Source organism: Hymenobacter negativus (assembly GCF_016056375.1).
Classification (GTDB): domain Bacteria; phylum Bacteroidota; class Bacteroidia; order Cytophagales; family Hymenobacteraceae; genus Hymenobacter; species Hymenobacter negativus_A.
The window spans coordinates 1-56,629 of the sequence record NZ_JAEDAE010000011.1 but is presented as its reverse complement, the minus strand read 5'-3'; the positions used below and the strand labels follow the sequence as shown (position 1 = coordinate 56,629).

At 59.2% G+C, this 56,629-nt stretch carries 55 protein-coding genes and 1 pseudogene; 40 read left to right on the top strand and 16 right to left on the bottom strand.

From position 1 onward, the window contains the following. Positions 1-57: 57 nt before the first annotated feature. Positions 58-753, bottom strand: coding sequence for a CDP-alcohol phosphatidyltransferase family protein (locus tag I7X13_RS18835; protein ID WP_198076667.1), 696 nt, complete (start codon positions 751-753; stop codon positions 58-60). Positions 754-819: 66 nt separating this feature from the next. Further along, on the bottom strand, positions 820-1,461 hold the full coding sequence (locus I7X13_RS18830; RefSeq protein WP_198076666.1) for an MBL fold metallo-hydrolase: 642 nt from the start codon (positions 1,459-1,461) through the stop codon (positions 820-822). A gap of 220 nt (positions 1,462-1,681) precedes the next feature. Here I7X13_RS18830 and I7X13_RS18825 point away from each other — a divergent pair, with 220 nt between their 5' ends. The 7 genes from I7X13_RS18825 to ccsA (I7X13_RS18795) all read left to right on the top strand — a co-directional run bounded on the left by I7X13_RS18825 (position 1,682) and on the right by ccsA (I7X13_RS18795) (position 11,215). Continuing rightward, on the top strand, positions 1,682-2,761 hold the full coding sequence (locus I7X13_RS18825) for an NAD(P)/FAD-dependent oxidoreductase (protein WP_198076665.1): 1,080 nt from the start codon (positions 1,682-1,684) through the stop codon (positions 2,759-2,761). A 201-nt stretch (positions 2,762-2,962) separates the two neighbouring features. Further along, on the top strand, positions 2,963-6,244 hold the full coding sequence (locus tag I7X13_RS18820) for a PD40 domain-containing protein (protein WP_198076664.1): 3,282 nt from the start codon (positions 2,963-2,965) through the stop codon (positions 6,242-6,244). Between the two features lie 128 nt (positions 6,245-6,372). Continuing rightward, entirely contained in the window at positions 6,373-7,044 is a 672-nt protein-coding gene (locus I7X13_RS18815) for a heme exporter protein CcmB (protein WP_394368604.1), read from the top strand. A 2-nt stretch (positions 7,045-7,046) separates the two neighbouring features. Further along, complete coding sequence (gene ccsA, locus I7X13_RS18810) at positions 7,047-7,712, top strand: cytochrome c biogenesis protein CcsA (RefSeq protein WP_198067237.1); 666 nt, start codon at positions 7,047-7,049, stop codon at positions 7,710-7,712. Further along, positions 7,702-7,947, top strand: coding sequence for a CcmD family protein (locus I7X13_RS18805; RefSeq protein WP_198067238.1), 246 nt, complete (start codon positions 7,702-7,704; stop codon positions 7,945-7,947). Before ccsA (I7X13_RS18810) ends, I7X13_RS18805 begins: the two co-directional genes overlap by 11 nt. A 57-nt stretch (positions 7,948-8,004) precedes the next feature. Beyond that, the gene (locus I7X13_RS18800) at positions 8,005-8,433 is read left to right on the top strand and encodes a cytochrome c maturation protein CcmE domain-containing protein (protein ID WP_198076662.1); all 429 of its coding nucleotides are present in this window, start codon (positions 8,005-8,007) and stop codon (positions 8,431-8,433) included. Between the two features lie 187 nt (positions 8,434-8,620). Next, a complete protein-coding gene (gene ccsA, locus I7X13_RS18795) occupies positions 8,621-11,215 on the top strand; it encodes a cytochrome c biogenesis protein CcsA (protein WP_198076661.1) in 2,595 nt (864 codons plus the stop codon). Between the two features lie 263 nt (positions 11,216-11,478). Here ccsA (I7X13_RS18795) and I7X13_RS18790 read toward each other — a convergent pair whose 3' ends face one another. After that, positions 11,479-15,129: a T9SS type A sorting domain-containing protein gene (locus tag I7X13_RS18790; protein ID WP_198076660.1), complete on the bottom strand. Its 3,651-nt coding sequence runs from the start codon at positions 15,127-15,129 to the stop codon at positions 11,479-11,481. Positions 15,130-15,372: 243 nt separating this feature from the next. Here I7X13_RS18790 and I7X13_RS18785 point away from each other — a divergent pair, with 243 nt between their 5' ends. From I7X13_RS18785 to pruA, 9 genes are all read left to right on the top strand, one after another. Beyond that, complete coding sequence (locus I7X13_RS18785; RefSeq protein ID WP_198076659.1) at positions 15,373-16,167, top strand: Rossmann-like and DUF2520 domain-containing protein; 795 nt, start codon at positions 15,373-15,375, stop codon at positions 16,165-16,167. Positions 16,168-16,237: 70 nt separating this feature from the next. Continuing rightward, positions 16,238-16,573, top strand: coding sequence for a 2Fe-2S iron-sulfur cluster-binding protein (locus tag I7X13_RS18780; RefSeq protein ID WP_211531860.1), 336 nt, complete (start codon positions 16,238-16,240; stop codon positions 16,571-16,573). A 105-nt stretch (positions 16,574-16,678) separates the two neighbouring features. Then, the gene (iscX, locus tag I7X13_RS18775; protein WP_198076658.1) at positions 16,679-16,915 is read left to right on the top strand and encodes a Fe-S cluster assembly protein IscX; all 237 of its coding nucleotides are present in this window, start codon (positions 16,679-16,681) and stop codon (positions 16,913-16,915) included. Between the two features lie 140 nt (positions 16,916-17,055). Then, a complete protein-coding gene (locus I7X13_RS18770; protein ID WP_168673555.1) occupies positions 17,056-17,250 on the top strand; it encodes a cold-shock protein in 195 nt (64 codons plus the stop codon). A 153-nt stretch (positions 17,251-17,403) separates the two neighbouring features. Beyond that, positions 17,404-18,342: a geranylgeranylglycerol-phosphate geranylgeranyltransferase gene (locus tag I7X13_RS18765; RefSeq protein WP_198076657.1), complete on the top strand. Its 939-nt coding sequence runs from the start codon at positions 17,404-17,406 to the stop codon at positions 18,340-18,342. 155 nt (positions 18,343-18,497) lie between these two features. Then, positions 18,498-19,190, top strand: a complete 693-nt coding sequence (locus I7X13_RS18760) for a YjjG family noncanonical pyrimidine nucleotidase (protein ID WP_198076656.1) — start codon at positions 18,498-18,500, stop codon at positions 19,188-19,190. Positions 19,191-19,251: 61 nt separating this feature from the next. Beyond that, positions 19,252-19,800: a nucleoside/nucleotide kinase family protein gene (locus I7X13_RS18755; protein ID WP_198076655.1), complete on the top strand. Its 549-nt coding sequence runs from the start codon at positions 19,252-19,254 to the stop codon at positions 19,798-19,800. A 30-nt stretch (positions 19,801-19,830) separates the two neighbouring features. Continuing rightward, a complete protein-coding gene (locus I7X13_RS18750; protein WP_198076654.1) occupies positions 19,831-20,250 on the top strand; it encodes a hypothetical protein in 420 nt (139 codons plus the stop codon). Between the two features lie 77 nt (positions 20,251-20,327). Next, a complete protein-coding gene (pruA, locus tag I7X13_RS18745; protein ID WP_198076653.1) occupies positions 20,328-21,992 on the top strand; it encodes an L-glutamate gamma-semialdehyde dehydrogenase in 1,665 nt (554 codons plus the stop codon). A gap of 115 nt (positions 21,993-22,107) precedes the next feature. Here pruA and I7X13_RS18740 read toward each other — a convergent pair whose 3' ends face one another. Together I7X13_RS18740 and I7X13_RS18735 are read right to left on the bottom strand one after the other, a co-directional pair. Next, a complete protein-coding gene (locus I7X13_RS18740) occupies positions 22,108-22,524 on the bottom strand; it encodes a response regulator (protein ID WP_198076652.1) in 417 nt (138 codons plus the stop codon). Further along, entirely contained in the window at positions 22,505-24,064 is a 1,560-nt protein-coding gene (locus I7X13_RS18735) for a sensor histidine kinase (RefSeq protein WP_198076651.1), read from the bottom strand. The genes I7X13_RS18740 and I7X13_RS18735 overlap by 20 nt, the downstream gene beginning before the upstream one ends. A 233-nt stretch (positions 24,065-24,297) precedes the next feature. Between I7X13_RS18735 and I7X13_RS18730 the strand changes: the two are divergent. The 12 genes and pseudogenes from I7X13_RS18730 to I7X13_RS18675 form a co-directional block, all read left to right on the top strand. Continuing rightward, positions 24,298-24,690: pseudogene (locus tag I7X13_RS18730) on the top strand (NADH-quinone oxidoreductase subunit A); the annotation flags it as partial. A gap of 165 nt (positions 24,691-24,855) precedes the next feature. Beyond that, positions 24,856-25,413, top strand: a complete 558-nt coding sequence (locus tag I7X13_RS18725) for an NADH-quinone oxidoreductase subunit B (protein ID WP_211531861.1) — start codon at positions 24,856-24,858, stop codon at positions 25,411-25,413. 98 nt (positions 25,414-25,511) lie between these two features. Further along, complete coding sequence (locus tag I7X13_RS18720) at positions 25,512-26,072, top strand: NADH-quinone oxidoreductase subunit C (protein WP_198067253.1); 561 nt, start codon at positions 25,512-25,514, stop codon at positions 26,070-26,072. A gap of 93 nt (positions 26,073-26,165) precedes the next feature. After that, positions 26,166-27,353, top strand: coding sequence for an NADH-quinone oxidoreductase subunit D (locus I7X13_RS18715; protein ID WP_232342268.1), 1,188 nt, complete (start codon positions 26,166-26,168; stop codon positions 27,351-27,353). Positions 27,354-27,374: 21 nt separating this feature from the next. Further along, a complete protein-coding gene (locus I7X13_RS18710; RefSeq protein ID WP_198067255.1) occupies positions 27,375-27,947 on the top strand; it encodes an NADH-quinone oxidoreductase subunit NuoE family protein in 573 nt (190 codons plus the stop codon). Between the two features lie 4 nt (positions 27,948-27,951). Beyond that, complete coding sequence (locus I7X13_RS18705; RefSeq protein WP_198076649.1) at positions 27,952-28,092, top strand: hypothetical protein; 141 nt, start codon at positions 27,952-27,954, stop codon at positions 28,090-28,092. A gap of 119 nt (positions 28,093-28,211) precedes the next feature. Then, entirely contained in the window at positions 28,212-29,552 is a 1,341-nt protein-coding gene (gene nuoF / locus I7X13_RS18700; protein WP_198067257.1) for an NADH-quinone oxidoreductase subunit NuoF, read from the top strand. A 126-nt stretch (positions 29,553-29,678) separates the two neighbouring features. Beyond that, the gene (locus I7X13_RS18695; protein WP_198067258.1) at positions 29,679-30,695 is read left to right on the top strand and encodes a 2Fe-2S iron-sulfur cluster-binding protein; all 1,017 of its coding nucleotides are present in this window, start codon (positions 29,679-29,681) and stop codon (positions 30,693-30,695) included. 118 nt (positions 30,696-30,813) lie between these two features. Continuing rightward, positions 30,814-31,893: an NADH-quinone oxidoreductase subunit NuoH gene (nuoH, locus tag I7X13_RS18690; RefSeq protein WP_198067259.1), complete on the top strand. Its 1,080-nt coding sequence runs from the start codon at positions 30,814-30,816 to the stop codon at positions 31,891-31,893. Positions 31,894-31,898: 5 nt separating this feature from the next. Continuing rightward, entirely contained in the window at positions 31,899-32,477 is a 579-nt protein-coding gene (locus I7X13_RS18685; protein WP_211531862.1) for a NuoI/complex I 23 kDa subunit family protein, read from the top strand. 117 nt (positions 32,478-32,594) lie between these two features. Next, entirely contained in the window at positions 32,595-33,104 is a 510-nt protein-coding gene (locus I7X13_RS18680) for an NADH-quinone oxidoreductase subunit J family protein (protein WP_198067260.1), read from the top strand. A 68-nt stretch (positions 33,105-33,172) separates the two neighbouring features. Continuing rightward, entirely contained in the window at positions 33,173-34,267 is a 1,095-nt protein-coding gene (locus I7X13_RS18675) for a phytanoyl-CoA dioxygenase family protein (RefSeq protein WP_198076647.1), read from the top strand. A 142-nt stretch (positions 34,268-34,409) separates the two neighbouring features. Here I7X13_RS18675 and I7X13_RS18670 read toward each other — a convergent pair whose 3' ends face one another. The 3 genes from I7X13_RS18670 to aspS all read right to left on the bottom strand — a co-directional run bounded on the left by I7X13_RS18670 (position 34,410) and on the right by aspS (position 37,012). After that, entirely contained in the window at positions 34,410-34,598 is a 189-nt protein-coding gene (locus I7X13_RS18670; RefSeq protein ID WP_198067262.1) for a hypothetical protein, read from the bottom strand. 193 nt (positions 34,599-34,791) lie between these two features. Continuing rightward, positions 34,792-35,244, bottom strand: coding sequence for a hypothetical protein (locus I7X13_RS18665; RefSeq protein ID WP_198076646.1), 453 nt, complete (start codon positions 35,242-35,244; stop codon positions 34,792-34,794). A 4-nt stretch (positions 35,245-35,248) separates the two neighbouring features. Then, complete coding sequence (gene aspS, locus I7X13_RS18660; RefSeq protein ID WP_198076645.1) at positions 35,249-37,012, bottom strand: aspartate--tRNA ligase; 1,764 nt, start codon at positions 37,010-37,012, stop codon at positions 35,249-35,251. Positions 37,013-37,193: 181 nt separating this feature from the next. Between aspS and I7X13_RS18655 the strand changes: the two genes are divergently transcribed. The 4 genes from I7X13_RS18655 to I7X13_RS18640 all read left to right on the top strand — a co-directional run bounded on the left by I7X13_RS18655 (position 37,194) and on the right by I7X13_RS18640 (position 39,593). After that, the gene (locus I7X13_RS18655) at positions 37,194-37,634 is read left to right on the top strand and encodes a T9SS type A sorting domain-containing protein (protein ID WP_198076644.1); all 441 of its coding nucleotides are present in this window, start codon (positions 37,194-37,196) and stop codon (positions 37,632-37,634) included. Positions 37,635-37,706: 72 nt separating this feature from the next. After that, entirely contained in the window at positions 37,707-38,267 is a 561-nt protein-coding gene (locus I7X13_RS18650; RefSeq protein ID WP_198076643.1) for a hypothetical protein, read from the top strand. 165 nt (positions 38,268-38,432) lie between these two features. After that, positions 38,433-38,873, top strand: a complete 441-nt coding sequence (locus tag I7X13_RS18645; RefSeq protein ID WP_233454851.1) for a nucleoside deaminase — start codon at positions 38,433-38,435, stop codon at positions 38,871-38,873. A 105-nt stretch (positions 38,874-38,978) separates the two neighbouring features. Beyond that, positions 38,979-39,593, top strand: coding sequence for a superoxide dismutase (locus I7X13_RS18640; RefSeq protein WP_198067266.1), 615 nt, complete (start codon positions 38,979-38,981; stop codon positions 39,591-39,593). A 354-nt stretch (positions 39,594-39,947) separates the two neighbouring features. On the opposite strand, the gene I7X13_RS18635 is transcribed toward I7X13_RS18640, so the two are convergent. Then, positions 39,948-40,166 (bottom strand): hypothetical protein, encoded by a 219-nt coding sequence (locus I7X13_RS18635; RefSeq protein ID WP_213019111.1) that lies wholly within the window; start codon positions 40,164-40,166, stop codon positions 39,948-39,950. A gap of 339 nt (positions 40,167-40,505) precedes the next feature. Here I7X13_RS18635 and I7X13_RS18630 point away from each other — a divergent pair, with 339 nt between their 5' ends. Both I7X13_RS18630 and I7X13_RS18625 read left to right on the top strand, forming a co-directional pair. Continuing rightward, complete coding sequence (locus I7X13_RS18630) at positions 40,506-41,636, top strand: alkene reductase (RefSeq protein ID WP_198076641.1); 1,131 nt, start codon at positions 40,506-40,508, stop codon at positions 41,634-41,636. A gap of 149 nt (positions 41,637-41,785) precedes the next feature. Further along, positions 41,786-43,072 (top strand): nucleoside permease, encoded by a 1,287-nt coding sequence (locus tag I7X13_RS18625; RefSeq protein WP_198067269.1) that lies wholly within the window; start codon positions 41,786-41,788, stop codon positions 43,070-43,072. A 110-nt stretch (positions 43,073-43,182) separates the two neighbouring features. On the opposite strand, the gene I7X13_RS18620 is transcribed toward I7X13_RS18625, so the two are convergent. Then, positions 43,183-43,593 (bottom strand): nucleoside-diphosphate kinase, encoded by a 411-nt coding sequence (locus I7X13_RS18620; RefSeq protein ID WP_198076640.1) that lies wholly within the window; start codon positions 43,591-43,593, stop codon positions 43,183-43,185. 225 nt (positions 43,594-43,818) lie between these two features. Here I7X13_RS18620 and I7X13_RS18615 point away from each other — a divergent pair, with 225 nt between their 5' ends. The 5 genes from I7X13_RS18615 to I7X13_RS18595 all read left to right on the top strand — a co-directional run bounded on the left by I7X13_RS18615 (position 43,819) and on the right by I7X13_RS18595 (position 48,168). Next, positions 43,819-44,865 (top strand): DHH family phosphoesterase, encoded by a 1,047-nt coding sequence (locus I7X13_RS18615; RefSeq protein ID WP_198076639.1) that lies wholly within the window; start codon positions 43,819-43,821, stop codon positions 44,863-44,865. A 37-nt stretch (positions 44,866-44,902) separates the two neighbouring features. After that, the gene (locus I7X13_RS18610; RefSeq protein ID WP_198067272.1) at positions 44,903-45,946 is read left to right on the top strand and encodes an FKBP-type peptidyl-prolyl cis-trans isomerase; all 1,044 of its coding nucleotides are present in this window, start codon (positions 44,903-44,905) and stop codon (positions 45,944-45,946) included. Between the two features lie 89 nt (positions 45,947-46,035). Next, on the top strand, positions 46,036-46,632 hold the full coding sequence (locus I7X13_RS18605; RefSeq protein WP_198076638.1) for an FKBP-type peptidyl-prolyl cis-trans isomerase: 597 nt from the start codon (positions 46,036-46,038) through the stop codon (positions 46,630-46,632). Between the two features lie 10 nt (positions 46,633-46,642). After that, a complete protein-coding gene (locus I7X13_RS18600; protein WP_198076637.1) occupies positions 46,643-47,164 on the top strand; it encodes an FKBP-type peptidyl-prolyl cis-trans isomerase in 522 nt (173 codons plus the stop codon). Positions 47,165-47,214: 50 nt separating this feature from the next. Continuing rightward, positions 47,215-48,168 (top strand): FKBP-type peptidyl-prolyl cis-trans isomerase, encoded by a 954-nt coding sequence (locus I7X13_RS18595; RefSeq protein ID WP_198076636.1) that lies wholly within the window; start codon positions 47,215-47,217, stop codon positions 48,166-48,168. 90 nt (positions 48,169-48,258) lie between these two features. Here I7X13_RS18595 and recO read toward each other — a convergent pair whose 3' ends face one another. From recO to I7X13_RS18575, 4 genes are all read right to left on the bottom strand, one after another. Continuing rightward, on the bottom strand, positions 48,259-48,978 hold the full coding sequence (gene recO / locus I7X13_RS18590; RefSeq protein WP_198076635.1) for a DNA repair protein RecO: 720 nt from the start codon (positions 48,976-48,978) through the stop codon (positions 48,259-48,261). Positions 48,979-49,041: 63 nt separating this feature from the next. Next, positions 49,042-51,393, bottom strand: a complete 2,352-nt coding sequence (porZ, locus tag I7X13_RS18585; RefSeq protein WP_198076634.1) for a type IX secretion system anionic LPS delivery protein PorZ — start codon at positions 51,391-51,393, stop codon at positions 49,042-49,044. Positions 51,394-51,464: 71 nt separating this feature from the next. Beyond that, the gene (locus I7X13_RS18580) at positions 51,465-52,091 is read right to left on the bottom strand and encodes a thymidine kinase (protein ID WP_198076633.1); all 627 of its coding nucleotides are present in this window, start codon (positions 52,089-52,091) and stop codon (positions 51,465-51,467) included. Between the two features lie 150 nt (positions 52,092-52,241). Beyond that, positions 52,242-52,580: a 2Fe-2S iron-sulfur cluster-binding protein gene (locus I7X13_RS18575; RefSeq protein WP_198076632.1), complete on the bottom strand. Its 339-nt coding sequence runs from the start codon at positions 52,578-52,580 to the stop codon at positions 52,242-52,244. A gap of 37 nt (positions 52,581-52,617) precedes the next feature. Between I7X13_RS18575 and I7X13_RS18570 the strand changes: the two genes are divergently transcribed. Further along, complete coding sequence (locus I7X13_RS18570) at positions 52,618-53,787, top strand: hypothetical protein (protein WP_198076631.1); 1,170 nt, start codon at positions 52,618-52,620, stop codon at positions 53,785-53,787. Positions 53,788-53,850: 63 nt separating this feature from the next. Here I7X13_RS18570 and I7X13_RS18565 read toward each other — a convergent pair whose 3' ends face one another. Next, positions 53,851-55,188, bottom strand: a complete 1,338-nt coding sequence (locus I7X13_RS18565) for a hypothetical protein (RefSeq protein WP_198076630.1) — start codon at positions 55,186-55,188, stop codon at positions 53,851-53,853. Next, entirely contained in the window at positions 55,188-56,408 is a 1,221-nt protein-coding gene (gene rodA / locus I7X13_RS18560; RefSeq protein WP_213019112.1) for a rod shape-determining protein RodA, read from the bottom strand. Before rodA ends, I7X13_RS18565 begins: the two co-directional genes overlap by 1 nt. Positions 56,409-56,629 lie beyond the last annotated feature (221 nt).

Here is a 56,629-nt window from a genome sequence, read left to right as displayed (position 1 = left end):
GCAGTGGCTTCTTAACAACCAAATAATCTATTTATTGCGTCGCTGCATCCAACAAAACTAACGAACGGCCGTTTTCGGCACCGAAAGCAGCACGTAGAGCAGCACCACCAGCGGCACGGCGGCGGCTTTGAGGCCCAGCAATAATCCTGCCGCCAGCAGCAGAAAGATGAACCGCCGCCGGTTATCGGCCCAGCGGAAGGTCTTAAACTTTAGGGCAAACAAAGGCAACTCGGCCACCAGCAGCCCCGATAGCAACGCCGTGAGGCCCAGCAACAGCCAGGGATTTAGAATAACCGGGGCAATGCCAAACTGGTCGTAGGCCAGAATGAGCGGCAGCGAAGCCACCACCAACGTGCAGGCCGGCGTGGGCAGGCCGATGAAGGAAGTAGTCTGCCGGGTGTCGTTGTTGAACTTGGCCAGCCGCAGGGCCGAGAAGATGCTGACCAGGAAGCCGAAATAAGGCGCCCATTCCGGCAACCCGCCCTCCCCTGCGCTCCGCGTGAGCAACTGAAAGAAAATAGCGCCTGGCACTACGCCAAATGACACCATATCAGCCAGCGAATCAAGGTCTTTCCCAATGGCGGAAGACACGCGAAGGGCCCGGGCCAGCAGGCCGTCGGCAAAGTCGGCGGCGGCGGCGGCGGCCACAAACCAAGCCCCGATTTCCAGCCGTCCGGCAAAAATATTGGTCAGCGCCAGGCAGCCGCACAGTAGGTTGAGGCAGGTTACGGCGTTGGGCAGGTGTCGTTTCAAAAGAAGAGGCGAAGTGAGGGTGGTGGGGGAACAAGAATGCCCGGCACGGCTTGGCGCGGGGTTGTTTTAGTTAAGGAACGGGTTGCCGCGCCGCTCTTCCCCGATGGTGGTAGCGGGGCCGTGGCCGGGGTACACCACGGTGTCGTCGGGCAGGGTCATGAGCTCGGTTTCGATGCTGTGGAGCAGCGTGGCGTGGTCGCCGCCGGGCAAATCGGTGCGGCCGATGCTGCGCTGAAACAATACGTCGCCGCCAATGACGGTGGCAGTGGGCGCGTGGTAGAATACGACGTGGCCCGGCGCGTGGCCCGGGGTGAAACGCACTTCCAGCTCGGTTTGGCCGATGCGCACGGGCTGGCCGGCCACCAGCTCGCCGGTGGGTTCGGCCGGCTGGTACTGCGGAAAGCCGTAGTTGCCGGCGTAGGTGGACACGGCGCGCAGCGTGGGCAGGTCGAGCCGGTGCAGCAGAAAGGACGTGCCGGGCCAGGTTTTCAGCACAAACTGGTTGCCCAGCACGTGGTCGATGTGGGCGTGGGTATTCAGCAGCAGTGCCACCTGTAAATTATTGTCCGTCACGTATTCCCGCAGGGCCTGCTGCTCGGCGGGTGCGTAACAGCCGGGGTCCACGATGGCGCACTGCCGGGTAGCCTCGTCAATCAGCAGGTAGGTATTCTCGGAAAAAGCGTTGAAGGTGAAACCAGCGACAGTCATAGCAAAACAGAGGGTCTGAGCAATGCGGAAAGGTACGACGCTAGGCGGAAAGCGGAATGGGGAGGCCTGTCATCCTGAGCGCAGCGAAGGACCTTATTACGTCCGAACAGCTTGCAGTAATTACTGCTCTAGGCGTGATAAGGTCCTTCGCTGCGCTCAGGATAACAGACACACCTCATCTTAATTCTTCATTAAGCGCAGCATCCTTACCTTGCCGGCCATGACGACGGACTGTGATTTTCTGGTGGTGGGCCACGGCATTGCGGGCGCCACGCTGGCTTATGTGTTGCGCGAGCGGGGCTACCAGGTGCTGGTGTACGACCCCGGCCAGGAGAATTCGGCCTCGAACGTAGCGGCGGGCCTGATGAACCCCGTGGCTGGCAAGCGCTTCGCCCTCACCTGGCAGGCGGCCGAGCTGCTGCCTTTCGCAACGGCTTTCTACCGCGAGCTGGAGCAACGCTACCAGCAGTCATTTTTCACCGAAACGCCTATTCTCAAAATATTTGGCTCAATAGAGGAGCAGAATGCCATACTGGCCCGTAGCGCCGACAACCCGTGGGGTGACTTCGTGGCCGCTCTCGACACCACCGACCCTGGCCTGCCCGGCGTGCACGCGCCTTTTGGCGGGGCCTGGCTGCGGCACGGCGGCCACGTGGCCGTGCGCGAACTGCTGGCCAGCATGGCCGCCGAAGGCACCCGCGACGGCTGGCTGCGCCGCGAAGCGTTTGACTGGAGCCAGCTGGCTTTCGGGCCCACTGGAGCCGAATACGCCGGGCAGGTGCGGGCGCGCCACGTAATTTGCTGCGAAGGCGCAGCGGCCGTGCGCAACCCTTACTTTGGCTGGCTGCCTCTCACGCCCAACCAGGGCGAAGTGCTGGACGTGGAGTGCCTGGGCCTGAGCCCGGAACAGGTACTCAACCGGGGGGCCTACGTGGTGCCGATGGGTGCGGGGCAGTTTCGGGTGGGCGCTACCTACCGCTGGCCACCGTTTGCCGACGGCCCCACGGCCGTGGGCCGCGAGGAGCTGGCCGCGCGCCTCACCGTAGTCACCGACCTGCCATTTGCCGTGACGGGGCAGCGCGCCGGGGTGCGGCCCGCCGTGCGCGACCGCCGGCCGTTGCTGGGCCCCCACCCCACCGTGCCGGCCTTAAGCTTTTGCGGCGGCTACGGGTCCAAAGGCGTGATGCTGGCCCCGCGAATGGCGGTGCTACTGGCCGATTTTCTGCTTAATCAGACGGAGCTTTGGCCCGAAGCCAGCCTGCAGCGTTATAAGGCTTTACAGCCGGTCGGCGTGCATTAAAACCTCGTTGAGCGTAGTACAGGGCGGGACGGCGACACTCCGCTTGAACAGCCGATGCGCGGCCGGATAACAATTCTCCGTTCACTGCTTTTATTGCAGCCCGAGCGGGCAATTGGGGGCTTGTTCAGCTGCCCGTCCTGGTCCGCAAATTTTTTAGCGTTTCGGCGGATTAATTTTTGTTTTTGCTCGTTGGTTCTCATTATGACCATTCCACTATCCACTACTACAAAGCATACGCTGGGGGTCCTGGCGCTATTGCTCCCGCTGCTTTGCCCGCACACGGCCCTGGCTCAAACGGCGCAGGAGCCTTTTGGCCGGGTGCGCATTCAGTATAAGGATTTCCGTTGGCAGCAGCTCAGTACCCAGAATTTCAACGTGATGTACTACGATGGCGGCCAGGGCAGCGCCCGCCGCGCCGCCGAGTACGCCGAGAAGGAGCTGCAGCGTATCACGGCGCTCATTGGCTACTATCCCTACTCGAAATCAACGCTGCTGTTTTATAACTCGGTAGGCGATTTGCGCCAGAGCAACATCGGCCTCACCGCCACCCAGCAGCAGATAAACGGCGGCGAGACCCCGCTGGCCCGTATGAGCAAGGTCCAGATTGCCTTCACCGGCGAGGAAACCGAGTTCAAGCGCCAACTCAGCACCCAGATTACGGAGGTGCTGCTCAACGACATGATGTACGGCGGCTCGCTGAAGGAAGTGCTCCAAAGCAGCTACCTATTGCAGCTGCCCGACTGGTTTATCAGCGGGGCTTCGGCCTACGCCGCCGAAGGCTGGAGCGTGGACATGGACGGCTACATGCGCGACATGACCAAGCAGTACCCCACCGGCAACCGCACGGCCCCGTTCTTCCTGCGCGATTCCAAGCTGGCCGGCCAGAGCATCTGGAACTACGTGGCTGAGCGCTACGGCTACACCACCATCCAGAACATCCTGAACCTGACGCGCATCACGCGCGACGTGGAGGTGGGTATCAGTTCGTCATTGAACGTGCCGTTTAAGGTATTTCTGAAAGACTGGCTGACGTACTACCGCGAACTCAACGGCCAGCCCGTGGCTACGCTGGTGGAGCCCGACAAGAAATTCCGCCAGAGCGGCCGCAACCGCCACGCCGACGTTTTTTCGCAGCCCATTGTGAGCCCCAACGGCCAGCAAGTGGCTTATGCCCAGAACGAAGGCGGCCGCTACCGCGTGATGGTGATGGACCGCGACGGCCGCCATCGCCACACCCTGAGCCGCGGCGGCTACCACACCCCCGACCAGCAAGTGGAAACCCGCCTGCCCGTGCTGGCCTGGCGCGGCAACTCCCAGGTGGCCGTGGCCGAAATGAGCCGCGGCGAAATGGCCCTGCACCTGCGCGAGGCTGACGGCCGCGGCCTGGTGCGCCGCGTGCGCGAGGCCATTAAGTTCTCGCGGCCGGCTTCGCTATTCGCCGCCTACGACCAGATATTGAGCATGAGCTATTCGCCCGATGGCAAGGCACTGGCCTTCAGCGCCGTGCGCAATGGGCAGAACGACATTTACCTGCTGCGGGCCGGCAGCCGCAAGGTAGAACAGCTCACCGACGACTTATTCGACGACGTGCAGCCGGTTTTCCTCCCCGGCGGGCAGGCATTGGTATTCAGCTCCAACCGTTACCTCGATTCGTTGGGCCGTGCCCGGCCGGCCACGTTCCAGAATGTGGTAAACAACTACGATTTGTTCCAATACCACCTCGACGGCCGCCCCGTGCCGGTAGAGACGCTGGTGAGCACGATTTCGAACGAAACCCGCCCGCGCGCCATCTCCGACGATGAAATTCTGTACCTCGGCGAGGAAAGCGGCGTGCGCGCGCTGTACCGGTATTCTCTGAAAACCAAGCAGCATGCCCCGCTGACCAACTGGCTGCCCAATACGCAGGACTTTGACTATAGCCCGCTGACTTCGGCGTTGGTATTCGTAGCCCCGGCGCAGTCGCGCGACATCCTCTATGTGTACCCCGAGTACCCACTGCCGGCCACGTTGCCCCTCACCAAAACCGCCCGCCAGCAAACGCTGGAAGAACGCTCGGCCGTGCCGCGTGCTGCTACTCCCAAGGCGGCCGCGCCGGCGGCCACGCAAGCCGCTGCCACTGTGGCGGCGCCTGCCGCTGCGGATACCGCCTCGCAGCCGGCCAACCGCCGCGAGCGCCGCAAGACCAACGAAGCGGTGAATACCAGCGATTACCAGTTTGAGGAAGACGAGCCCGTGCAGGCCGCCCCAGCCAAGCGGCGCCGCCTCACGCCCACCGCCGCCTCCACGGCCGCGGCGGCCACGGCCAAAGCGCAGGCCGAAGCCCCGGCCATCACCGGGCCTTTCCGCTACGACACGCGCTTCATGGCGGATAATGTGTCGACTTCGCTGTACATGGACCCGCTGCTGGGCCTCGGCCTCCAGTTCAAAGCGGCCCTGACCGACGTGCTGGAAAACCAGCGCATCGACGCCAGCCTGTTTGGCTTGTTCGACCTGCGTACCAGCAACATTCGAGCTTCCTACACCAACCTGACCAAGCGCTACGACTGGGGCATTTCCTACCAGAAACAAGCCTATTTCTTCGACCTCGACGACGGCCGCTACCGGTACGGCCGCCACGAAGTAGCCCCCACCATTGCCTACCCGCTCACCCACAACCTGAGCGTGCGCGGCGGCCCCCGTTTCGTAACCATTTCGCGCACCCGGCTCGGCGATGTGTCGACGGAATCGGACCAGAGCTATAACTACCTGGGCTACAACGGCGAGTTGGTGTTCGATAACAGTATCAACACCGGTGTGAACATGGTGAGCGGCACCCGTCTGAAAGCCAGCGTGCTGAATTTGACTAATCTGGGCGATAAGAGCCTGAGCTTCGGCAAGTTCGTTATCGACTTGCGTCATTACCAGAAAATCAGCCGCTCCATTGTGTGGGCCAACCGGGCCAGCTACGGGCAGTTTTTTGGCTCCCGGCCGCAAGTGTTCCGCATTGGTGGCATGGACGATTGGCTGAACGCCGGCTACACTGGTAACCGTTTCCTGACCGGCTACACCGCTCCCGACCAGGTATTTAACCAAGAGTTCGTAACCAACCTGCGCGGCTTCGATTACAGTGCCCGCAGCGGGCCGCGCTACGTGCTGTTCAACAGCGAACTGCGCATCCCCATCGTGCAGTATTTCGCGCATCGGCCCATCTATTCGGGTTTCTTCCGCAACCTGCAGCTGGTGGGTTTCGCCGATGCCGGCACTGCTTATTCGGGCAACAACCCGTTTGGCACTGACAACTCGGCCAACACCAAAACTACGCAGTTCAACCAGTATTTCGGGGCCACGGTCACCAATTTCAGCAACCCGCTGCTGGTGGGCTACGGCGTGGGCGCACGCACCACGCTGCTGGGCTTCTACGGCAAAATAGACGTGGCCTGGGGCCAGGAAGACTACGTGACCCACGGCCCGAAATTCTACTTCACGCTGGGCTACGACTTCTAAGGCCTGGCCAGCAAGCACACTCTCCACCGGAAGGTTCTGTTGAGCATAGCTCAGCAGAACCTTCTTTTTTATGCCCCTCAGCGCCCGGTCCGGTCGTATCTTTGCGGCCCGAAACCAACCCATTGCCCGTGTTGCTCCGTGAAATTTCCACCCTGCTAGCCAAAGACTTCCGCCTGGAATGGCGGCAGCGGGCGGCGCTGGGCGGGCTGCTGCTCTACGTAGGCAGCACGGTGTTCGTGTGTTTTCTGAGCTTCAGCCTGCGCGGCGGCACGCCCCCGCCCCCGGCCTGGAACGCGCTGCTGTGGGTCATTCTGCTCTTCGCTGCCATCAATGCTGTGGCCAAGGGCTTTATGCAGGAAAGCCCGGGCCAGCGCCTGTACTACTACACACTGGTGCGGCCGCAGGCCGTCATTCTGGCCAAAATTCTTTACAATACACTGCTGCTCACTGCAGTGGCCTTACTGGGCCTATTTCTTTACACCGTGTTTCTGGGCAACCCGATTCAGGATGCGCCGCTGTTTGTGGCCAACCTGCTACTTGGGGCGGTGGGCTTTGCCACTACGCTCACGCTGGTGTCGGGCATCGCAGCCAAGGCTGGCGGCAACGGGGCCACGCTCATGGCCATCCTCGGCTTTCCGCTCATGGTGCCCATGCTGCTGCTGCTCATCAAGGTGAGCAAGAATGCGCTGGACGGGCTCGACCGCAGCGTGAGCCAGCAGTCGCTACTCACGCTGCTGGCGCTGAACATGTTGGTAGGCGCCGTGTCTTATTTGTTGTTTCCTTTTTTGTGGAGGGGTTGAGTATGAAATGGACCTGGTGGAAAGTGTTGACCGTGGTGTTCCTGCTGTATTCGGCAGCGGCGGGCTTTTTGCTGCCCGTGCCCCGGCTGGCCATCGTGAATGAGAGCATTCGCAACCTATACTTCCACGTGCCCATGTGGTTTGCCATGATGGTGATTCTGGGCACGTCGGTGTTCCGCTCGATGCAGTACCTGCGCAATCCCTCAGCCCGGCTCGATATCCTCAGCCACGAGGCCGCTAAGAGCGGAATTGTGCTGGGCGTATTGGGCTTAGCCACGGGCAGCCTGTGGGCCAAGTACACCTGGGGCGCGTGGTGGACGCCCGACCCGCGCCTGAACGCCGCCGCCGTGGCCATGCTCATCTACGGGGCTTACCTAGTGCTGCGCGGCTCGTTCCGCGACGAGCAGCAGCGCGCCCGCGTGTCGGCCATCTACAACATTTTTGCGTTTGCGGCGGCCATTCCGCTGTTGTTTATCCTGCCGCGCCTGGCCGGCAACTCGCTACACCCGGGCCAGACCGGCAACCCCGGCTTCAACAAATACGACCTCGACAGCACCATGCGGATGGTGTTTTACCCGGCCGTTATCGGCTGGATTCTCTTTGCTTTCTGGATGACTCAGGTGAGCAGCCGGCTGGCCTTTTTGCAATTGAAAATCGATGAAAAATAACCTTCTGGCCCGCCTGTTCGGCGCATTCGGCCTGCTGCAACTCCTGTTGTTCACCGCTACCACGGCCCTAGCCCAGGCCCCCGGCGCCGAGGCTCCCGAAATGGCCGACGCGCTGCGGGCCAACGGCAAAATCTACGTGGTGGTGGCGGCCGTGGTCATCATCGTGGCCGGCCTGCTGTTTTACCTCATCTCGCTTGACCGCAAGGTGAGCAAGTTGGAGAAAGAAATAAAGTAGCCCGAAACCGTGCCCCTGCGGCACCCGAACGTTGTTACTGCTGTTAGCTATGTCCTTATGAAAAAGTCGCACCTCTTCGTTCTGGCCATCATTGCGGTGGCCGCTGCCATCATCCTCAGCACCACCGCCGATGCCAGCGTTTACGTAGGCTTCGGCGAGGCCCGCGCCCGCGCCGCCGAGGGCAACACCACCAAAGTGCACGTGGTAGGCAAGCTGCCGCGCGATGCGCAAAAGCGCCCGCTGGGCCTGGAATACGACCCCATGACGGACCCCAACTATTTCGCTTTCACGCTGGTAGACACCACCCACCTGGCCCAGCGCGTGGTGTACAACAACCCCAAGCCCCAGGATTTCGATGCTTCCGAGCAAGTCGTTATTACCGGCTGTATGAAGGGCGACGTGTTCATGGCCGATAACATTCTGCTGAAGTGCCCCAGCAAGTACGTGAAGAAGGATTTGAAGGGCGCGACGGCTTCGGTCAACTAAGTATTGGCAGCGTCTGACCCCAAACCAGGCGGTGGCGGCAACGGATTTTCGTTGCTGCCACCGCCTGGTTTTTTCATTGCTCCAGCCATCTCAAAAGACTGAAATGGCGACTTTTTCCTCGACCACTTGTTAGTGAAACTCCCGGCTCCGGCGGCGCGGCCGTAAATTTGCCCGATATTCTTTGCTTATGAACTTATTAATAGGACAAATCGGCCACCTCAGCGTTATCGTGGCCTTTGCGGCGGCGTTGGTAGCGGCGTATAGCTATTTCCAGGCCTCGCGGGGCCGGGCGCTGGGCCAGGAAGATGCCAGCTGGCTGCGGCTGGGACGCGGCGCATTTTTCGTACACGGGGCGGCTATTGTGTCGGTGGTGGTGTGTTTGTTCAACATCATTCATGCGCACCGCTACGAGTATTATTACGCCTGGAGCCACAGCTCTAACCATCTGCCGGTGCAGTACATGATTTCCTGTTTCTGGGAAGGCCAGGAGGGCTCGTTCCTGCTCTGGATTTTCTGGCAGGTGGTGCTGGGCTTCTGCATCATGAAGTTTAACCGCAAGTGGGAAGCGCCCGTGATGGCCGTGTTCAGCGGCGTGCAGCTGTTTTTGGTGAGCATGATTCTGGGCGTGGTGCTGGGCGGCGTGCGGCTGGGCTCCTCTCCGTTCATCCTGCTGCGCGAGTTCCTGACGGACCTGCCGGTGTGGAAGATGAACCCCAACTTCGTGCCCAAAGACGGTACCGGCCTCAACGCCCTGCTGCAGAACTACTGGATGGTGATTCACCCGCCCACACTGTTTCTGGGCTTTGCGCTCACCCTGGTGCCCTTCGCCTTCGCCATTGCCGCGCTCTGGAAAAAAGAACTCACGGCCTGGGTGAAACCGGCTCTGCCCTGGACGCTCATCGGCGGCGGGGTGCTGGGTGTGGGCGTGGTAATGGGCGCCTACTGGGCCTACGAAACGCTGAACTTTGGTGGCTACTGGAACTGGGACCCGGTGGAAAACGCCGTGTACATTCCGTGGCTGGTGCTGGTGGCCTCGCTGCACGGCCTGGTGCTGTGGCAGAAGCGCCGCACCGGCCTGCGCACCGCGTTTGCGCTGGTGGTGGCCACGTTCGTGCTGATTTTGTACGCCACGTTCCTGACGCGGAGCGGGGTGCTGGGCAATGCCTCAGTGCACTCGTTTACGGATTTGGGGCTGAGCGGACAGTTGTTTATTTATCTGGCGGCCTTCACGGTGCTGGCAGTGGCGCTGCTGGTTTGGCGCTGGAAAGAGATTCCGATTTCGCAGAAAGAGCTGACGGCTTATAACCCCGAACTGTGGGTGTTTGTGGGCGCGACAGTGCTATGCCTCGGCGCGTTTCAGGTGCTGTTCACGACCAGCATTCCGGTATATAATTCCTTTATGGGGCTGATTGGCATCAAAACCAACGTGGCGCTGCCGGCCGACCAGATTGCCCACTACTCCAAGCTGCAACTGTGGATGGGCGTGGGGGTGGCCCTACTCTCGGGCGTAGCCCAGATTATGTGGTGGCAGCGCAATACCAAGGAAACGCTCGTCAACTCGCTCACCGCGCCCACGCTGCTGGCGCTGCTGGGCACGGCGCTGGTGGTGCTGCTGGTGCGGTATAATGGCCTCTCGATTTCGCCGGCCTATGTAGTGCTCACGCTGGCGGGGCTGTTTGGGGTACTGGCCAATTTCGGCACCATTTTCACGCTGCTGCGGCGCGGGGTGCGGCTCTCGGGCGGGGCGGTGGCCCACTTGGGCATTGCCTTGATGCTGCTGGGGATTCTGGCCTCGGCGGGCTATTCCAATATTATTTCGCGCAACGTGTCGGGCCTACTGTATTCGCGGGAGTTCACCGAGGATTTGAACCGCGACAACGTGCTACTGTGGCGCAACGAAACCGCGCCCATGCACGGCTACCAGCTCACCTACACGGGCCAGTACTTTGAGGTACCGGGCGTGCCGGGCTACGTGGACAAGCAGTTCCTGTACCGCACCGACGACGACTACAAGGCGCTGGCCCGCGCCCCGATTACCGTGGATGGCAAGGTTTACTACAAGACCGGCGACACGGTGAACATCCTGCCCGAAAACACTTATTACCGCATCAATTACAAGGACCAGAAATCGGGCGAGCAATTCACGCTCTACCCTCGGGCGCAGGTAAACGAGGAAATGGGGGGGCTGCTGGCCTCGCCGGCCATCAAAAAGTTCTGGGGGCACGACATCTACACGCACATCAGTTCGGTGCTGGACCCACGCAAGGAGAAGCCCTGGAGCGAGCCCAAAATGTCGGTGCTGAGCGTGGGCGACACCATTTTTCTCAACGACTACTTCGCCGTATTCCGGGCGGTGGAGGCAGCGCACGAAACGGCCGGCCTCAACCTGCAAAAGGGCGACCTCGCCTTGCAGGCCGACATGATTGTGTACGGCGAAAAACGCCAGTACCACGTGCACCCCGTGTTTGTGGTGCGCAACCGCATGGTGGGCAGTCTGCCCGACGAGGCCGAAGACCTCGGCGTGCGCATCACCTTCAACTCGGTGGACCCGGCCAAAGGCAAGTTCACCTTTGGCGTGAGCACCACGCAAAAGGACTATGTCATCCTGAAAGCCATGGAAAAACCATTCATCAACCTGCTCTGGAGCGGCACGCTGCTCATGGCCCTCGGCTTCGGCCTGAGTGTGCGGCAGCGCGGTAGCAAGGGCGTGCCGGCCGATACCTCGGCCGAGGCCCCAGCCGAACCCAGTGGGCGGGTGATACGGCCCCAGCCAGTGGGCTAAGTGGACTACCAAATTATTGAAAAGGCCGTTCTGGTAACCAGGGCGGCCTTTTTTTATGGCTTGTGGGGGCGCTATTCGTTACCGCGCATCGATTAGTCCAGAACCCTGGCCCCGTGCTAATACAGAATAAGCGCAATGCAAACTGTCAACCATTATGAGGGCATCAGTAGGTCGTACATACCGACCGATGAACGGCCGCCGCAAACACAAAAAAGGGCCGCCCAATGGGCGGCCCTTTTGCCGAAGCGCAGTACAGCCAAAGCTTACTTCACAATCGAAATCTGCTGCTGGGTGTACTCCTCGCCGTTGCGCACTTTGATGGAGTAGATGCCCGAGGCGAGCGAGGACAGGTTCACGCTGTTGCTGAAGTTGTCCTTAGCCGAGCCCGTGTACACGCGCTGGCCGAGCATGTTGGTTACTTCCACGGCCATGGCCTGCTTGGCATTGGCACCATGGATTTCCAGGTTGAACACGCCGGTATTGGAGGGGTTCGGGAACACGCTCACAGCGCGTTTCAAGGCCTCCGAGGTAGCCAGCGGACCGGCAGTGATGCTGAGGTCATCCACAGCCAGGAAGCCTTGGTTGGCCTGGCTGATGGCGTGGAAGCCCACGTAGTAGTTGCCAGCCGTGGCGGGCACGAGGTCGAGCACGGCCGGAGTGGTGGCGTTATTGGCCAGCAGGTACGAAGCGCTGGTCAGGGCAGTGTTGGTGTAGAGCAGGTTGGTCTGGCCGGCGGGAGTAGCGGCAGCGCCGTACTTCACTTCGAGGCCTTCGGTGTAGCCACCCGTGGCCACGCGGTAGTAGAACGAAACGCGGTAGCGCTGCGTGGTGGTCAGGGTCAGAGCCGGGGTGAAGAACCAGTCGTTGGCAGCAATCGTGGGGGTCGGGCCCTGGTTATTGTAGGAGTACACCATGGCGTTGGGAGCCGAGCGGGCCACGTTGGTGGTGGCGGGGTCGACTACCGTGCCGGTGGCACGCCAGGTGAAGCCGTCGTTGTTCACATCGGTCACGGTGATGCCGCAGGGCAGCGCCTGGTTGGCGGCTACTACGTCGAAGTTCTGGGTGTAGGGGAAAGCGGCAATTGTGGGCGGCGTGCAAGCCGTAGTCACGCGTACCGGACCACCCAGGCCGCTTTGCGAGGTAGTGCTGCAAATGGTCTGGATGTAGAAGTCGTAGGTCGTGCTAGCCGACAGGCCAGACAGCGTGTAAGTGGTGCCGGTGAAGGAAGGCGAAGTAACGCTGCCCGTACCGCCGGGGGTGAAGCCCTGGGGGCCGTAGATAATCTGGTAGCCCGTAGCACCGGCCGCAGCCGTGAACGAGAACGAGGCCGACGTAGCCGTGCTGCCCGTGATGGCCAGGCCCGTAGGCGTGGGGCAGGTGTTAGGAGCAGCGGTTTCGGCCTCCAGCATGAAGCGGATGTTGTTAGAGGCAACATCGGTCGGCGTAGAAGTCACGGTGGGAGTGAGGTTTACCGAGAAGAAGGTAGCCGTGCGGGCAGGGGTTTCCGCTTCGTAGCCCATGGGGCTTACCTGGGTGCCGTTGGCGGGCATTACCTGAGCCAGACCCACGAGGAAATCACCGGCGGGCACGTTGCCCGTCAGGCTGAAGGTATGCAGCTGGCCAAGGTCAGCAGTGGTCACCAGGTAATCGGCCGAGCGAGCGATTACGGCTCCGGTCGTTGCGTTCAGCACCACGCCGTACACGGTGGTAGGAGTGCTAACGAGGGTGGCATCATTACCAATCACGGCCCGAACAGCCGTCACGTCGCGCGTCACGCTGGTCGTGAACTTACCGCAGAAGGCCAGCGTACGGGCTGCCGCGTTGGGCACGAAACCAATGGCGCCAGCCTGCGTGGCCCCGGGAGTGATAAACGAGTAGCGCGTGGGGCTGGTCGTCATGGATTGGGTCACCGTGTTGTTGCCGTTCACGTCGTCGTTGGGCACGGTCACGGTCACGGTATTGGCACCGGCGTTGGGCAGGGTGATGTTGGCGAAGGTCACAACGTTGGTTGCGCCCACGGTCAGCGAAGTCACGGTCTGGGTCAGGGTCAGGGTATTGGCACCCGTGATGTTCAGCGTAACTACAGTGGGGGTAGTGATGGCAGCAGCCCCGGCGTTGCGCACCACGGCGCGCAGGCTGAAGGGGTTGCCAGCGGGCACGGCCACCGAGCCGTAGCCCTGAATCTCGTTCACGGCCACATCGTTGTTGGCCGGAGCAGCCGTTACGGCTTCTACCAAGTAGCGGCTGGTGCCACCAGCCGCATCCGTGGGAGTGCCACCAGCGGGCGAGAAGCGGTAGAACGTACCCGGACGGGTCGGCGACTCGCTCTGGACGCCCATCGGGAAGAACGAGGCCGCGCCGTTGCTGGCCGGCGATACCTGCACCATGCCCACGATAAAGTCACCGGCCGGCACCGTCACCGGCGCGGTCAGGGTGAAGGTGTGCATGGCATTGATGTCAGCAGCCGTCACCACGAAATTGGCCGAGCGGCCCAGCACAGCACCCGTCGCGTCGAGCACGATGCCGTAGAGGGTTTCGCCCACCGTCGTCTTTTGGGTCGGCGGAATGGCCGCCGCATCGTATACAAATGCCCGCACCGCCGTTATCGAACGAGCCGTGCTCAGCGAATACTTGGCCCCGAAGCCCAGTTCAGTGCCCGAGCCGAAGCCTACGGCGCTGCTGGCCCCTACGCCCGGCGAGACATAGGAGAAAGTAGTGGTGTTCACCACCTGGGTTTCGGCCTTGGAGTTGTTAAGGTTGTTATCGTCGTTCGGCAGCGAAACCGTGACGGTGTTGGTGCCCTGGTTGGCGGGCGTGTAGGCGGCAAACGTTACCGTGGCGCTAGCTCCCACAGCCAGCGAGGCAATGGTCTGCGTGTTGGTGAAGGTGTTGGCACCCGTCACGTTCAGAGTCACCGCTACGTTAGACAGGGCATTGGTGCCGTTATTGGTAACCAGTGCTTTCACCGCGTGCGGAGCAGCACCGGGCACCGCCAGCTGGTTGATGGTGTAGAGCTGCGAAACGCCGGCGTCGTTGGGCACGGTGGGCACAAAGCGGTAGGTGCGGCCGTTGTCCGGCGGCACCGCCTGGCGGAAGTTGAATGCGCCGGTAGCGCCGGCTGTTACGGGGCCGTTGGCAAAAGTCACGGCCGCATCACCCCACGGCGATACCGAACCTTTGGTAACCTTCAGAATCTGAGTAGCCCCGTTGCCGGCACCTTTCAGGCCCGTCTGGGCATATTTGAAGTTGTTGTTGGCAGCAGCGGCTACCGTTGGGGCCGCGTACACAAACTCAATGGTGCCGTTGGCTTCGTACAGCTTCACCTGGAACGCCATGTTGGCGTACTGGTTGGCGATGGTGGTGCCGCCTACATCCGAAAGCTGCGCTTTGTCGGCTACGTTTTTCCACTGAATGGTGCACACCCGGCTGCCGGCCGTGCCGGTGGTGGCCATGCGGTACTCAGCAGTGCTGGTGCCGCTCAGCAGGTCGTAGTTGAAGGGCGACACTAGGTTGATGTCGCTGGCCGCCGTGCCCAGCAACGTGCCTCCGTTGTTCGACTCGGCGTAGGCCGTGTAGAGGGCCACCGTGGGGGCCGTCATGCCAGCCGCCGAGCCCAGCTTCAGAAAGCCGTTGGTGTTCAGAATGAAGCGGTCCATCGTCGCGCCATTGTAGGCGAAGTTGAACCCGATGAGCTGCTCGGCCGAGTTGGCGTCGTCGGTGCTGCTCGTCGTGATAACCGTACCCGTCGTACCCAGGTCGGTGTAGGTACCGGCTACGTTCTGGGCATTGGCCACGGGGTAATTAAGCGTGGTTTGCGCCTGCGCGCCCACGGCGGTGCCCGTCGCCAGCAGCGCGGCCAGGGCTATGTGCCGAAGGCGCACATTAGTCCCCGGACGATTGTATTGGTGATTCATTGAAAAGAGGGAGTAAAATGGGTGAATAAAGAAGATTTTGAAGCTGAGCAAATGAATCAAAATAACCGCCGTGTAAGCACCCTTACAGGTCGGACGGTAGCTTTGGGGCTACAAGTTGCTAAACTTTGGGCACAAATCATTGAGCCCGGTCCTTTTTGCCGCTAGCTCAAACTTGATGCTTGCTATGAGCAGAATAGTCGGCCAATTATCTTGTTTATTAATATTATATTCTATCACTGATTAATGACAAATGAATTTCCTCGCTCCCTATGCATTGGCTTGTTTGGCACCGGCCGTGTGGCCAGCCAGCTAGCCCCGGCGCTGGTGGCTGCCGGCCACCAACTGGCCTTTATATGGAGCCGCACGGCGACGGCCGCGACAGCCCTGGCGGCCACGCTCCCCGTCACCCCGGCATTAGCCACCCTGGCCCCTCCCCTTCCCGCCGCCGATGTGTACCTCCTGGCCGTGCCCGACGCGGCCGTGGAGCCGCTGCTCGCCAGTGTGAGTTGGCCCGAGGGTGCTCTGGTGGCGCATTTGGCCGGGGCTTTGCCGCTGTCGGTTTTTACCGCGCTGCCGGCGGTGCGCGGCGGCGTGCTCTACCCGCTCCAAACCTTCAGCCCGGGCCGCGCCATCGACTGGGCCACGGTGCCGCTGTGCGTTGAGGCCGCCACCCCGGCCGCCGAAACCGTGCTGCTGGCCCTAGCCGGCAGCCTCAGCCGGCACGTACTGCAACTCAATTCGGCCCAGCGGCTCAAGCTGCACGTGGCGGCCGTGTTTGCCAACAATTTCACCAACCACCTGTTGGGCATTGCCGACGCTTTGCTAGCCGAGGCCGCCCTGCCGCCGGAACTGCTGGCCCCGTTGGTGCGCGAAACGGTAGATAAGGCCCTAAATAATCCCCCTTTTACGGTGCAGACCGGGCCGGCCGTGCGCCGCGATGCACCCACGCTGGCCGCCCATAGTGCGGCCCTGGCGGCGCACCCGGCCTGGCAGGCGCTCTATGCGCAGCTCACGGCCAGCATCCAGGCCCAGCTTTGATGCCGGGGCTGGGGAGAGTACCTTTGCGGCGGCAAATGCCGCGTATTATTCGACTTTTTTGATTCCTGTTTTGTCTGTTTCCGCCACCACCATCACCTTCCAGTTCAGCGACGGCCAGCCGGCCCAAACCCACGTGGCGGCCTCCGGCGAATCGGTGCTCGACGTGGCGCTGAACAACGGCATCCAGCTCCAGCATAACTGCGGCGGTGTATGCGGCTGCAGCACCTGCCACGTCTACATCAACGCCGGCGGCGACGACCTGCCCGAAATTTCCGATAAGGAAGAAGACTTCATTGACCGCGCCGAAAACCCACGCATCAACTCGCGCCTGGCCTGCCAGTGCGTGGTGGAGAAGGACATGCAACTCGTGGTCACCATCCCGCCCCAGCACTTCCTCGGGCACTAGTTTTTTAGGGTAAGAGGGTAAGAGGGTAGGAGTTGTTTATTGCCTTTTTCATCCTACCGAAAACACCCCTGCCCTCTTACCCCCATACCCTCATACACCAACAACATGCCCCACTTTGAGCCGCCCATGCACTGGGCCGACCACGAGGATATTGCCATGGCGCTCTACGAGAAGTTCGGCGACGACTTCACGGAGGCCAAAATCTACCGCATCCGCTTCACCGATTTGATTGAGTGGGTGCTGGGCCTGAATAACTTCGATGGCACCCGCGAGCAAGCCACGGAAGGCCACCTGGAGCAGATTCAGGCCAAGTGGGTGTACGAGTGGCGCGACAACCAATAACGGTCGAGCCTGAGCCGCTGGCCGGCCAACCCCGCGTTGGCTTCCCGCGTAAGCGGGGATGAAATGGTTTGTTAATGCTGTTTCAGGCCTTTCCGCAGCCTTTACCCGGGCGGTTTTTTCTTTTCCTTTTTGTTTTTTGCATGAAAACCGGCATCATCAAATTTTTTAACGAAGCCAAAGGCTACGGCTTCGTGACCGACGACCAAACGAAAGAAGACTTTTTCGTACACGTAACGGGCCTGAACGGGACCACAGTGCAACAAAACGACCGGGTAGAATTTGAAACCCAGGAAGGCCGCAAAGGCATCAACGCCGTGAACGTGCGCAAAATCTGAGCTTGAAAACACTCTGATGGCTGCGCCCCGCGCCATCGCAGAAGCCTCTCCCGCAACGGAGAGGCTTTTTTATGCTCGGTCCGTACTGCCTTCCCGCAGGCAGCCCGCCACTTTCGCCGACCTTTGCACTTCGCCTGCCCCGTGCTTCTGCCGATGAACCCGCTGCCCCCCAAGCCCCCTGCGCCCGCCCTGCCCCCGCCCCTTCCCGTGGAGCGGCTGCGTACGGCCTTGCCCACGCTGGTGCGCTGGCCCAACCTGCTGATAATGCTGCTGTGCCTGGCGCTGGTGCGGGCCGGCCTGCTGCTGCCCGGGGTGCCGCTGCGCGCGTCGCTGCTGGACCGGCGCTTCGGGCTGCTAGTGTGGGCGGCGCTGCTGGTAGCGGCGGCCGGCTACATCATCAACGACTATTACGACGTGAAAATCGACGCCATCAACCGGCCCGACCGATTGGTGATTGGGCGCGTGGTGAACCGGCGCATGGCCATGCTGGCCCACATGGTGTTCAGCGGGGTGGGCGTGCTGGTGGCCGGCTGGCTGCACCCAGTGCTGGGCCTCGTCACGCTGGGCACGGCCCTGCTGTTGTGGGGCTATTCGGCCCGCTTCAAGCGGGTGGCGCTGGTGGGCAACCTCAGCATTGCCACCCTCACGGCGGCGCTGGTGCTGCTGCCCGAACTGCAGCTGCAGCTGGAGCGCCACGACAGCCACAGCGTGGTGTGGCCCTACGCGCTGGCCGCCTTCCTGCTCACGATGGTGCGCGAGATTGTGAAAGACGTGGAAGACATGCGCGGCGATGCCCAGCACGGCTGCCGCACGCTGCCGCTGGTGTGGGGCGTGGCGCGCACCAAGTGGGTGGCCGGTTTTTTCCTGGCTTGCCTGGCCCTGCTCACGCTGGGGGCCACGGGCCGCCTTTTCTGGGTCGGGCACTGGCCGCTGGGCCTATGGCTACTGTTGCTGGTGCTGCTGCCTATGGCCCAACTATCCCGACTGCTCATCCGGGCCGACCGGCGGCGGCACTTTCGCCACCTGAGCACGTTCTGCAAGGGCATCATGCTGGCCGGCGTGCTGAGCATGGCCCTAGCCGGGTCGTTGTAATTGATTTTGCCGTGTTGTGCTCATACTGTCATCCTGAGCGCAGCGAAGGACCTTATCAACGTTGAACTGTTTGGTGTAACCCAGTCGGAGCAAACGTGATAAGGTCCTTCGCTGCGCTCAGGATGACAAACGACAACAAATAACCCAAAGCCTGAATGAAATACCGCCACCTCTTCTTCGACCTTGACCACACGCTGTGGGATTTCGAAAAAAACGCCAACGAAACGCTGCTCACCCTTTACGAGCGGCACGATTTCGCCCGCTACGGCACCTTCACGGCCGACCATTTTATTAGCGTCTACAGCGACATTAACCATGCCCTCTGGCGCTTGTACCAAAGCAATAAAATCACCCAGAGCCAGTTGCGCGAGGCACGCTTCAGCCGCACCCTGACCCGGCTGGGCCTGACCGAAGACCAGATTCCGGCCACCATCTCGGCTGAGTTCACCAATATCCTGCCTCAGAAATCGGCGGTATTTCCCTTTACCCACGAGGTACTCGACTACCTGAAGCCCAAGTACCGTCTACACCTCATTACCAACGGCTTCAACGACATTCAGGGTATCAAATTGGCCTCGTCGAACCTGACGCATTATTTCGAGGAGGTGATTACCTCCGAGGAAAGTGGCTGCCTCAAGCCCGACCCACGCATGTTTCGCCACGCGCTGGAGCGCGCCGGGGCCACCGCCGCCGAAAGCCTGATGATTGGCGACAACCTGGAATGCGACGTGCTGGGCGCGTACAACGCCGGCATCGACCAGGTGTATTTCAACCCTGATAAGCGACGGCATTTCAACCAGATTACGCACGAAATCAGTTGCCTGAGTGAGCTAAAAGAGTTTTTATAATAGAGAACGAGAAAAGCCCGTCGTGCAGAGTGCAGCGAAGCATGATGGCTACCCCGACCCCATGATTTACCTCATTGGCCTCTCCGGCCGCCGGGGCAGCGGCAAAGACACCGTGGCCCGCATCCTGCAACAGCTCCAGCCCGAGCGCCAGTGGCAGATTCGCTCCTTCGGCGACTCCATTAAGTCCGTCTGTGCGGCCCTCACAGGCGAGGCCGTGACTCCCTACTACACCCAGGAAGGCAAGGCCGAGTTGGTGCCCACCTTCCACCGCACGCGGGGCGAAATGCTCCAGCAGGTGGGCAGCGCCCTGCGTGCCTGGGAACCACTGGTGTGGGTCGATGCCTTCTTCGCTGGCCTGCCCCATGATGCCTTCGTGCTGGTGCCCGACGTGCGCTTCGCCAACGAGGCCGACCCCATCCGCGCCCGCGGCGGCCTTATGCTGCGCGTGGAAGGCGACCCGTTGCAGCAGCGCGGCGACGGTACCCGCGACGACAACCACCCCAGCGAAACCGCTATGGACGACTACCCGCATTTTGATGTGGTGCTGCACAACAGCGGTTCGCTTGAGGACCTGACGCGGCAGGTGCGGGAGCTGCTGGGGCGGCTGTAGCTATTTTCAATCCACGTTCCAACAATTTCTATGGTTGCCAAAACACTGATTCAAATGGTTCTTTTCTTTATCAGTATGGTAATGATTGGAACATTTGCCTTAGAAACCCTTGGACGCTGGAGTTCCAGCAACGGTCCTTTGGCCATCGCTCGGTTAAAAACCGAGATTATCAATCCCAAAGCGGCGAATAATACTTATCAACTTGAGTTGGTATTCAAAAGGCAAATGGGTGATTCTGTCACCACCACTACCGAAGTCAGCAAACACATTTATAAGTCATCCAGCGTAGGAAGCCTGATTCCCATTCATTACCAACTTCACAACCCGAAGAACACTGTTGTGGCAACGGAAGGGTGGTTTGAGTGGAGAACCCTAGCCATTTTGGCTTTTGGGCTGGTCCTACTTTATGCTTGCTTCAATGTTAAGGAAAGCAGTAAAGCGGTTACGTAATAAACGGGCTTTCTAAACTGCCTTTACCTTTGTCCCATCCCACCCCAAGCCCTCTCTAAAACAAACCCCGAATCCTTATGGCCAACGGCTTTTTCAACGTCCCGACCCCAATTAACGAACCCGTCAAAGGCTACGCGCCCGGCTCCAAAGAGCGGCTGGAGCTTCAGCAGCAGCTCAAGAGCCTGCGCGGGCTCGAGCTGGACATTCCCATGCACATCGGCGGCAAGCAGGTGCGCACCGGCAACCTCAAGCGCATCAGCCCGCCGCACGACCACCAGCGTACCATCGGCCACTTCCACTACGGCGATGCCAGCCACGTGAATCAGGCCATCGACGCCGCCCTGACCGCCCGCACTGCCTGGGCCGAGCTGCCCTGGGAGCACCGCGCCGCCATTTTCCTGAAAGCTGCCGACCTGCTGGCTGGCCCCTACCGCGCCCGCATCAACGCGGCCACTATGCTGGCCCAGAGCAAAAACGCCTTCCAGGCCGAAATCGACGCCGCCTGCGAGCTGATTGACTTTTTCCGCTTCAACGTGCACTTCATGCGCCAGGTGTACGAGCAGCAGCCCGAGAGCCTGCCCAGCATGTGGAACCGCCTGGAGCAGCGCCCCCTCGAAGGCTTCGTGTTTGCCCTCACTCCCTTCAACTTCACTTCCATCGCCGCCAACCTGCCTTCTTCAGCGGCCATGATGGGCAACGTCGTCGTCTGGAAACCCGCCGATACGCAGGTTTACTCGGCCCAGGTGCTGATGGAGCTATTCGAAGAAGCCGGCGTGCCGGCCGGTGTCATCAACCTGATTTACGCCGACGGCCCGGTGGTGGGCGACGTAGTGTTCAAGCACCCCGATTTTGCCGGCATTCACTTTACCGGCTCCACCAAAGTCTTCCAGACCATCTGGCAGGAAATCGGTCAGAACATCCACCGCTACAAATCCTACCCGCGCATCGTGGGCGAAACCGGCGGCAAAGACTTCATCGTGGCGCACAAGACGGCCCACGCCAAGGCCGTGGCCGTGGGCATCTCGCGCGGCGCGTTCGAGTACCAGGGCCAGAAATGCTCGGCGGCCTCGCGCGTCTACCTGCCCAGCAACCTAGCCGATGAAATCCTCGGCTACGTGAAGGAGGACCTCGCCTCCTTCAAAATGGGCGACGTGGAAGACTTCGGCAACTTCATCAACGCCGTTATCAGCGAAGTTTCTTTCGATAAGCTCGCCAAATACATCGACGGTGCCAAGGCCGACCCGAACGCCGAAATCATTGCCGGTGGCGGCTACGACAAGTCGAAAGGCTACTTCATCGAGCCCACCGTCATCCTGGCCAAAGACCCGAAATACATCACGATGTGCGACGAGCTGTTCGGCCCCGTGGTGACGGTGTACGTCTACGACGCCGACCAATTCGAGGAAACTCTGGAGCTGGTAGATACCACCTCGCCCTACGCCCTCACCGGGGCCGTTTTCGCGCAGGACCGGTACGCCATCGACTTGGCTTCGAAGAAGCTGACGCACGCCGCCGGCAACTTCTATATCAACGATAAGCCCACCGGCGCCGTGGTGGGCCAGCAGCCATTCGGCGGCGCCCGCGCCTCCGGCACCAACGACAAAGCCGGCTCCATCCTGAACCTCCTGCGCTGGGTGTCGCCCCGCGCCATCAAGGAAACCTTCGTGCCCGTCACCGACTACCGCTACCCCTTCCTCGGCTCGGAACCAGCCGAGGATTTGAACCGCGACAAAGGCCTGTAAGCCTTATCAGCTATTGACAATGAAAAAGCCGGACTTGAATAAGTTCGGCTTTTTCATTGTCAATAGCTAACCGCAGCGCTCAGCTTCTATTTGACTAATAGCTACCAATTGGTGGTCAGCAGTCGCAAGGCTCATCATCCCCTACCTCCCCGTCGCTGTAAAGCGACTGGATGGAGCGGATTTCTTCGCTATCCAACGGCTTGTGAATCAGGCCAGCCACTAAGTTGTACTGCTTGGATTTCTCCAGGTCATTCAGCGCCAGCGACGAGGTGAGGATGTAGATGCGACAGGTACCGCGTAACGCCTCCTGGTAAGGCGTCAGGGCATCGAGGAACTGCCAGCCATCCATCAGCGGCATGTTAAGGTCCAGAAATACGACCTGTGGTATGGCCTGTTTTCGCCCCACCAGCTTGTCTAGCGCCTCTTGGGCCGACTGAAATGTGCAGATGCAATTGGAAAACCCTTCGGCTCGCAACAGATGCTCGGTGAGGTAGATGGCGAGTTCGTCGTCATCAATGAGATAGGTTTTCATCCGCATAGGGCCTGAAATGAAGAGTGAATTCGGTTCCTTCACCGGGGCAGCTTTCCACGGCAATCTGGCCGCCCATGGCTTCTACGTGTGCCCGTACCAGATACAGGCCAATGCCGCGCCCGGACTGCCCCGCATGAAAGCGCCGGTAGAGTTGAAAAACGTTGTTGCCGGCCTGCTGGCGGTCAAACCCCAAGCCATTATCGCGCACCGTTATGGTCAACCCCTCCGCCGGGGTCGCGGTAGCCATGATGTCAATCACCAGCGGCCGGGCATCGGCCCGGTACTTAATGGCATTGGAAATCAGGTTGTGAAAGATGCTGTGGAAATACGCCCGGCTGCCGGCCACGCGCAGGTCCGCCGGAATGGCAATGCGGAGCTGGCCGCTTGCGGCTTGCAGCGCTTCGTGCAGGCCTTGCAGCGCCTGCTGGCATACGACGGCCAGCGGCACCGGCTCGGGCCGGTAGCCGGCCTGCTCATCGCGCACCGACAGAATATCGTTCATATCGGTTAGCACCTCGTCGAGCAGCTGCAGGCTGGTGCGCAGGTTGTGCAGCGACGTGTCGAACACCGCCGAGTGCTTATCCACTCGCGCCAGCAGGTCGCTAAATCCCAGTGCATTCGCCAGCGGCGCCCGCAGGTTGTGCGACACGATGTAAGTAAACTGCTGCAGGTCATTGTTCTGGCCAATTAGCTTCTCGGTCAGCAGCCGCTGCTGCCGCTCGGCCTGCTTGCGCGGCGTGATGTCCTTCATGGCCCCAATCATGCGCACGGTACAGCCCGCCGCATCGCGCAACAGGTAGCCCCGGTCAAATACTTCGGCCCACGTACCATCGGCCCGCCGGAACTGGTACTCTTCCTCCCAGAACACATTTTTGGTTTCAAACGCTGTCCGGAGCAGGCCCGCCACCACACGCGGGCTGTCATCGGGGTGCACCAAATCGGCCCATTTGCTGAATGGCGTCGGGTTTTCGGCGAGGTGATGCCCAAATAACTCTTCAAATCCTTCCCCCCAATACAGCGTGTTGGCGGCCACGTTCCAATCGTAAATGGCGTCGGTGGTGGCCTTCAGGGCGTAGGCAAACCGCTCGTTGCTGAGGCGCAACGCCATTTCCACCTGCTTTTCCTTGGTCAAATCATGCACCACGCCCACCAGTTGGGAGCAGTGGCCACGCTCGTCGGGCACCGGCGTCACGCTTACTTCGCCCGTCACCTGGCCCGTCGGATAATCAGATGTTTCCTGCCAAACCACGCGCTCCATGCGGGTAATTGCCTCGCGGTATTTGGTGAGCACCAAGCTGAGCGAGGGCTCCGGAATAATGTCCTCCACGTAATACCCCAGCACCTGTTCCAGCGGCAGCCCGGTCGTTTTTTCGAAGGCTTTATTAGCAAATACAAACCGATAGCGGCCTTCGCCCTCTACGCTCAGTATGAACGTGACATCGGCAATGGTATTGAAAAGAACCGAAAGCTGATGCTCCCGCTCCACCAGCGCCGCACTGGCCGCCGCCGAACCCGGCACAGCTTTCTCAGGATTAGACATGGAACGGGGAAGATTAGCGACCAGCTTGCCCCTAAAGAAAGCACATGTAATCCAAATAAAAGCCCATTGTGCGGCGAATATTTCGGCCGGCTGCTGTATCAATAACCAGTCATCTGCGGCCCAAACCAGCCGGCCGTCCAGCGGTTCACGTTTCAACATTGCGCCCCAACCCCGTGGGCGCTACCTTTGCCCTTCAGCGCCCGTGAGGCCTGTTTGCTATATAATTGACCACTATGTACCTAGCCCTGCCGGCTGCTAATTATCAGCCTTCCGATTATCTTCCCATTGTCATCCAATTCGGTCTGGCCCTGGCTTTTGTGGCCTTCGCCATGGTGGTTTCGCACCTGGTAGGCCCCAAGCGCCACAGCACCGTAAAGGATGCCTCCTTCGAGTGCGGCATCGAATCGGTAGGCAATGCCCGCACCCCGATTTCGGTAAAGTACTTCCTCACGGCCATCGTGTTTGTGCTTTTTGATGTGGAAGTCATCTTCATGTACCCCTGGGCCGTGAATTTCCGCGCCCTCAACCAGAACGGCAGCTACTACGGCTTCATCGAGATGCTCATCTTCATGGCGCTGCTGCTGGCGGGCTTCTTCTACATTATCAAAAAGGGCATTCTGCGCTGGAATGAAGTGCCTTCCGGGCAAACTTTCGCCAACGCGCCGGTGTTGGAAAACCGGCCCGCCCAAGTAGCGAAAGCCGCCTGATTTTAATGATTAGTGATTAATGGTTAGTGCTTAGCACGACCATGGATTAACCACTAATCATTAACCGTTAATCATTAATCTGACATGGCTGATAACCGAGTTCCTGAAATAAAAACCGTTGAGGCGCCCGAAGGCATTGAGGGTGCTGGCTTCTTCGCCACCTCGCTGGAGAAGGTGGTGGGCATGGCCCGCGCCAATTCGCTCTGGCCCTTGCCCTTCGCCACCTCCTGCTGCGGCATCGAGTTCATGGCCACCATGGGCTCGCACTATGACATTTCCCGCTTTGGTTCCGAGCGTCCGAGCTTCTCGCCCCGCCAGGCCGACCTGTTGATGGTGATGGGCACCATTGCCAAAAAAATGGCCCCCATCGTGAAGCAGGTGTACGAGCAAATGGCCGAGCCCCGCTGGGTGCTGGCCATGGGCGCCTGTGCCTGCTCGGGCGGCATTTTCGACTCCTACTCCGTGCTGCAAGGCATCGACCGCATTATTCCGGTGGATGTGTACGTACCCGGCTGCCCGCCCCGCCCCGAGCAGGTACTCGACGGCCTGATGCGCGTGCAGGACCTGGCCCGCAACGAATCATTCCGTCGCCGCAATGCCCCTGAGTATCAGCAATTGCTCGCGTCTTATAACATTAAATAGTCTGGCAGTCGGTATTGGGTAGTCAGTAGTCAGACACCCGTTTTTCGCTTGCTTGTCCGACTACCAACTACCCAATACCGACTACTTACCCAGTCACCATGACTCCTCAAGATGCTGCTGCCGCTCCTGAAGCGCCCGTTGCCGAAGACCCGATAAAGGCCCAGAACGCGCAGGTACTGGCGTTGCTCACCCGCCTGTTTGGCGAGGGCACCTTCACCGATGTGCACGAGCCCTATGGTCTGCTCACGGCTACGACCACGCGCGAGCGCATCCACGACATCATTGCCGGCCTGCAACAAGACCAGGAATTGAAGTTTCACTTCCTGACCACGATGTGCGGCATCAACTACCCCGAGAACCCGGGTAAGGAGCTGGGCATGATTTACCATCTGCACAGCATGACGAAGAACATTCGGCTCCGCCTGAAAATCTTCTTCCCGCTGGCAGACCCGGTGGTGCCTACCCTGACCGACCTCTACAACACCGCTAACTGGATGGAGCGCGAGGCCTACGATTTCTTCGGCGTCATCTTCACCGGCCACCCCAATCTGATTCGCATTCTCAACGTGGAGGACATGGACTACCACCCCATGCGCAAGCAATACCCGGTGGAAGACGGTACCCGCGAAGACAAAACCGACCTGTTTTTCGGCCGCTAGGCCCTTGATACTCATATCATGGCAGTAAACGACGCCCTGGCAGGCACCCATAAAATTCAAGAAGAGGCCGCTGCCCAGCGCCCCGGCCAGCTGATGCCCATTCTCAACGACTTCAGCCAGGAGCTGACGACGCTGAACCTGGGCCCGACGCACCCCGCCACGCACGGCATTTTTCAGAACATCCTGCAAATGGATGGCGAGCGCATCGTATCCGGTGTGCCCACCATCGGCTACATCCACCGCGCCTTCGAGAAGCTGGCCGAACGTAAGCCGTTCTACCAGATTACCACCCTCACCGACCGGATGAACTACTGTTCGTCGCCCATCAACAACCTGGGCTGGCACATGACGGTGGAGAAGCTGCTCGGCGTGACCGTGCCGAAGCGCGCGCAGTACATTCGGGTGATTATGATGGAGTTGGCCCGCATTGCCGACCACCTCATCTGCAACTCGATTCTGGGCGTGGACACCGGTGCCTTCACCGGCTTCCTCTACGTGTTCCAGGAGCGCGAGAAGATTTACGAAATCTACGAGGAGGTGTGCGGCGCCCGCCTCACCACCAACATGGGCCGCGTGGGCGGCATGGAGCGCGACCTTTCGCCGGCCGCCATCGACAAGCTTCGCGCCTGGCTGAAGAGCTTCCCGGCCGTGATGAAGGAGTTCGAGAACATGTTCAACCGCAACCGCATTTTCATGGACCGCGTGGTAAACGTGGGCCCGATTTCGGCGGAGAAAGCGCTGAGCTACGGCTTCACCGGCCCCAACCTGCGGGCCGCCGGCGTCGACTACGACGTGCGCGCTATGAACCCCTATTCGAGCTACGAAGACTTTGAGTTCGACATTCCGGTGGGTACTAACGGTGACACCTACGACCGGTTCATCGTGCGCAACGAGGAAATCTGGCAGAGCCTGCGCATCATAAACCAGGCCCTCGACAAGCTGCCCGACGGCCCCTACCACGCTGACGCTCCGCACTACTACCTGCCCACCAAGCCGGAAGTGTATAAGAACATGGAGGCTCTGATTTACCACTTCAAAATCGTGATGGGCGAGATTGACGCTCCGGTTGGCGAGGTATATCACTCGGTGGAAGGCGGCAACGGCGAACTGGGTTTCTACCTGATTTCGGATGGCGGCCGCACGCCCTACCGCCTGCATTTCCGCCGGCCCTGCTTCATCTATTATCAGGCTTACCCCGAGATGGCCGTGGGCACAACGCTGTCGGACGCCATTGTCATTCTCTCGTCCATGAACGTCATTGCTGGCGAGCTGGACGCTTAGTTTTTGTTGAAATTGACTGCTATGGAGCCGACCACCGCGCCCACCAAACCGCAATTCTCTGCCGCCGCTCAGGCGGAAATCAAGCGCCTGCTCACGCATTATCCCGAGGAGAGGAGCAAATCGGCCCTACTGCCGATTCTTCACATCGCGCAAGCCGAATTCGGCGGCTGGGTGAGCCCCGAGGTGCAGGACCTGGTGGCCGAGACGTTGAAAATCAAGCCAATTGAGGTGTACGAGGTATCATCGTTCTACACCATGTTCAACCTCAAGCCCGTAGGCAAGCACGTGCTGGAAATCTGCCGCACGGGTCCCTGCATGCTGCGCGGTTCGGATGAATTAACGGCCAACCTGGAACGTATCACCGGCGCCAAAGTAGGCGGCACTTCGCCCGACGGCGCCTTTACCCTGAAGGAAGTGGAATGCCTGGCTGCCTGCGGCTTCGCCCCCGTGGTACAGGTGCGCGAGAAATACTACGAGCAGCTGGACACCCCCGAAGCGGTGGACGCCATGCTGAACGAGTTGAAGAGCTTGGTGCACCGTCCCATTCTGCCTTGGGAGGAAACAGGACTGCCAAACTCGCTGAAAAAAGATTAGTCTTATGGCCGAACAGAATCAGGATTTGCCACTGGTCGTGTCGGACATTCTTATTGAGATGCACGACATGAAAGCCTCTATCAACCGCATGGTCGAAATTATGCTGAACCAGCAGAGAGAAACCAACAAGCGTTCGAGCTGCTGATGGAAGCTGACCGCACCAATACGACCATGATAATTGAGGCTTTTCGCAAAGAAGCTGGCGCAACCCGTCAACGTCTTGACAAAATTGAAAATCGGCTCGCAGGTTTAGAAAACAAGTAGATGGGACGCAAGCTATTAACTGAACATATTAACGTCGAAGGCATCAACACCTTTGAAGTGTACCGCAAGCACGGCGGCTACCGCTCCGTGGAGAAGGCGCTCAAAACCATGACGCCCGACGAAGTGGTGGAGGAAGTAAAGAAGTCGGGCCTGCGTGGGCGCGGCGGCGCGGGTTTCCCCGCCGGTATGAAATGGAGCTTCCTGGCCAAGCCGGAGGGTGTGCCGCGCTACCTCGTCTGCAACGCCGACGAATCGGAGCCTGGCACCTTCAAAGACCGTCAGCTAATGACGAAACTGCCCCACCTGCTGATTGAAGGCATGATTACGGGTAGCTATGCCCTGGGCGCGCGCACCAGCTACATCTACATCCGCGGCGAGCTGTTGTACGTGCTGCGCATTCTGGAAAAGGCTATTGCTGAAGCTTATGCCGCTGGTTTTCTGGGCGAGAACATTCTCGGCTCGGGCTACTCGCTCGATTTGCATGTGCATCCCGGGGGCGGGGCTTACATCTGCGGCGAAGAAACCGCACTGCTGGAATCGTTGGAAGGCAAGCGCGGCAACCCGCGTAACAAGCCGCCATTCCCGGCCGTGCAAGGGCTTTACGCCCGCCCCACGGTAGTAAACAACGTGGAAACCATTGCAGCCGTGCCGGTTATCGTGAACGAGGGCGGCGACGAGTACGCCAAAATCGGCATCGGCAAAAGCACGGGCACCAAGCTCATCTCGGCCTGTGGCCACCTGAACAAGCCTGGCATCTACGAAATTGAGTTGGGCCTGCCCGTTGAAGAATTCATCTACTCAGATGAGTACTGCGGTGGCATCTGGAAAGGCCGTGACCTGAAGGCCGTAGTGGCTGGTGGTTCGTCGGTGCCAATTCTTCCTAAAGAATTGATTTTGAAAACCGCCGCCGGCGAAAACCGCCTGATGACTTACGAGTCGCTCAGCGACGGTGGCTTTGTGACGGGCACTATGCTGGGCTCGGGCGGCTTCATTGCGATGGACGAAACAACGTGCATCGTGAAGAACACCTGGAATTTCAGCCGCTTTTACCACCACGAGTCGTGCGGGCAGTGCTCGCCCTGCCGCGAGGGTACGGGCTGGATGGAAAAGGTGCTGCACCGCCTGGAGCACGGCCACGGCTCGATGCACGACATCGACCTGCTGGTGAGCGTAGCCAAGCAGATTGAAGGCAACACCATTTGCCCGCTGGGCGAGGCGGCCGCGTGGCCGGTAGCGGCCGCAGTGCGCCACTTCCGCCACGAATTCGAGTGGCACGTGACCAATCCTAAAGAAGCTTCGGCCCCCGGCGCGGTTTACCGCGGCGCAGCGGTGCTGGCTTAATTTAACTTTCTGTCATGCTGACGAAGGAAGCAACTTATCACGGCTGCCTTCATCAGAACCTGATATTACCCGAGCACTGCGAACGTGATAAGATGCTTCGCAAGCTCAGCATGACAAAACTATCCAATGGCTAAAATAACGTTCGACGGCATTGAGGTGGAAGTTCCGGACGGAACCACCATCCTGAACGCGGCCCGCCAGATTGGCGGCGGCATCGTGCCGCCCGCCATGTGCTACTATACCCCCCTGAAAGGCTCGGGCGGCAAGTGCCGCGCCTGCCTCGTGAAGGTTTCGGCCGGCTCGGCCAAAGACCCGCGCCCCATGCCCAAGCTGGTGGCCTCGTGCATCACGACGGTGCAGGACGGCATGGTGGTGGAAAACACCATCAACCAACAGGTGATGGACGTACGCAAGGGCATCGTGGAGATGCTGCTCATCAACCATCCGCTCGACTGCCCGGTGTGCGACCAGGCCGGCGAATGCAGCCTGCAGGATTTCGCCTTCGAGCACGGCGTGAGCACCACCCGTTATGAGGAAGAGCGCCGCACCTTCGAGAAAATCGATATTGGCCCGCTCATCCAGTTGCACATGACGCGCTGCATTCTGTGCTACCGCTGCGTGTACACCGCCGACCAGCTCACCCCCGAGCGCGTGCACGGCGTGCTGGGCCGCGGCGATGCTTCAGAAATCGGTACCTACATCGAGAACATCATTGACAACGAGTTCAGCGGCAACGTAATCGACGTGTGCCCCGTGGGCGCGCTGACCGATAAAACCTTCCGCTTCAAGCAGCGCGTGTGGTTCACAAAGCCGGTGGACGCCCACCGCGACTGCACCACCGATAAGTGCAATGGCCGCGTAACGCTTTGGTACAAAGGCAAAGACGTGTTGCGCGTAACGGCCCGCAAGGACGCTTACGGCGAAGTGAAAGAGTGGATTTGCAACACCTGCCGCTTCGACAAAAAGGAAACGTCGGACTGGGTACTGGAAGGCCCGGCGCACATCAGCCGCGCCTCGGTTATCGCGCAAAACCACTACGAACTGCCGGTGGTGAACCCACAGGTCATTCAGGACTTGCCCGAAAGCACCACCCGCGAGCTGGAGCGCAACCCGCCGCTGCGACTGGGCGGTTTGAATAATTAATCATTTGTCATGCTGACGCAGGAAGCATCCTATCACCGCTGCCTTCGTCAGAAATACTAATCAATGGCTAGACGGACGTGATATGATGCTTCACTCCGTTCAGCATGACATCTAAACTATGACTCTCCCCGCTCTGGGCTGGCAAGGCCTCGTCGTTCTGGCAACCTTCGGCATTTCGCTGCTGATTGCCACCTATTGTACTTACTTCGAGCGGGTGTGGGCCGCCTTTTTTCAGGACCGGGTGGGCCCGGACCGTGCCGGCCCGTTCGGCCTGCTCCAGCCGCTGGCCGACGCCGTAAAGCTCTTCACGAAGGAAGAATTCTTCCCCGCCGGGGCCAACCGGGCACTGTTCATCTTCGGCCCCTGCCTGGCCATGGTCACGGCCCTGATGTCGTCGGCAGTGATTCCGTTCGGCAACTTCCTGAAATTCGGCGACACCATCGTGCACTTGCAGGGCATCGAAATCAACGTCGGGATGCTCTACGTCTTCGGCGTGGTGGCCCTGGGCGTTTACGGCATCATGATTGGCGGCTGGGCTTCAAACAACAAGTTCTCGCTGCTGGGTGCCATTCGGGCCGCTTCGCAGAACATCAGCTACGAGCTGGCGATGGGCCTGGCCCTGATTGCCGTGCTGATGATGTCGGGCACGCTTTCGCTGCGCGAAATCACGCTGCAACAGTCGGTAGCCGGCGAGTGGCACTTCTGGAACATTGTGCGTCAGCCGCTGGGTTTCGTGATTTTCCTGGTCTGCGCTTTTGCCGAAACCAACCGCACGCCCTTCGACCTGCCCGAGTGCGAAACCGAACTGATTGGCGGTTACCACACCGAGTACAGCTCGATGAAAATGGGGCTCTACCTGTTTGCCGAGTACGTGAACGTATTTGTGGCCACGGCCGTGATGTCGGTGCTCTACTTCGGCGGTTTCAACTATCCGTTCCAGTACGAATTCCTCGATTTCCTGACTACCAAAACCGGCCTTTCGGCCGACTGGGCGCACAACATTTTCGTGCTGATGGGTGTGGTGGCCATGTTCACGAAGATTTTCATTGGCATCTTCTTCTTCATGTGGGTGCGCTGGACGCTCCCGCGCTTCCGCTACGACCAGCTGATGCGCCTGGGCTGGACCATCCTCATCCCCCTGGCTATTTTCAACATCCTGCTCACGGGCGGCCTGATTACGTTCGGCGTAATTAAATAACCACTATGGAATCCTTAAGCAAACGCGCCAAAGTCCTCGAAAAGAAGCCTATGAGCTTCGCCGAGCGCGCCTACCTGCCCGCCATCTTCCAAGGCCTGAGCATCACGATGCAGCACTTTTTCCGGGCGGCCACCAAAAAGCAGGTAACCATTCGCTACCCCGAAGAGGTGCGCCCCTTTTCCCCCGTTTTCCGCGGCCTGCACGTGCTGAAGCGCGACGAAGTTGGCCGCGAGCGTTGCACGGCCTGCGGCCTGTGCGCCGTGGCCTGCCCCGCCGAAGCCATTACGATGGTAGCCGGCGAGCGCAAGAAGGGCGAGGAAGGCCTCTACCGTGAAGAGAAATACGCCGTCAGCTACGAAATCAACATGCTGCGCTGCATCTTCTGCGGCCTGTGCGAAGAAGCCTGCCCGAAAGCGGCCGTGTATCTGCAAGCCGATAAAATGGCTCCGCCGCGCTTCGAGCGCGACGAGTTTATTTACGGCAAAGACCGGCTGGTGGAGCCCGTGACGCCCGATAACCGCTCGAAGCGCGGTATTCAGCTCACGCCCGAGCAGGCCGATAAGCTGCGTTCGCAGCTGGCGTAGCCTGTTTGTCATGCTGACGAAGGAAGCATCTTATCACCGCTGCTTTCGTCAGAAATATGTTAACCCCCGCGGCGCAAGCGTGATAAGATGCTTCGCTCCGCTCAGCATGACACCTCAATGTCTCCTCTCTTCCTCTTTCTTTCGTTCGTGGCCCTGCTGAGTGCATTGGGCGTGGTGCTGGCCAAAAACCCAGTGCACAGCGTCCTGTTTCTCATCCTCACGTTCTTCACGCTCTCGGGCCACTACCTGCTGCTGAACGCGCAGTTCTTGGCGGCGGTGAACATCATCGTGTACGCCGGCGCCATCATGGTGCTTTTCCTGTTCGTGATTATGTTCCTGAATTTGAACGAAGACACGGAGCCGCACAAACCCGCCCTGGCCAAGTTTGCGGCGGCCATTGCCGGCGGCTCGTTGCTGCTCATTCTGGTGGCGGCGCTGCGCAACGTGAGTCCCGCCGGCTACGACCCCACCAGTTTCGATTCGCAGATTGGCATGGTCGACCGCCTGGGCATGGTGCTGTTCAAGGACTATGCGCTGCCGTTTGAGCTGGCCTCCATCCTGCTGCTGGCCGCCATGGTGGGCTCGGTGATGCTGGGCAAGCGCGAGACGGGCGAGCGGAACTTCTAGCTTGAATGACTTGAAACGGGAAGCGGCAACTGAGTTCAGTTGCCGCTTTTTTTGTGTTCCACTGTAATTTGCCACAGCTCGGCCAAGTGTCGCGTTTGGATTCATCTTTTATCAGGATTTTAAAGCATATGAAAGCGCAACTTGACCTTACTTCATCAGTGGAAACCGGGAAGCTGGGGGTGATGCACTTAAAGCGTTTCTGGGCGCAGTCTTTGGCCAAGCGTAATGGCGTATTCATCGAGCAAAGCGAAAAAAGCTGGCGTTTTGATAACCTGCTGCTCAACGGCCTTGGTTTGCCGCTTGAGGAGACCATGCGCTATTTGATGCAATCGGTGCCGAGCTTTGCGGAGTTTGAAAATTGGGTTCTGGCAAAAAACAACGGGCAGATTGACCCATTACAAATCGAACGTCTCAATAGCATCATTTCCAGTCAACCCTATTCAGAAAGGCTGATTGCTAATTTGCGCGAAATTGAGGAAGAGGAGGACGTACTGAGCGCTGTGGATTTGGCCTTCTGGGCTGAACATGGCTATGTAATCCTTCGTGCGGCCGTTTCGAAAGAACAGGCCCGCGCCACCGAAAAGGCCGTGTGGGAGGTTTTGGGCATGGCTCCTGACGACCCGGCCACCTGGTATGAAAAACCCATTGGCAAGGGCATTATGATGGATTTTTACCACCACCCAACCCTACTAGAAAACCGGCAATCGAAGCGGATTCAGAAAGCTTTTGTCCAGCTCTGGCAAACCGCCGACCTCTGGAAAACCACCGACCGCACCAGCTTCAACCCACCCGAAACCGCTACCTACCAGCACCAGGGCACTCCCCTGCATTGGGACATGAGCCTGGAGCCGCCGCTGCACTTCGGTACCCAGGGCCTGCTGTACCTCTGCGACACGCCGGCCGAGCAAGGCGCTTTCCGTTGCGTGCCGTGCTTCCACCGCAAGCTGGAAAGCTGGCTGGCTACCCTGCCTGCCGGCACCGACCCGCGCCGGGTGAATCTGGACGCGTTGGCCGTGCCCATCGCGGCCGAGGCCGGCGATTTTATTATTTGGCACCACGCATTGCCGCACGGCAGCAGCCCAAACCACGGCACCTACCCGCGCATCGTGCAATACCTCAATATGTACCCGGTCGAGTTCAAGGAAAATATGGCCTGGTTGTAATTAAGCGGCAGAATAAATGGTCGCGTTATACTCCTGAACAGCAATGCCGAACCCACTTGGGTTCGGCATTGCTGTTCAGGAGCTAAATTTCAATTTATGAAGCTTATGTATCGAGTAGAATTATCGGAAAACGATGCCGTAATTAATTGTAAGAAGCAGCCGTGGCACTCGTATTCACCTGCGCGATAACCATGGCGCGCGCAGGCACGGAACGGTAGGTAGGCACCCGCATCTTGTGCATCGGCGAAGCCACTAGCTGCACTTGCATCAGGGAAGCAGCAAGGGCGCTCCAGAACAGGAAAATGGCGGCGAAGATGTACAGCTTGGTCATGGGGGTGAGTGGTTAAGTTGTTAACTGATACAAACCTACTCGGTGCATGAGGGGCTGGGGTTGCCTCTTCGTTTAGTCAGGCTCGTAGCCCGTCGAACCAGGAGTTTTGCGACCCTAACGTATTGGGCCTTTCTCGCACTCCAATAAAAAAGCGGCGACTGAAGTATCAGTCGCCGCTGCTGTATTTTGAGAATCAGATTTGCTTTGGTGCATACTTATTCAAATAGGCTTGCAGATTACGCGCATCCACGTCTAAGCCTTCTAAGGCTATTCGGGTTATCTCTCCATAACTACCTTTTGCAAGTATGATTAAATACGTCGTGGCAGAACGATGACCAGACTCAACTTTAATTATAGCCTGGGCTTTAGTCCAGGGCAAAAAACCTGTTGCTACTGTCCAGATTCCTTGGCTTCCTATTTTTAGCTGCGGCCCCTGATTGCGAATGCGCCTGATTGCTCGCCATATTAGAAATAAGCCTATTACGGAAAAGTATGCAGCAACCCAGCTCTCCAACCAAAACGCTAGGCCCACCCCAGTAAGCAAAAGAAAACCTCCGAAAATAAAATTAGCAAGAATGGCGCTTTGCGAATAACCAATCTCGTGCTCAAAGCTATTTCTATTTAGGCTGGAAGCAGATTTTTCCATACTGCTACTTCGCCACCACGTCGGTCTTAATGCTCAGCTCCTTCAATTGCGCATCGGCGATGGGCGAGGGCGAGTCTATCATCACATCGCGGCCGGAGTTATTTTTCGGGAAGGCGATGAAGTCGCGGATGGAATCCGAGCCGCCGAAGAGGCTGCAGAGGCGGTCGAAGCCGAAGGCCAGGCCGCCGTGGGGCGGGGCGCCGTACTCGAAGGCATCGAGCAGGAAGCCAAACTGGGCCTGGGCCTCCTCGGGAGTGAAGCCCAGGAGCGAGAACATGCGAGCCTGCACGGCACGGTCGTGGATGCGGATGGAGCCGCCACCGATTTCTACGCCGTTTATCACAAGGTCGTAGGCGTTGGCGCGGGTCTGACCGATGGTTTTGGGGTCGTCGAGCAAGGCCAAATCCTCCGGCTTGGGCGAGGTGAAGGGGTGGTGCATGGCGAAATGGCGGTTTTCCTCTTCGCTGAATTCGAGCAGCGGGAAGTCAATCACCCACAGCGGCGAGAACGAGTTGGGGTCACGCAGACCGAGGCGGCGGCCCATTTCTAGGCGCAGCTCGCTGGCAGCTTTGCGGGTTTTGGCTTCGGAGCCGGCCAGCAGCAGGATGAGGTCGCCGGGGTTGGCATTGAAGGCCGCTTTCCACTTCTGCAATTCCTCCTGCGAGTAGAACTTATCAACCGAGGATTTCACCTGGCCATCGGCCTCCACACGGGCGTACACGAGGCCAGTGGCCCCGATTTGCGGGCGCTTCACCCACTCGGTTAGCTCGTCAATCTGCTTGCGGGTGTAGGCGGCACAGGTGGCGGCGTTGATGCCCAGCACCAGTTCAGCGCCGTCGAACACGGGGAAGCCTTGGCCTTTCGTGGTTTCGGTGAGGTCGGTGAGCTTCATGGCGAAGCGGGTGTCGGGCTTGTCGTTGCCGTAGTCGCGCATGGCCTCGGCGTAGGTCATGCGGGGCACGGTGGGGAAATCGAGGTTTTTGATTTCCTTGAACAGGTAGCGCACCAGGCCTTCGAACATATCCAGGACGTCTTCCTGCTCCACGAAGGCCATTTCGCAGTCAATCTGCGTGAATTCGGGCTGGCGGTCGGCGCGCAGGTCCTCGTCGCGGAAGCACTTCACAATCTGGAAATACCGGTCGAAGCCCGACACCATGAGCAGCTGCTTGAACGTCTGGGGGCTTTGCGGTAAGGCGTAAAACTCGCCGGGGTTCATACGCGAGGGCACCACGAAATCGCGCGCCCCTTCGGGCGTGCTCTTGATGAGGACGGGTGTTTCGACTTCGATGAAGTCCTGGCCATCGAGGTAGCGGCGCACGGCTTGGGCCATTTTGTGGCGCAACATCAGGTTGTTGCGCACGGGGGTGCGGCGCAGGTCGAGGTAGCGGTACTTCATCCGCAGGTCGTCGCCGCCGTCGGTGTCGTCTTCGATGAGGAAGGGCGGCAATTTGGCGGGATTCAAAATCTCCACTTTCTCGGGGCGGATTTCGATGGCCCCCGTAGGGATTTTATCGTTTTTGGAGTAGCGCTCGGCCACTTTGCCGGTCACACTCAGCACAAACTCGCGGCCGAGCTGGCGGGCGGTTTCGCGCACGGCATCGGCCTCCACGCCTTCTTCGAGGGTGATTTGGGTGAGGCCGTACCGGTCGCGCAGGTCAATCCAGAGCAGGGAGCCTTTGTCGCGGGTGCGCTGCACCCAGCCGCAAAGGCTGACGGTTTGACCAATGTGTTCGGGGCGGAGCTCGCCGCAGGTGTGGGTACGTAGCATGGACCGCAGATTTTAACGGATTTGACGGATAAGAACGGATTTGACTAGCGTGGTTCTGACTCCGTTTTTTTGTGCGAAGGTAGCCACCACAGCGGCGGGGCGAAACCCAAACTTTGGTACGGAGTATGCAAAGGGCGTTAGCAACTGCGTTCCTTTGTCTTCTCAATCCCTTCAATTCCCAATGAAATTCCTCCCCTCTTTCGCGCTGGCTGCCGCGTTGTTGTTCGCCGGCTCCGCGCAGGCCCAAACCAAAATCAAGACCAAAACCAAGTCCGATGCCACGGGCATGGAGATTAAATCGAAGGGCACGGCCGGCGCGGTCACGCTCGATGGTCCCATCAAGCGCATCGAAACGCTGTCGGGCATCGACGTATTTCCCAAGCCAAACTCGACCGATATTCTGCTCAGCTTCACCCAGCAGTTCACCAAGCCCGGCACGCTGGTGATGACCGATTACAAGAACAAGGTGATGTACCAGACCGACCTGGACCCCGCCAACAACACCGGCGCGCCGGTGAACCTGGGCAAGATTCCGGCCGGCACCTACCTGGTAGAAGCCAAAACCGGCAACTACGTGTACTGGAAGAAGGTCCGCATCAAGTACCCCACCATTCGGCGCTAACCGATGCCTTAGCAGTGCCCCGGCCCCAAAAGCCGGGGCACTACTTTTATGCCCTCATCGTTGCTCTTTGCTATGAAATTCACATTCGCCTCGCTCCTGCTGCTGTTTTTTGGCCTCACGGCCTTTGCGCCCAAGCCTAAGCTTACCACCGTGAAGCTGGCCTCGAGCCTGAGCGTGGGCGTGCCGGTGGGCTTCGCGCCGCTGCCCGACGACGGCATTGCCGTGAAATACCCTTCGCCGCGCAAGCCGCTGGCCGTGTTTTCCAACCCCAGCGGGCGCGTGGATTTCAGTGTGGCCGTGCGCCCCACCACCTTCGAAAGCTTCGATTACGGCGTACTGATTAAGATTTACAAGTCCAGCATCCAGCGGCTCTATACCAAGGTTGACTTCATCAAGGAAGACATTCGGACCGTGAACGGGCGCGATCTCATCTATTTCGAATTCGTGTCGACGGTGGCCGACAGCAAGCGCACCGGCAGTCAGCTGGCCCCCATCAAACGCTACCAGACCGTGCAATACGCCATCGAGGGCACTCAATTGTACGTCTTCACCTTCGTGGCGCCGGCCGATGAGCAGGCGCAGTGGCAGCCCACGGCCCAGGCCGTGATGGGGGCTATTGTGATGAAGAAGTAAATTGTATGTCATTGCGAGCGAAATGCGGCAATCCTTCCTCCCAATGCCACCAATGCCCTTCTCCTAGAAAGCCTTATCACCCCATTCACCTCTGAACCCTCTGCGTTTAGAAAACCAGTCGCGTTTACAGGACGGATTGCCGCGTTCCGCTGCGCTCCACTCGCAATGACAGATTTATCCGACGACTATTTCATGGCCCAGGCGCTGGCCGAGGCCGAAAAAGCCTTTGCCGCTGATGAAATTCCCATCGGGGCCGTGGTCGTGTTTGAAAACCAGATAATCGGACGGGGCTACAACCAGACCGAACGCCTGCGCGACGTGACGGCCCACGCCGAAATGCTGGCCCTAACCGCCGCCGCCAATTACCTCGGCAATAAATACCTGTCCGACTGCACCCTTTACGTCACCATCGAGCCGTGCGTGATGTGCGCCGGGGCCAGTTACTGGGCCCAGATGAAGGCCGTGGTGTTCGGGGCCGAAGAGCCGAAAGTGGGCTTCCGGCGACATGGAGCGCTACTGCACCCGCGCACTAAGCTACGCGGCGGCGTGCGGGCCGAAGAATGTGCGGCCTTAATGCGTAAATTTTTCAGTTTGAAGAGGAAATAATATACTTTTGACCTTCTCGGCGAAACGGCCGCAACCATGCACGGCGCTGACTGTTTTACCCCTGTCCAACATTCTTACTCACCACCACCCAAACCCTCTGTAATTATGGCTTTCGAACTCCCGAAACTTCCGTACGCTTACGATGCGCTCGAACCCACGTTTGACGCGCAAACCATGGAAATCCACCATAGCAAGCACCACCAGGCCTACGTGACCAACCTGAACGCGGCCATCGCGGGCACGGAGATGGAAAACCAGTCCATCGAGGAAATCCTGCACAACATTGCCAAGGCCCCGGCGGCCGTGCGCAACAACGGCGGCGGCCATTACAACCACTCGCTGTGGTGGACCATCTTGTCGCCCAACGGCGGAGGGCAGCCCACCGGCGCAGTTGGCGAAGCCATCAACAAGGCTTTCGGCACCTACGACAAGTTCAAGGAAGAATTCACCAAAGCCGCTACCACGCGCTTCGGCTCGGGCTGGGCCTGGCTGTGCAAGCAGCCCGACGGCTCGGTACAAATCTGCTCGACCCCAAACCAGGACAACCCGCTGATGCCAGAAACCGGCTGCAAAGGCATGCCCATCCTCGGCCTCGACGTGTGGGAGCACGCTTATTACCTGAAATACCAGAACCGCCGCCCCGACTACGTAGCCGCCTTCTTCAACCTCATCAACTGGGATGAAGTGAACAAACGCTTCGCCGCTGCTTACGCTGCGTAGTTTCGGTAGCGTTATTAGCAGAAAGGCCCGTCTCCGGTTGGAGGCGGGCCTTTTTTGGTGGGGTGTGGAGTAGGCTTGATTTGGTGGGAATGGGTGTTTGGCTGATTCGCTACTTCCTTAACTATGTCCGTCTATGCCTCTTTATCCAAGCACCTACGAGACACAATAGCCCAACATTAATCAGCGTTACCAGAATAAAAAAACGGTCTGTTTCGACGGGGATGCGGTGCCCGCTACCGTGGTAAACGAGCCATGTAAATCCCAAAAACAATAGGGATAAAATTAATAACGTCAGTACGACATATTTCATTTTTTCGCTCATTGTCTAACTAACCCAAATTGAGGAGTATTATGTTAGTTATGCCATTCAGGCACTTTGAGTGCTGACACTGGAATGTAGCCGCGTTTGCCGTTGCGCAATTGAACTAGCGCCGTACTGTCGGCCGGACGGTAGGTGTAATCAATGAAATCGATGGAATCACCTGGCTCGACAATACCTACCGGCGTGTGCTGTCCATCCTGTCGAATTTCGGCCCGTTGGATAATAGCAACCGGATGCTTGAATTTTTCCATGCTACACTGGGCGAAGACAAGAACTAACAACGGTAAAACACTTTTCATGTCACCAAAATACGAAATATAGCAGCCTAGCATATAAGCCTTCCTTTTCCTAAGCCCGCTTCTAAAGCTGTTGAAGCCGCTTGATGTAGATGCTTGAGGTCTCGAAGCCGCATTCCAAGCAAACCGCCTGAAACGCCTGATATCAGCGAATTTGTGAGCTACTCACCTCCAAGCAAACAATCATTCTGTTCTAGCGGCAACCAGTCAAAAACAATTCGTGTACGTACCTGCTTTATCACCGCGTTTCATCCAACCCGGCGACTCACGCACGACGCCACTTCATTCGACCTCATGTCAAGCAAAGCCTTTGAGCCCGCCAAACTGGGCAACCTCACCCTCGCCAACCACCTCGTAATGGCCCCCATGACGCGCAGCCGCGCCCTGGGCAACGTGCCCAACGAGCTGATGGCCGAGTACTACCGCCAGCGCGCCACCGCTGGCCTCATCATTACCGAAGGCGTTTCGCCCTCGGCCGATGGTCTGGGATATGCCCGCATTCCCGGCCTGTTCAACCAGGAGCACGTCACCAACTGGCAGCGCGTCACAGAAACCGTACACCACCACGGCGGCCACATTTTCGTGCAGCTGATGCACGCCGGCCGCATTTTCCACCCCCTCAACCTGCCCGAAGGCGCTGAGGGCATTGCCCCTTCGGCCGTGGCTGCCCAAGGCCAGATGTGGACCGACCAGCAGCAGATGCAGGACCAGCCCACGCCCCGCGCCCTGCGCACTGACGAGCTGGCCCGCGTGCGCGATGAGTACGTGCACAGCGCCAAGCTGGCCCTCGAAGCCGGTTTCGACGGCGTAGAGCTGCACGGCGCCAACGGCTACCTGCTGGAGCAATTCCTGAACCCCGCCAGCAACCAGCGCACCGACGAGTACGGCGGTAGCGTGCAGAACCGCGCCCGCTTCGTGCTCGAAGTAACCAAAGCCGTAGCCGAAGCCATCGGCAAGGAGCGTACCGGCATCCGCCTCTCGCCCTGGGGCGTGTTCAATGACCAGCCGACCTACCCCGAAATCGACGAAACCTACGCCTACCTGGCCGAGGAGCTCCAGAAAATCGGCGTGGTGTACCTGCACCTCGTCGACCACCAGAGCATGGGCGCGCCCGCCGTGCCGGCCCAGGTGGTGCCGCTCATCCGCGAGAAGTTCACCAACACGCTCATCCTGAGCGGCGGCTATACTACCGTAGCTCAGATTGACACCGCCCTCGCCGGCCCAGCCGACCTCGTTGCTATCGGCCGCCCCTTCATTTCGAACCCCGACCTGGTCGAGCGTCTCGAAAAAGGCCAGCCCCTGGCCGAAGCCGACCAAGCCACCTTCTACGCCCCCGGCCCCAACGGTTTCGCCGACGGCTACACCGACTACCCCACGGCCGACGGCCAGCCCGCCGGCACGTTCTCGCCCACTTACGAAGCGTAAAACGCCCTTCTGCGGCTGATTAAAGCCCCTGCGAAGTCTGCCCCAGTTCGGGCACTTCGCAGGGGCTTTTTTATTTATCTTTGACGGCTGTGGCCCTTGCGCCGCGACTGCATCTGTCTTATCCCACCCTCTTTTGCCCCGTTCTCCGCATGAATACGAAGTTGCGCCTTACTGTCCTGAGCTTTCTCCAGTTTTTCATCTGGGGCTCGTGGCTGATTACGATTGGCGCTTATTGGTTTCAAACAAAGCAATGGTCGGGTGCCCAGTTTGGCGCCATTTTCTCGACCATGGGCATTGCTTCCATCTTCATGCCCTCGCTCATGGGCATCGTGGCCGATAAGTACGTGAACGCCGAAAAGCTCTACGGCGTGTTGCACATCCTAGGCGGCCTCGTGCTGTGCGCCATTCCGCAGGTCACGGACCCCGGCACGTTCTTCTGGGTTATCCTGCTGAACATGATTTTCTACATGCCCACGCTGGCCCTGTCAATCGCCGTGTCGTATTCCATCCTGAAACGGCAGGGCCTCGACGTGGTGAAGGACTACCCGCCCATCCGGGTGTGGGGCACCGTGGGCTTCATCGTGGCCATGTGGACGGTGAGCCTGCTCGGCTTCGAGAAATCGGCCAGCCAGTTCTACGTAGCCGCCGGCGCGGCTATTCTGCTGGGCATTTATTCGTTCACGCTGCCCGCCTGCCCACCACAGTCAGCCAACACCTCCAGCCAGAACCTGGCCGAAATCCTCGGCCTCAAGTCGTTCGCCATTCTGCGCGACCGCAAGATGCTGACCTTCTTCCTCTTCGCGCTGCTACTTGGTGCCGCGCTGCAGCTCACCAATGCCTATGGCGACACTTTCCTGCACGATTTCGACAAGAATCCGGCCTATCAGGAAACCCTGACGGTAAAGTATCCAGCCATCATCATGTCCATCTCGCAGATTTCGGAAACGCTGTTCATCCTCGCCATTCCGTTCTTCCTGCGCCGTTTTGGCATCAAGCAGGTGATGCTGTTCAGCATGATTGCCTGGGTGCTGCGCTTCGGCCTGTTCGCCTACGGCAACCCCGGCCAGGGCCTCTGGATGATTATCCTCTCGTGCATTGTGTACGGCATGGCCTTCGATTTCTTCAACATTTCGGGCTCGCTGTTCGTCGAAACCCAGACCCAGCCCAGCATCCGGGCCAGCGCCCAGGGCTTGTTTATGATGATGACCAACGGCTTTGGCGCTGTGCTCGGCAGTTCGCTCAGCGGCCTCATCATCCAGCACTACTTCACCGATGCCAACGGCGTGAAGGACTGGCACAGCATCTGGCTCACGTTCGCGGGCTACGCGCTGGTAATCGCCGTTCTGTTCGTGTTTATCTTTAAGCACAAGCACACCACCCAGCCGGTGGAAGATTCTTCGCACGTCGAGCCACTGCTTTCAGTTGAGCAGGCATAAGTAAGCTCAACAATACAAGATTGGTATAAAAACAGTCTGTTTTTAGTATAAAGAAAAAGCCCGCTCTGCATGCGCAGAGCGGGCTTTTTGCTACCTTGCGGCAGTCGGAACTACTTGTTGCCGAAGAAGAAGTCGCCCTCAATCTGAGCGTTTTCGTCCGAGTCCGAGCCGTGCACGGCGTTGGCTTCGATGCTCTTGGCGTACTTCTTCCGGATGGTGCCTTCCTCGGCGTTGGCCGGGTTGGTGGCGCCGATGAGGGCACGGAAATCGGCCACGGCGTTGTCTTTTTCGAGAATAGCCGCCACGATGGGGCCGCTCGACATGTATTTCACGAGGTCGTTGTAGAACGGACGCTCGGCGTGCACAGCGTAGAACTGGCCGGCGCGCTCGGCGCTGAGGTTGATTTTCTGGAGCTCCACGATGCGGAAGCCGCCGGCCTCAATCATGCTCAGGATGCCACCAATGTGGTTTTCCTGAACGGCATCGGGCTTAATCATCGTGAATGTGCGGTTGGTGGCCATTGCGTTGGTCGGGGGAGAATTGGGGTTAAAAAAAGTATTGCGCCACAAAAGTAGCACCAAAGCCCACGGGTTGCTTTGGCCGGGTGCAGCCGGCGGTTGTGATACTGTTGGAGAACCTTCCGGGGGAAGTGCGTTGTTGAGAACGGATTTATGCCGACTTTTGCCGCCCCAATTATTCGTAAGCCACCGGCCCTCAGTTCCATTTCCAGGCCATTCACGTTGTCGATGTCTAGTTCAATTTCCGCGCTGCAAGCGTTGCTGGCGCAGCCCAAGCAGGTTGTTATCACCACCCACCACAAACCCGACGCCGATGCGCTGGGCTCCTCACTGGCCTGGGCCGGCTACCTCAAGCAGAAGGGCCACCACGTTACGGTGGTCACGCCATCCGATTATCCGGCCTTCCTCAACTGGATGGAGGGCAACGAGGAAGTAGTTATTTATGACAAGCGCCAGAACGACCGGCAGGTGCGCGACCTCATCGCCCGCGCCGAAGTCATCTGCTGCCTCGATTTCAGCTGCCTGGGCCGCATCAACGAGTTGGGCGAATATATCCGGGTTGCCAGTGGCACCAAAGTGCTGGTCGACCACCACCAGGAGCCCGAAGACTTTGCCGATATCACGTTTTCGGTACCCTCGGCGGCCGCCACGGCCGAGCTTATCTTTGAGATTATCCGCGACCTGGGCGACCAAAACCTCATCACCAAGGGCATGGGCGAGGCGCTGTACGCGGGCATCATGACCGATACGGGCTCGTTCCGCCACCCCAGCACCTCGCGCAACGTGCATTTGATTATCGCCGAGCTGCTGAAAGTGAACATCGATTTGTCGTCGGTGCACCGCCGCATCTACGACTCGCATTCTGAAATCCGCCTCCGCTTTCTGGGCTTTGTGTTGAAGGACAAGCTGGTGGTGAACCGCGAGTTCAATACCGCCTACATCGCCATCACGCAGGAGGAGCTGCGCGAGTACCAGAGCAAAACCGGCGACACCGAAGGCCTGGTCAACTACGCGCTGAGCATTGAGGGCATCAAGTTTGCGGCCGTTTTCATTGACCGGGGCGTGGCCGTTAAAATTTCCTTCCGCTCGGTGGGCAACTTCTCTGTCAGCGACTTCTCGCGCAAGCATTTCGATGGCGGCGGGCACCACAACGCCGCCGGCGGCATCAGCTACCTGACCCTGGATGCAACCGTGGACCGCTTCCTAAGCATCCTTCCTGAGTACAAGGAGCAATTAACGGGCGTACCCGCTGCCGTAGCGCCGCCGGTGGCGTAACTTTGAACCGTTTCTGACTCTCACTTTTTTAATTTTCATGCGTTTTTCCTCCCGCTCTGCGCGGCAGCTGGCCCTGGCGGCCGGCGTGCTGAGCTTCGCTTCCCTCACCGCCTGCAACAAAGGCGGGGGGGACTTTGCCAAAACCAAGTCCGGCATCGAATACAAGATTTTTAAGAAAGTTGGCAACAGCTACGAGCGCCGTGAAATCGGCCCCGACGGCGACCCGACCTATAAGGACCGCGTGGGCAAGTTCCTGCTCGGCAACATGCAGTACCGCACCGGTAAGGACTCGGTGCTCCAGAACACCCGCCGCGACGTGGGCCTGCCCGTGCCCCTGCCCCTGCAGGAGCTGAAGCAGAAAGGCATGCCCGACGAGGCCTTGTCCCTGCTCCAGCCCGGCGACAGCGGTGTGTTCCGTTTCCAGGTCGATTCGCTCATCAAGCCTAAATCGGGCCAGCCGGTGCCCCCGTTCCTGCGCAGAGGCGGCAACGTGGTGCAGATGTTCGTGTCGACCACCGACAAGCTTATCACCCAGGCCGAAGCCCAGGCCATGCAGCCCGAACTGCAGAAGCGTGCCATGGCCGCCCAACTGAAGCAGCGCATGGCCTCGCCCGAGTACGCCAAGCAGATGCAGGCCCAGAAAGATGCCCAGGCAAAGGCCATGGCTACTCCTGAGGTGCAGGCCCAGCTGAAAAAGGATGACGCCGTGCTGCAGGAATACATCAAGAAAAACGGCCTCACTGTGCAGAAGACGCCCTCGGGCATCTACTATCAGGTGCTGAAACCCGGCACCGGCGCTCCGGCCAAAGCCGGCCAAACCGTGAGCGTGAACTACAACGGCACGTTGCTCAGCGGCAAGCAGTTCGACTCGTCGGACAAAGCCGGCAAGCCGATTGATTTCCCCCTCGGCCAGGGTGCCGTGATTCCGGGTTGGGACGAGGGCATCGCCCTGCTCAACAAGGGCAGCCGCGCTATCTTGCTCATTCCTTCGCCGCTGGCCTACGGTACCCGCGGAGCGGGTGCCGACATTCCGGCCAATTCGCCCCTGCGCTTCGAAGTGGAACTAGTTGACGTTCAATAATCATTCTTATAGTGCTGGATTCCGGCCAACGGGCGGCGCGGCATTGCTGCCCGGGCTCCGTTGGTCGGAATCTTTTTATCCTCTTCGCCATGAATAAATTTCTGCTCCGTGCGCACCATTTGGTGCTGGGTGCCTGCCTGCTACTCGCCGCTCCGGCCCTCTGGAGCTGTAACTCGCAAACAACCTATCAGAAGCAATTGGCCGAGCACCAGAACCAGCTGAAAGCCATCGACGAGGACACGATTCACAACTATCTGGTCCGTACCAAGCTGCTGAATAAGGCCCACCGCACCAATTCCGGCCTGTATGTGGTGGATAGCGTGGCGGGTACTGGCACGCCCGTTACCGTTGGCAAACAGGTGCGCGTAAAGTATATCGGACGGTTTCTGAGCACCGGCGCGCATCCGGCCACCACGGGCTACCCGGCGTCATACGGCAATGCTAACTATCCGCAGGGCACTATTTTCGACAACTCCTCGGAGAACCACACCCAGTGTGGTTGTGTGGTGTTCACGGGCGGCAGCGGGGCCATTCCCGGGTTCAATGAAGGCTTGCTGCTGATGCGCCAGGGCGACCGCAAATTGCTGCTCATTCCGTCTTACCTGGCCTACGGCCCCGCCGGCTCATCCACCATTCCCACCGATGCAGCCCTGATGTTTGACGTGGAAATCCTCGAAGTATTCTAAGCATTTCGGCATGCACGGCACCACAGCCATCGGATGGGGAATGGGCAGCCTGCTGGTCCTGCTGATGCTTGGCAGCCCGGCGGCCAGTGCCCAGGTTAGTTCCAAGCCGGCCGTACCCACCACGCCTACCACCCCCATCGTCGGCGCCAGCCCCGATACCGCGCACCTCGCCCCGCAGTTTACGCCGGGTGGGGTGCGTTTTGTGTTTCGGGAGCGCGGCACGGGGCCGCTCCCCAAGCCCGGCCAGCGCGTGGCCGTGCGCTACACCGGCTTTCTGCCCGATGGCCATGTGTTCGATGCGACGGCCGCCTCGGGTGGGCCGGTGCGGTTTCGGGTGGGGCGCAAGGAAGTGATTGCGGGTTGGGACGAGTTGTTGCCGCTGCTGCCTGTGGGCTCTCGGGTGCGCGCCTGGATACCGGCCGCGCTGGCCTACGGCGCAGCCGGGGTGCACGACCCCGACGATGAATCTCATTATCTAATCCCTCCCAACACCGAGTTAGTATTCGAACTGCAGGTTATGAGCGTGCGGTAAGGCTTAATGCTTAATTCCACAGCTCACCTTCCAGAATCCTATTTAAAGTAATGCGAAATCTGTTTTTTGCCGCGTTAGGCGCCCTGCTCAGCCTAGTCCAAACGGCGCAGGCGCAGGCGCCTGCCACTGATTTTTCCCGTCTGCCAGCAGGCACCGAGTACCGCCTTTTCCGCAAAGACGCGGCCGGGCACTACCAGCCCCGGGCCCTAGCTCCCACCGATGCGCCCTATGCCAGCCGCGCTGGCCAGGTGCTGACGGTATTCATGGAATTTCGCACCGGCCGCGATTCGGTGCTGATGAACTCGCGCCAGGTGCAGCCGCTGCCCCAGCCGGTGGCGCTGCCCGCGCAGGTAACCCCCGGCAGCCTGGAGGAAGCTCTTGGGCTGCTTTTGCCCGGCGACAGCGCCATCTTCCGCTTCCCGGCCGACACCATATTTGCGAAAACTTTTCGCCAGCCCGTGCCGCCGTTTTTGCGCAAGGGCGGCAACACGCTGGTGGTACTGGCCAGCGCCCGCGAACTGGTGACGATGGCCGAGATGACGGCCCGCCATCAGAAGCAGCAGGAAGAAAACATCCGCCAAGGCAAAGCCCTGGCCGCGGCGCAAATGACCAAGGACGTGGCTGCCATTCAGGCCTACCTGAAAAAGAACAAGGCCACAGCCAAGAAAACAACGGGTGGCACTTACTATATTTTCAAAAAACTCGGCACCGGCGCTACGCCCAAAACCGGCCAGACCGTGCGCGTGCTCTACCGGGGCACGGTGCTGGCCACGGGCCAGGAATTCGACTCCTCGGCTAAGCACGGCAATGAGCCCATTTCCTTCGTGCTGGGCCAGGGCCAGGTTATTCCGGGCTGGGACCAGGGCATTGCCATGCTCAATAAGGGCAGCAAGGCGGTACTGCTCATTCCCTCGCCCCTGGCCTATGGCCCCCGCGGCGCCGGTGCCGACATTCCCGCCAACGCAGTGCTTCGCTTCGAAGTCGAGCTGGTTGATTTCAAATAACCCGTTCTAACGCAAGAAAAACCGGCCATTTCCGGCCAGAAGTAAACTGTTCAATGAGCAGTTGGCTTCTGGCCGGAAATGGCCGGTTTTCTAATTAAGAACCTGCGAGAGGATATCAAGGGAGCGAATTTCACCCATCTGCTCTACGTGCAGCTGGTAGTAGCGAATTAGCACGTTCAGCAGTTCGTGGCGCACGCGGCCATTGGGAATGGTGCTGGTGGCGGGGTCGCGCAGCAGTTCATCGAAATAGCCGTCGAACTCGCGCAGCCGTAGCGTGGCCGGGCCGGTCACGCCCTTGGCAGTGGCCGCGTGGCCCGCCATAATCACTTGGTCGGTCAGTTCGCTGCCTGAGCTGATGCCAAAGCCCAGATAGGCCGCCAACTGCAGCAGAAACGTCAGTGCAAAGTTTTCGCTGCCTACCGCCTGCAGGTCAAACGCCAGAATGGAATCGTGCAGGAACTGAAACAGCGGTTCGTTCTGCTCTTCCTCGCGCACGGCGTGGCCCACTACTTCCGATAGAAAGAGCACCACGCTGCTCTTGTGCACATCGTAGGGCAACGTCTGGAAGGGCTCAGCGCACCGAAACTCCGACAGCCGCGTGAGGCCGCCGCTGCCCCGGGCCACGTAGGCCACCAGTTCCAGCAGTGTGAAGGGTTGAAACAAGGCAATACGCCCCGGTGGCTTGGCCTTGCGCACGCCGTTCACTACATAGGTCTGCACGCCCAGGCGCTCGGTGTACACCCGGGCGATAATGCTCGTTTCGCGGTATTTGAGGTAGCTGAGGACAATGCCCCGCGTCTTAATCAGCATAGGGAGAAATTAAAAAGGAAGCCGTAGAATGGGCGCCGCGCACCATTTCTCCTTCTACGTTCCTTATTTGCTAAGGACGGCCACTTTGCTCACACAGCCGTTTTTACCGTCGGCATCCGACGACAGGACAAGATAGATACCTGACCGCACACGCTGGCCATCGGGCTTGGCCAGGTTCCAGGTGACGGCCCCGCCGGTGGCCGTGGTGGCATATACCAGGTGGCCCGCCACATCCGTAATTTTTACCAGTGCGTTGTTGGCCAAGCCAGTAATCCCGACCATCCCTTGAAAATCAGGCCGCACGGGGTTTGGGAATACGGCCGTACAGTTTGGCTCGCCTTCGGTCACGGTGGCCGAACCGCGGTAGGCCACCACGCCGGCATCAGTAGCAACCCATACTTCGCCGGTTTTGTCGTTCACCTTCACGTCCACGATGCGGTTGGACGGCAGGGGGCTGTTGGCGGTGGTGAAGTGCATCAGCGCCTCGTCGGCATCGGCGCTGAACAGCCACAGGCCGTTATCAGTCCCGAACCACTTTCGGTCGGCTCCATCAACGGCCAGGGTCCGCACAGCCTCGCTGAACAATGCCGGAAAGCCCGTGCCTTCGCCCCGGCGCACCACCGGCAGCGTGAATCCGGCCTGCGATAAAAACGGCCCGCTCGGGTCATTAAACACGGCCACGCCTTTGATGGTAGCCGCCCAGATATAGCCACGCCGGTCTTTTGCCAACTCATAAATCTGGTTGTCGGGCAGGCCCGTCGACGTCGTAAAAAAACGCGGAGCATTGGCGGTATTAGGCGCTGGGTCGATAGCATAGATGCCCAGCGGTGCGCCGGTAGGTTCCGTTTTGCGCGACACGGAGGTCCAGACATAGCCATTATCATCCAACGCAATGCGTTCGAGGGCTTCCAGCCCCAGCGTGTAGGGAACGGTTTGCCAAGTATTAGCCATGGGGTCAAACAACGACAGGCCCGACACTCCGGGGCGCAAGTGGCGATTCACTACCCACACTTTACCATCGGCGGCCGTGGCCACATCGGTAATATCTACACGGTTACGGTCGCCAAACGTGCCCAGCAACGGGCTGCCCGACGGGCTACCTTCGCCAAACGACCGGAACTTACCCGGCCCCTCCCATTCCAAAAGCCCCCCATTGAAGTTGCCGACGTAGAGCTTGCCATCCGGTGTGCGCGTGCCCCGCACCGGGCTGGTCGGGTTGGGAAAATCAGCCGGGTTAGGGTAGGAAGTAGCGTCGAAGTTGGTCCATTGCCCACCTTTATACTCGTAGAATCCGGCCCGGTAGCCCGACAAATCATACCGCTCCGAATAGCGCCCCGTGAAGATGTCCACGGTATTGGTACGCGCATCGGCCAGTATGCTGAAGGACAAGCTACTGGCCGGGCCATTGGCCACAAACGACTCGATGACTGCGCCAGTCCCCGGCTGCACCCGCAGCAAGCCCTTGTTGTAATTAGCTACGAAGTAGCTGCCGTCGCGCGCCCGCACGGCATCCTGGGTCAACGTACCAGCTGTGGGCGGAACCACGGTGGTAACGGCGCTATTGCCACCAACGCGCCGCACCCCGGCGTTGTCATCGATGGCTAACACCCCGATGCTGCTGAAGCGCAGACTCCTGAACTGCCCGGAATAGGTACCAGGAACGGCCTGCCACCCGCCGGCCGCGTAGTTATACACGCCCGTGCCGTCGACGGCCGCGTACACCTGCCCCCCGTAAGCTGTCAGGAACCGGTATATCGGCCGGTTGGCCACCAAGGGCACCGGCAAGGCCACCGTCCAGTTGTGATAGTCCAGAAGATTATTTGCCAAGGCTCCCCGCAGCAACCCCGCCGAGGTGGCCAGGTAGAGGAAGCCACCGGCCGAAGCGGCATCATACACGCTAACCATCGCTCCACCGGGACCAATATTGCTGTAGGTATCGGAGATTTCGAGCTTGGCTAAGTCAATCACTACCAACCCGAAACCGCACGACAGATAGGCCTTGCCACCCCCAATTGATATTCGGTTGATGGTTTTATCTCCTTGAATCGATTTACGCAGAATGTCGTTTAGGTTCCGCACACTGCCGTTGGGCCGCAGAATGTCAATATTGGCATTGCGGTACCCCAGCACCGTTTGCTGCGTCACCGAATCGTAAGCCAGGGCCGTCACCGACACGTCATTCAGGCCGTCGCGACGCGAGAGCACCTGCGTGGTATTCTGTTTCTTATCTAAAAAATAAAAGGCGTTTTCCGTGGCTACGTACAGCCGGTTTCCCGCATCGGCCAGTAGCAAGGGGTGGTTGGTGGGGAGGTGTAACTGCCAATCGCCGTAGCCAACTGTGCCTTGGGCAAAGGTGGCATTCGCCCACAAAAACAATCCGGCCAACCCAAACAAACAACGGAAAAAGTGGGACATATGCTCAGCAAAAGCTCAAAGGAAGGATAGAAAGCAGCAGGGCTGCCGTTGCCAACGCTACACCCCGAAATTTAGTGCGTAGCGGCCGAGCGGGCTTCCGTTGTGGGTTCTTTGGACTGCACGCCCTCCAAAAAACACGGCCGGCAGCGGGCTTCGTAAGAATCGGTTTCGCCCAACAACACTTGGCTGGCGCTGGCCGCAATGCGGTAGGAGTACGACGCAATTTCGCCGCAGCATACGCACACGGCGTGCACCTTGGTCACGTACTCGGCCGTGGCCAGCAGGGCCGGCATGGGGCCAAACGGACGCCCCAGGTAGTCCATGTCCAGCCCGGCCACGATGACGCGGGTGCCATTGTTGGCCAGCTGCGCGCACACGTCCACCAGCGAATCATCAAAAAACTGGGCTTCGTCGATGCCCACCACGTCGGACCCGGCCGCGAGCAGCAGAATTTCCGAGGCAATGGCCACCGGCGTCGAGCGAATCCGGGCGGCGTTGTGGCTCACCACATCTTCGGCGTGGTAGCGCGTATCGAGCGCCGGCTTAAATATTTCGACCCGCTGCCGGGCAATGCGGGCACGGGTAAGGCGGCGAATTAGTTCTTCGGTCTTGCCCGAAAACATAGAGCCACACACCACTTCAATCCAGCCCCGGCGGGGGGCGTTGTGGCGGTTTCCGACGCGAGGTTCAATAAACAAAATACGGGCGGGCTTGGGTGGTTTTGAATCCTAAAGTTAGGAACGAACCGCCAAGGGTAATGCCCATCGCACCCATTACCGCCGCTCCGAATGAGCAAACGTTCTGACCGCCTGCTTTTACCCGCTTATGTGGCCTAGCCATTATTTTGATTAATCGGCAGCCGGCCTTTCGTCGTACCGCACATGGGGCAACTTTGTGGCTTCGGGCACCCTGCCGGTGGCATCGCCCGCAGGCAGTTGGGCCTGGCAGGTCAGGCGCTCATTGGGCAACAGCCGGCCCGCCGCCTGGTAACGCAGCTCGGCCACCGTGAGCGGGCTCAGGTTTTCCTGGCCTGAACGCAGCTGCAGGCGGCAAGTGGTGCAGCGCCCCTTGGCACCGCAGGCGTGCATCCAGTCGTGGCCCGCGGCTTGCAACGCCGCCAGCAATGTTGCCCCGGCGGGTACGTTCACGGCCGCGCCGGGCAAATTCTCAATCGTTAACAGGGCCATTTGTGCCTAACTTCGGCCACCGAAACCCGGCCTTTTTATGAACGACAAATATAGCTTCGCCAAGTGTGCACAGTATGGCCGCCGCCTGGCCGCCCGGCTCTGCGACCAGCATTTTGGTGCCCAGCCCACCGCTACCCTCGACGGCGCAGCCGTGCTCAAGTTCACGCCCATTCGCCAGCTCAACTTATTGGTTATTCGCCAGCTATTGGGCCAGTGGCAGGCCGAAACCGCCCGCCTGCGTAGCGTCTATTTCGATTTTGAGGCCGCCCCCGTCCAAGCGGCCTTGGCCCAGTTCATGAACGTGCTTTCGCGCCACATCAGCCTGAACCGTGTAGCTTTTGAACCGCTGCTGGCCCAGGCTGCGGCCGATACGCTCGGCCTCGTGGCCGACCCCGCCGGCAGCTTCCAGCGTCTGCTGCTCGGCACTACCGAAACGCCAACGCTGACCGGGCTGCGCGACAATCTGCGTTACATTGACATCGACAAAGCCTTTTACCAGGGTTTTGTCGATAGCCTGCCCATTAGCGACGACCTCGGCCGCGATTTCCTCACGCATCGGTTCGAGCTCTACCACGCGGCTAACTATAAGGCTCATCAGCCCATGCAGCGCCTCGTCGCCGAGCTCAGTGCCCTGCTACCCCTCACCACCGCCGACCTGCTTGAAGATGGCCCGGTATCCGCTGCCACAGCCTCTCCACGGGTCGAAGAGCCTGTTGCTATCCCAGCACCGACGCCAATTCCGGTGGTTGCCCCTCCTACTTTCGTCGCGCCTCCCAAGGAAGAATTGCCGCCAGCTGCTCCTAAGCCAGCACCCGCTGCCGAAGCCCCGGCCCGCCTTTCACCCGATACCGACTCGGCCAATATTCCTCTGCACGAAAAGCTGAAGGCCGGCCAGCAAGCCGCCCCTGCATTAGCCGAAACCCTTCGCGCCACGGCGGCCCCCACTTCGCTGGCCGGACGCTCCGGGCCTAAAGTTGATACCTTGCGCGAAGCTATTTCCATCAATCAGCGCTTCAGCTTCATCAACGAGTTGTTCAACGGTGAAAACATGGATTACCACGCCGCCATTCAGCACCTCGATTCCCTTCCCACCATCGACCAAGCGCGTGCTTACGTCACTACCGACCTCTCACAGCGCTACGACTGGAGCCGCAAGGAAGAACATGTCAACAAGCTTCTGAAGCTTATTGAGCGCAAATTCGCATAGCAAGATGCCACGCGCTTTCCGGCATTACGTTGTTGTTTTTTCTAAGAAGGCTGGCCGCATCGGCTAGCCTTCTTGCTTTAGCGGTATTTGCGGTGGCCAATTAAGCCCGGCCAGCGCCAGCGCCAGCAGCAATGGCCACACCGGCACCAAAAACCGAGCAGCGCCCAATGGCCCCGTCAGAGCTGCTACGTACAGCAGCAGCCCCACTGCCACCCAACGCCCATTATGGCACGCGGTATTACCGTATTGCAGCCGCCGGAAGCCGCGCACGGCAAATCCTAATCGGGCTACGTTTGCCAGCAATACCAATCCCAGCAGTCCTAATTGCCCCCAAGGCAGCCCTATAACAGCCTGCCACAGCCGGCCTTGTCTCGCCTGAGTCAGCAAGCCGCCCCCAACTGGCGGTGCCCAGCCCAGCAATTGGCTCAAATCGAAGCGCCCCGGGTCCAGAAACAACGCCACCATTCCTTGCACATGCTGCCGCGCATACAAGCCGATATGCTCGGTCAGCATTGCCGCCGCCTGGACCTGAATAAAATGCTGCCGCGTCGCAAAATCCGGCTTAGTATTCGCTTGGTCGATTACCTGCGTCACCCATTTTTCTTCAACCTCCGGCCCGGCAATCTGCCGGAGCACCCCTGCCGCATTGTATTGCAGTAAGTTTATCTCTGCGATGCTGGAAAAATGAAAGTACCCCGTTCGTTGCTGGTTCCATAGCATATACAGTCCTACCACCAGCACAGGCAACACGCCGATAACCGTTACTGCTGGCCGACGATACCGCCATCCCACAACGATTGCCAGCATAACTGCCACAAAAGCCAACGGATAAAAAACCGGCTTTAGCAAAAAAGCAACAATCACGGCCACCGCCCCGCCCGCACAATACCGTAATCGGGGAGAATGAATAAATGCAATGGCAGTAACGGCAATACTGAGCACTGCCGTTTGCAGCAGCATTTCACTCATCACGGCACTCGCATAGATGAATTGCGCCGGAAAAGTCAGCACGGCCGCCAATGCCAGTGCCCAATCCCGCAAGTTTGGATACGCCCAGCGGGCCCACCACCTCAAAACCAACCCAAGGTTCAGCAAACTGAGCACATTCTGAACCACCAGCAGCATTACCGGCCACCCACCGGCCCCTCCCAGTCCTAGTATAATCAACGGATAACCCGCCGGCCGAATCGTAAACTCCTGCACCGCCTGCCCGCTAGGCGCTATCCCCGGCCAGGGACGGGCATAAAGCTGTCCATGTCGCCACAGGTTCTCCGCCGCCTGAATGTAGCGCCCGGTATCCACAAAGGACCAGCGTCCCTGGTGCAGTACCCATCCCAACGTCAATACGTGCGCGCCCACCAGCACCGCCCATACCCAGCCAGGGACCTGTGATTTCTCCATCAGCGCACTAAATCCTGCTTACGGTAGGCATCCAGCGCCAGCAGGCTAAACAGCAGAATGGTAAACGACCACAACGAAGAGCCGCCATAGCTAAAGAAGGGCAATGGAATTCCCACCACCGGGGCCAACCCCATTGTCATGCCCATATTCACGGTGATATGAAAGAACAACACACTCGCCACGCAATACCCATACGTGCGTCCGAACACCGATTTCTGTCGCTCAGCCACGTAAATAATGCGCCACAACAACGTCAAGTAAAGCCCAATTACCACTAGGCTTCCCATCCAGCCAAATTCTTCCCCAACTGTACAAAAAATAAAATCAGTACTCTGCTCAGGCACAAAATCGAACTTAGTCTGTGTCCCTTGCAGAAATCCCTTCCCTACCAGCCCTCCCGACCCAATGGCAATTTTGCTCTGGGTCACATTCCACCCCTTGCCTAATGGGTCCGAAGAAGGATTAATAAGTATTTCTATTCGCTGCCGTTGGTGAGGCTGCAGTACATGGTTATAGAAGAAATCTACCCCCACCACCATTCCAATCACGGCCACCCACACCCCTATTGCCAGCGGCAGGTGGTGTCGTAAAACCCGTCTATTCAATCCCAATACGGCCAGCAGAATAACCGTAAAAGCTGCCACTAGCCACATTTTGGGCACCATCAAAGCCAATACCAATACAACACCGGCTACAGCTAGCAGCAGCAGTATCAACGGCGACATTCCTTCTCGGAAGTACGCCAGCAACAGAGCCCCAAAAACCAATGCCTGCCCCGATTCATTCGACGCCACAATCAACAATGGTGGCAGTAGCGTAATGCCAGCTAAAATCAACTGGTCTCGCCAATCCTGATACCTCAGGTTAATACTCGCCATGAAGCGCGAGGCAGCCAGCGCAGTCGTAAATTTTGCAAATTCCGCCGGCTGTAGTCTTACTGGCCCCAATTCCAGCCACGACCTCGAACCGGCAATTGGACGCGCCACCACCATCGTTACCAACAAGAGTACAATCATGCCTACATATAATGCATATGCTAAAGTATCATATGCCTTATAATCAACGACAAGCAACACAACAATCAACACGCCAGCCGTAGCAATCCACAACAATTGCTTAAACCAGTTGAATGCCATCAACTTGTCAAAGGTCATGCTGTTCAATGGATTCGCTGGCGCATCTGGCGAGTAACTCGATGCATAAATACAAATCCACCCCATTGCAACTAATATCACATAAAGCAATACCGTGACCCAATCAATACTTCGGCTGTAACGTGCGGGAGAAACTTGCACAAATAATATTAATATGAATAAGCTGACAAAAATACAATAGTCTAATCTTTCCTTAGCGGCCGGAAGGGGTTTAACAGCAAAATCCCCGCTTGGTTGCTGGCGAAAGCATCCAAGAGGGGATTTCCTTGATAAGGTTGGCGGCGACC

Bases quoted from the DNA above. Each gene is read 5' to 3' on its own strand.
- I7X13_RS18830 (WP_198076666.1), bottom strand. From the start codon at position 1,461: ATGACTGTCGCTGGTTTCACCTTCAACGCTTTTTCCGAGAATACCTAC.
- I7X13_RS18825 (WP_198076665.1), top strand. From the start codon at position 1,682: ATGACGACGGACTGTGATTTTCTGGTGGTGGGCCACGGCATTGCGGGC.
- I7X13_RS18820 (WP_198076664.1), top strand. From the start codon at position 2,963: ATGACCATTCCACTATCCACTACTACAAAGCATACGCTGGGGGTCCTG.
- ccsA (WP_198067237.1), top strand. From the start codon at position 7,047: ATGAAATGGACCTGGTGGAAAGTGTTGACCGTGGTGTTCCTGCTGTAT.
- I7X13_RS18805 (WP_198067238.1), top strand. From the start codon at position 7,702: ATGAAAAATAACCTTCTGGCCCGCCTGTTCGGCGCATTCGGCCTGCTG.
- I7X13_RS18800 (WP_198076662.1), top strand. From the start codon at position 8,005: ATGAAAAAGTCGCACCTCTTCGTTCTGGCCATCATTGCGGTGGCCGCT.
- ccsA (WP_198076661.1), top strand. From the start codon at position 8,621: ATGAACTTATTAATAGGACAAATCGGCCACCTCAGCGTTATCGTGGCC.
- I7X13_RS18790 (WP_198076660.1), bottom strand. From the start codon at position 15,129: ATGAATCACCAATACAATCGTCCGGGGACTAATGTGCGCCTTCGGCAC.
- I7X13_RS18785 (WP_198076659.1), top strand. From the start codon at position 15,373: ATGACAAATGAATTTCCTCGCTCCCTATGCATTGGCTTGTTTGGCACC.
- iscX (WP_198076658.1), top strand. From the start codon at position 16,679: ATGCCCCACTTTGAGCCGCCCATGCACTGGGCCGACCACGAGGATATT.
- I7X13_RS18770 (WP_168673555.1), top strand. From the start codon at position 17,056: ATGAAAACCGGCATCATCAAATTTTTTAACGAAGCCAAAGGCTACGGC.
- I7X13_RS18765 (WP_198076657.1), top strand. From the start codon at position 17,404: ATGAACCCGCTGCCCCCCAAGCCCCCTGCGCCCGCCCTGCCCCCGCCC.
- I7X13_RS18760 (WP_198076656.1), top strand. From the start codon at position 18,498: ATGAAATACCGCCACCTCTTCTTCGACCTTGACCACACGCTGTGGGAT.
- I7X13_RS18755 (WP_198076655.1), top strand. From the start codon at position 19,252: ATGATTTACCTCATTGGCCTCTCCGGCCGCCGGGGCAGCGGCAAAGAC.
- I7X13_RS18750 (WP_198076654.1), top strand. From the start codon at position 19,831: ATGGTTGCCAAAACACTGATTCAAATGGTTCTTTTCTTTATCAGTATG.
- pruA (WP_198076653.1), top strand. From the start codon at position 20,328: ATGGCCAACGGCTTTTTCAACGTCCCGACCCCAATTAACGAACCCGTC.
- I7X13_RS18740 (WP_198076652.1), bottom strand. From the start codon at position 22,524: ATGAAAACCTATCTCATTGATGACGACGAACTCGCCATCTACCTCACC.
- I7X13_RS18735 (WP_198076651.1), bottom strand. From the start codon at position 24,064: ATGTCTAATCCTGAGAAAGCTGTGCCGGGTTCGGCGGCGGCCAGTGCG.
- I7X13_RS18725 (WP_211531861.1), top strand. From the start codon at position 24,856: ATGGCTGATAACCGAGTTCCTGAAATAAAAACCGTTGAGGCGCCCGAA.
- I7X13_RS18720 (WP_198067253.1), top strand. From the start codon at position 25,512: ATGACTCCTCAAGATGCTGCTGCCGCTCCTGAAGCGCCCGTTGCCGAA.
- I7X13_RS18715 (WP_232342268.1), top strand. From the start codon at position 26,166: ATGCCCATTCTCAACGACTTCAGCCAGGAGCTGACGACGCTGAACCTG.
- I7X13_RS18710 (WP_198067255.1), top strand. From the start codon at position 27,375: ATGGAGCCGACCACCGCGCCCACCAAACCGCAATTCTCTGCCGCCGCT.
- I7X13_RS18705 (WP_198076649.1), top strand. From the start codon at position 27,952: ATGGCCGAACAGAATCAGGATTTGCCACTGGTCGTGTCGGACATTCTT.
- nuoF (WP_198067257.1), top strand. From the start codon at position 28,212: ATGGGACGCAAGCTATTAACTGAACATATTAACGTCGAAGGCATCAAC.
- I7X13_RS18695 (WP_198067258.1), top strand. From the start codon at position 29,679: ATGGCTAAAATAACGTTCGACGGCATTGAGGTGGAAGTTCCGGACGGA.
- nuoH (WP_198067259.1), top strand. From the start codon at position 30,814: ATGACTCTCCCCGCTCTGGGCTGGCAAGGCCTCGTCGTTCTGGCAACC.
- I7X13_RS18685 (WP_211531862.1), top strand. From the start codon at position 31,899: ATGGAATCCTTAAGCAAACGCGCCAAAGTCCTCGAAAAGAAGCCTATG.
- I7X13_RS18680 (WP_198067260.1), top strand. From the start codon at position 32,595: ATGTCTCCTCTCTTCCTCTTTCTTTCGTTCGTGGCCCTGCTGAGTGCA.
- I7X13_RS18670 (WP_198067262.1), bottom strand. From the start codon at position 34,598: ATGACCAAGCTGTACATCTTCGCCGCCATTTTCCTGTTCTGGAGCGCC.
- I7X13_RS18665 (WP_198076646.1), bottom strand. From the start codon at position 35,244: ATGGAAAAATCTGCTTCCAGCCTAAATAGAAATAGCTTTGAGCACGAG.
- aspS (WP_198076645.1), bottom strand. From the start codon at position 37,012: ATGCTACGTACCCACACCTGCGGCGAGCTCCGCCCCGAACACATTGGT.
- I7X13_RS18655 (WP_198076644.1), top strand. From the start codon at position 37,194: ATGAAATTCCTCCCCTCTTTCGCGCTGGCTGCCGCGTTGTTGTTCGCC.
- I7X13_RS18650 (WP_198076643.1), top strand. From the start codon at position 37,707: ATGAAATTCACATTCGCCTCGCTCCTGCTGCTGTTTTTTGGCCTCACG.
- I7X13_RS18645 (WP_233454851.1), top strand. From the start codon at position 38,433: ATGACAGATTTATCCGACGACTATTTCATGGCCCAGGCGCTGGCCGAG.
- I7X13_RS18640 (WP_198067266.1), top strand. From the start codon at position 38,979: ATGGCTTTCGAACTCCCGAAACTTCCGTACGCTTACGATGCGCTCGAA.
- I7X13_RS18635 (WP_213019111.1), bottom strand. From the start codon at position 40,166: ATGGAAAAATTCAAGCATCCGGTTGCTATTATCCAACGGGCCGAAATT.
- I7X13_RS18630 (WP_198076641.1), top strand. From the start codon at position 40,506: ATGTCAAGCAAAGCCTTTGAGCCCGCCAAACTGGGCAACCTCACCCTC.
- I7X13_RS18625 (WP_198067269.1), top strand. From the start codon at position 41,786: ATGAATACGAAGTTGCGCCTTACTGTCCTGAGCTTTCTCCAGTTTTTC.
- I7X13_RS18620 (WP_198076640.1), bottom strand. From the start codon at position 43,593: ATGGCCACCAACCGCACATTCACGATGATTAAGCCCGATGCCGTTCAG.
- I7X13_RS18615 (WP_198076639.1), top strand. From the start codon at position 43,819: ATGTCTAGTTCAATTTCCGCGCTGCAAGCGTTGCTGGCGCAGCCCAAG.
- I7X13_RS18610 (WP_198067272.1), top strand. From the start codon at position 44,903: ATGCGTTTTTCCTCCCGCTCTGCGCGGCAGCTGGCCCTGGCGGCCGGC.
- I7X13_RS18605 (WP_198076638.1), top strand. From the start codon at position 46,036: ATGAATAAATTTCTGCTCCGTGCGCACCATTTGGTGCTGGGTGCCTGC.
- I7X13_RS18600 (WP_198076637.1), top strand. From the start codon at position 46,643: ATGCACGGCACCACAGCCATCGGATGGGGAATGGGCAGCCTGCTGGTC.
- I7X13_RS18595 (WP_198076636.1), top strand. From the start codon at position 47,215: ATGCGAAATCTGTTTTTTGCCGCGTTAGGCGCCCTGCTCAGCCTAGTC.
- recO (WP_198076635.1), bottom strand. From the start codon at position 48,978: ATGCTGATTAAGACGCGGGGCATTGTCCTCAGCTACCTCAAATACCGC.
- porZ (WP_198076634.1), bottom strand. From the start codon at position 51,393: ATGTCCCACTTTTTCCGTTGTTTGTTTGGGTTGGCCGGATTGTTTTTG.
- I7X13_RS18575 (WP_198076632.1), bottom strand. From the start codon at position 52,580: ATGGCCCTGTTAACGATTGAGAATTTGCCCGGCGCGGCCGTGAACGTA.
- I7X13_RS18570 (WP_198076631.1), top strand. From the start codon at position 52,618: ATGAACGACAAATATAGCTTCGCCAAGTGTGCACAGTATGGCCGCCGC.
- I7X13_RS18565 (WP_198076630.1), bottom strand. From the start codon at position 55,188: ATGGAGAAATCACAGGTCCCTGGCTGGGTATGGGCGGTGCTGGTGGGC.
- rodA (WP_213019112.1), bottom strand. From the start codon at position 56,408: ATGGGGTGGATTTGTATTTATGCATCGAGTTACTCGCCAGATGCGCCA.